Origin of the sequence: Olivibacter ginsenosidimutans (assembly GCF_039542865.1) — a bacterium.
In the GTDB taxonomy this organism is placed as follows: domain Bacteria; phylum Bacteroidota; class Bacteroidia; order Sphingobacteriales; family Sphingobacteriaceae; genus Olivibacter; species Olivibacter ginsenosidimutans.
Map to the genome: position 1 here is coordinate 519045 of NZ_BAABIQ010000005.1, position 57671 is coordinate 576715.

The window sequence follows — 57671 nt, forward strand, 5'->3', positions numbered from 1 at the left end:
TTCAGCACTTCCCCGGGAGAGACTCCCATTCGTGCTGCCGCTCATGTGCGCGAACACGCCAATATGTGGCGTATGGTAGACGACGTATGGGATACTTGGGATCATGTAAAGCACCTCTTTGACGTTGCACAGCAGTGGTATCCCTACATCGCTCCGGGCACTTGGCCAGACTGTGACATGATTCCGCTGGGGCGGATTGCTATTCGGGGCGAGCGGGGAGCAGATCGCATGACACGGCTCTCACCGGAAGAACAGTATTCGCTGATGAATTTGTTTAGCATTTTTAAATCACCGCTCATGTTTGGGGGCGATCTTCCAAGCAATGATCCGTTTACGTTATCCTTGCTAACCAACAAAGAAGTGTTAACCATGCACCGCGAGGGCGATGGTGTAAAACAATTGTTTAACCAAGATGGAAAAGTAGCGATTACCTCCACCAATAAACGGAACGGCGATACCTATCTGGCCATCTTTAACCTAAATGATGGGCCGGATAATGTAGCTATAGATGTACCGCTGGATGCACTCGGTTTACAAGGGAAATATCAGGCGACCAACCTCTGGAATACGCAAGATCGTTTTTTGGTTCAGGATAAAATAAGAAAGCGCCTCAAACCCCATAGTTCCCTACTCGTAAAATTGCAGCGTTCAAACTAAAATGTTGCCCCTTTGTCATCTTCTGAAAAAAATCTACTATTTATATATACTTTAAAGAATATCTGTATATTTGCCTCATTATAACACGGACAATAGTTTTTACTTATCCGCCTTTTAGCAATCTGTAAGTCCCTAGGGCAAGGTGCTAAATCCTAGGACTCCCTTCGCAACAAACAAACCACTTTTTGCGGTATAGGTATCGTATTGCCCTGGTTATTTATATCAAAATTTACTATGGAAAAAAAATTATTACTAAACAACTCTTGTGTCTATGCCGTCTTGCTACTCGTGTTCTTTTTAGGTACACAGATACCGGCATTTGCGCAAGGAACAACGGTACAAGGTACCGTAACGGATGCACTTCATCGCGAACCGCTACCTGGTGTAAACATCAGCGTTGTAGGAGGTGGCCCTAGCACCCATACCGACGCTAATGGGCAGTACACCATTCAAGTTGCCAATACCACGGCAAAGCTTCGCTTTAGTTATGTGGGCTACGAACCGCAGGAAATTAATGCTGCTACCGCAAGTCTGGACGTGGCCCTCCAACCGGCCAGCAATGACCTGAACGAGGTGGTTGTCGTCGCTTATGGTACGGCTAATCGTTCCAGTTTTACCGGTTCAGTATCTTCTATTTCACAAGAAAAAATTGCTAACCGACAAGTTTCCAGTGTCAGTAAGGCGCTGGAAGGACAGGTTGCCGGTCTACAGTCGGTTTCATCATCTGGCCAGCCGGGTACCGATGCCGATATTCGTATTCGGGGTATAGGCTCTATTAATGCATCCAGTACCCCCCTATATGTGGTTGATGGTAACCCCTATAGTGGCGATATCAGTGCAATTAACCCCAACGATATTAAATCCATCAGCGTATTAAAGGATGCGGCGTCTAGTGCGTTGTATGGCTCTAGGGGAGCAAATGGTGTCATCATCATTACCACCAAAGAAGGCCTCAAGGATGGAAAAACCACCATCAACTTCAACCTCACCCAAGGCTTTTCCAGCAGGGCAGTATCCGATTACGAAACGGTCAATACGGATCAATATTTTGAACTCTATTGGGAGGCGTTACGCAATAACGCGTTGGATAATGGGTTAAATGCTGATCGGGCGGCACAAACCGCTACCAATACTGTCGTTACTGATCTGGGTATTAATCCCTACGGACCTGATTATCCTCAACCCATCGGTTTAGACGGAAAGTTGGTCGCTGGTGCACATCCTTTATGGAATGATAACTGGCGGGATGTATTACAACGTACCGGGCATCGCACCCAGGCCGATCTGAGTTTCAGCGGCGGTAATGAAAAAAGCAATTATTATTTTTCGGCAGGTTATTTGAATGATCAGGGGATTGCCATTGAGTCGGGCTTTAAACGCTACAATGTCCGTTTAAATGTAACCACACAAGCCAAAAAATGGCTCAATGCCGGCTTAAATGTGGCGGCCAGCAGTTCCTTGCAAAAGTATCCGCAGTCTGAAGATAGCAATACTTTAAACATCATCTATTTTACCCGGGCAATGCCTTCCTTCTATCCGTATTATCAGCGGAACCCAGACGGGTCTTACGTTGAAGTAAATGGGGAGAAGGTGTGGGATTATGGCGGTTGGCGGCCCAATGGTGCCATGCCTTATGACAATCTAGCGGGGTCAATGCCCTTAGATAAGAACGATATCCGTAATGAAAACTTCTCCGGTCGTGGATTTCTGGAAGCGGTTTTCACGCCCGAACTGAAACTCAAAAGTACCTTCAGTATCGACTATGTCAATCGGAATACCCACGATTATGGTAACCCCATCGAAGGCGAATCGGCAGAAAGCGGTGGCTTTGTGGATAAATCCAATAGCCGCAAGGTATCGTATACCTGGAACAATATTTTAACCTATGAAAAAACCTTTGGCGATCATCATGTGCATGTATTGGGTGGTCAGGAATTTTATAAATACCAATGGAGCTCAATAGACGGCAGCAGATCCCGTTTTGCTTTTCCCGGTTTTTATGAACCCGATGCGGCCTCCCAATTGGATGGCTTCAATGGCTACTCGCTCGATTATAGTTTGTTAAGTTTTTTAGGTAGGGCCGAATACGATTATAAAGGCCGCTATTTCTTGTCCGGTTCTTTACGTACCGATGGCTCTTCACGCTTTGCCCCTGAAACCCGCTGGGGCACCTTTTGGTCGGTTGGAGCTTCCTGGAAATTGGCCGAAGAAGCCTTCTTGAAAGACAATAACCTGATCGATCAGTTAACCCTTCGCGCCAGTTACGGAGGACAGGGAAATGATAACTTAGGCATCTACTACGCCTATCAAGGCTTATACGCTTTCTCCAATAACCTAGGCGAAGCGGGAGCCGTAACCCGGCGTTTACCTACCCCTGATCTCAAATGGGAAACGAATTTAAATTTGAACCTGGGATTGGATATCGCTATTCTCGATCAACGTGTGGCCGCTACCATAGAGTACTTTAACCGGAAGAGTAAAGACCTGCTCTATACCCAACCCATGGCCCCATCAACGGGTTATTCCGGCTATGACTCCAATATCGGGGCGGTCAAGAACACCGGATTTGACTTTACCTTGCAAACCGTTCCGGTGCGCAATGAACAATTCCGTTGGAATTTGGACCTGAATTTAAGTCATTTTACAAATAAGATTACCGAATTACCCAAAGATCGCATCGAAAATGGTAATAAACTCCTAACGGTGGGTGGGTCTATTTACGATTTTTATTTGCGTGAGTGGGCGGGTGTCGACCCGGAAAATGGCGATCCATTGTGGTACAAAGCTGATGAAAATGGTCATCGTACGAACGAAACGACAAATGTCTATGGAGAGGCAGATCGATTTGTTTTAGGTAGCGCCTTGCCTGATGTGGTGGGAGGCTTAAGCAACAGCTTTACTTACAAACAATTTGACCTCTCGGCTTTGCTCAGCTTCAGTTTGGGTGGCAAAGTATTCGATGGCGATTACCTGCCATTATTACATCAGGGAAGCAGTCCAGGTAGAGCATGGTCGACCGAAATGCTCGAACGTTGGACACCGGAACATACCGATACGGATGTACCTCGCCTAACAACCAGTCCTGCATCATCATGGACACAAGCATCATCCCGTTTTCTGTATTCGGCGAGCTTTGCACGGTTGAAAAATGTAAGTTTGGGCTATACTTTTCCTAAAACCTTATTGGGCAGGGTAGGTATCGAGCAGCTACGTATCTTTTTACAAGGCGAGAACTTACTCACCTTCTACAAACATAAAGGAATGGATCCTGAGCAAACGGTTAATGGTGCTACCTATTATCGTTATCCTGCTATGCGGACGGTCTCTGCAGGAATACAGCTGACGTTGTAGTAATGAGTGATACGTTTTAAGTCAAATTCAACAAGAGACCATAAAAATGGGCGAATGCTTATTGCTTAAAGCCTAAAGCGTAATGCAAGTTAAGCGTGTACGTATAATGTACAAATAAAACTTACAAAAAAGTCTTGATACTTACGTCTTATGTCTTGATACTAATAAAATAAAGCAAATGAAAACAAAAATAACATATACCTTAGCTATACTGGTACTGTTGGTGGCCAGTTGTAAAAAGGACCTGAATACAGCACCTACCGATGCAGTAGAAGACAGCGAGCTGTATAAAACAGCGGATAATATTGAAACGGTGGTGACCGGGGCATGGGCCTATCTCAATGATACGTACTTTACGTATGCCAATCCGGGTTATACCGCCATACAGCGTACGGCAGACGCTATGGGAAGCGATGTGGCGGTAGTCACCTCGAAGTACGGATATCCCAATGCCTATAAACTCAGCGAACTATATGACCCGACGGCCGCAAGGGCAGGCTATTTTTGGCAAATGTTGTATAAAGTTATTGATAACTGCAATAATGTCATTACCCGTGTTGATGCTTCCGAAGGTAGCGAAGAGAAAAAGGCACAGGTTAAAGGCCAAGCGCAAGCATTGCGGGCTTTCTGTTACCTTAATTTGGCCACCTATTACCAGTTCTCTTATCTGAAAGATCCCGATGCGCCACTGGTGCCGGTATATACGGAACCGACGACGATTGAGACCAAAGGAAATCCACGTTCAAGTGTTAAGGACGTTTATGCGCTTATTGTAAACGACCTGACGAGCGCAGCGACATTATTAGCCGACTATGAACGCCCCGATAAAGACAAAATCGATGCTCAAGTTGTGAGCGGACTGCTAGCGCGCACCTACTTAAATATGGGCGAGTGGGCCCAAGCCGCTCAAGCCGCCCATCAGGCGCGGGAAGGCTATCCTTTTATGCCATCAGCAAATTATGCCGACGGATTTAACGATATCCAAAACGTAGAATGGATCTGGGGGCACGGCCAAACTTCCGAACAAAGTACCGCCAGCTATACGTTCCACTTCCTGGATGTCTCTTCTCCCGGGTCTTATTATTACAGTTTTATGGCCGATCCTTATTTTAAAACTTATTTTGATGATCAGGATATCCGCAGCAAATTGTTTGCGTGGGACGGATTGGAAGGTCGCGAAGGCTTATTACGTTACCAAAAATTTAAGTTTAAGTCGAATTTAATTGGCGATATCGTGTATATGCGCTCAGCAGAGATGGCACTGATTGAAGCCGAGGCCTATGCCCGTAATGGACAAACCGCTCAGGCTGTTCAGGCATTGAATGCCTTGCGCGAAGCTAGGAATGCCAAAGCCTATAGCGGTGCCGGTGGTGATGCCTTAGTTGAAGCGATTTTACTCGAACGCCGGAAAGAACTGTGGGGCGAAGGTTTCGCTTTAGGGGATATTCTGCGTACCCAAGGCAAGGTAGAACGTAAAGCCTATGTTGATGCCAATGGCGATCCCATCATGGTTACGGTCACCGATAGTGAAGGTAAAACAAAAAAGGTAGCCGCAAGGGGACATTCTACCTTGGTACTACCGAATAAACAACCATTCAGTGCGAATAGTACCTATTATCTGTTTGCTATTCCAGAAACGGAAAGCCAGCAAAACGGAAATTTGTAGTTTATTATTTGTAAGCAGTGATCAGTAACACCTGATTACTGCTTGCTGTTCACTGCTTACAAATCCCTTTATGAAACTATATCGGACCCACAACACTCAACTCACAACGCATAACGCATAACTCACAACGCATAACTCATAACTCAACCGATACCTGCGTTCCATCTGGATCATTCTTAAAGCGTAGGTAGTATGTTTTTGATGCATCATCCCAGCTTTGTTCTAGGATTTCCACGGCTTTTCCTGCTGTATCTGCCAGTGAAACAGCTTTGGGTTTTGCCGGTAACCACATGCGCAGGCTGTTTATCGTATTCACCGGACTTTTACTGATGAATTGATAACTCGTCGAACGCACTTGCTCATCATAAATGCGCGAGGCTGAAGCCAATACCTGTGGTTTAGTTGGGTTTTCAACCCGCGTTAAATCGTACAAAAAGGCCTGCTCGCCCGGGTTCACCACCTTGCCAGTCAGTACCGGTAGTTTCGGATCAAACAAGTCGATTACCCGATTCTTTACCACATAAGGTTCCTCGCTTACACTTTCATCGAGCACCGAAACAAGATCATAAGGCCCCCTTTCCAGGTAGAAGTTGTTTTTAAAGGTCAGCGTCTTCCCTGGGTTTGCCGTAGCAAAGGCCTGTTCCATAAGCTGTACATAGGCTTTATCCTGATTGGCTTGCAAAACAAAATCTTTAGGGTTCTGCCGCACAACATACACGGTTCCCTTACCCACCTTCATTTTCGAATCCTTTACCGGATCCTTCACACCCAAAAGCTTAAACAAGTGTTGAGCTGGTGTTTTATAGGTATTCCCGTTGCTATTCCACCATTCCATGACTCCTTGGTACGGATCATCATCTTTGCCTACATATACCAGTACCCCTCCCTTTTTGACCCATTGTGCCAACTGTTCATGCACAGTCGGCTCCATGGGTTTCATATTGCTGTAACTCATCACCAGCACCTGGATGTGTTGCAGGGTTTGGTTATAGCCTAAGTTCTCCAGGTGCACCGTTTGTACCGGTACGCCTCTTTTTAGTAGCGGTAAGGTTTGTCCGTAAAAATTAGAGAATTGCGGGTCATCAAAGCCATTATGGGTAGGAAAACGCTGAAACATGAGCGAATTGCCCATCAATACACCAATACCGTTATCACCAGATACCTTATTCGAGCTGAGTGGCATATTATTCAGCGCATTCACCATCACCTGCATTTGCGTAGCATAATAATCGGGAATGAGTACCGCACTGTCGCTATTGGCCAATTTATAAGGGCGGGTATAAATTCGCTCCGGCCAAGGCATCACTTCGTAATTGTTTACCATCGGGTAAAGCAGTTTTGCCGTAAAGGTAGCTTGGTAATTCTTTTTGTAGTCTGCCCAGTCGCGCGGCCAGTCTTCAATGGGGTCGGTTAAGAAAAATACTTTTCGGCCGGTAGGGGCGGTCATCGAAACCATGGAACCATATTCCAGAAAAGCGTTTTCAAATACCCGTTCTTTTTCTGCTCCGTTAAAATAGGTCGGCTCGCGCGAGGTGCCCGTCCACACTTGAGCAATATAACCGTCAATGCTGGGCAAGGACGCTAGGCTGGCTTCCGGACTGACGATCTTCCAGGAAGAATAATTGACCAACGAATGTGTGGGGATAAAGACTTTTACGTCCAAGCCTTTTTGTTTGCCATAAGCCTTTGCATATTCCGAAACCTCTTTAATAGCACGGTAATACAGTTGGTATTTCAACTTGCTTGAAAGATAGGTGTTCTCCGGCGATTCATGTTGCGGCCGCCAAGGAAAGCCATAATAAGCTTGCCATTCCTGCTTAAACGCATCACTATAGCCCGCCCGTGCCCAAAATTCCGGTTCTTCCAAATAAATAGACGTAATACCGACATCAATTACGCGCTTAATCACCGCGGTTTTCATGTACTCCAGATAGGACTTCACTGGAACGATATAGGGCACATACTTCCCATGCCAGATGGTATCGCCGTTTTGTTGTACCTGTCCTTCCGAGAGGTGGTTTTTTCCATCCCATTTTCCTAGAAAGTAATCTTGGTATTGTCCCCAGGCAATGCCGGTCATAAAGTGGGTAATATAGCCACGTTTCCGCCAGCTTGCTACCCTTTCTTCAAAAGTCATATCGCGGTGATCATTCGCTCCGTAAACGATAGCTATGTCCGAACGCACATCAATTTGCGGTATCCACGGACTGCTGGTTTGGAACGCTGTCTTTTCCTTTTTTTCCTGAGCCCTGGCCACCCCTAGGGCGGCCAGGCAGGCTATAAGAAATAGTAATGTTGTTTTAGTCTGCATTTTCTTAATATAAATTAAGTGATCAGTAAAGTTGTGCGTTATGCGTCCTGTATGGTTTACCAAGTGATCAGTAATCCGTTTTTAGTATCAAGACGTAAGACACAAGTATCAAGACATTTTTAAATAATCGTAATCGATGACTCCACTCGTAACGCACAACTCACAACTCATAACTCCTATGGTATATCAATCGTTTTAATATCCGTATAATTGTAATACTTCAACCCATAATCCGTACGGGCGCCCACGCGTAGATAATACGTGCGGTTGCCCGGAATGGCGGTATCCGACTTTGTTGTAAGGGTGATGGTTTTTCCCAATTCGGCATTTGCCGCATCGCCATCAAAGGATAATTGAAAAGAATACCTACTGTCGTAATTATTGTTTCCTACATAAGGTAAGGCATTCACAAACAAGTATACATCCGTGATGTTCTGCTGAAAGTCAGGATTACTGGTACCCCTTTCCAGTTTAACCTGTACCGAAATGGTTTTACTATCGGCGTCATATACCGGTTCACCCACCCAAGTTACGTTTAAAAAAGGTTCTACTGTAAAGTTAATTTCCTTTTTACCGACAATATCGGTCGTCACGCTATGGTCTACTGATACCTTGCCCGATGCATCGTACTGTACTAGGGGCACAAAAGGTCCTTCAACCGATATGCGGTAGTTTCCCTTAAAGATCTTGGTATTCTCAAATGAACCATCTTGTTTCGAATAAAAATAATAGGGCGTAGGCGAATCGCTCCAGCTTAGCTCTTCCAATTTTACGCGGGTACCATTGCCCCCCCGCTTCAGTTTGGATCGGATGACCGGCCGCATCACTCACCTGCCCATATAGGGTTTCTTCGGGCTCATCATAATTGTCGTCGCTTACCACACCATTCACCTGAAGGTCTTGTGGTGGCTTCACGACCGAGCGTGCCTTCCGTTTGACCACGATCACGTTCTTTTGAATGGTATAATCCAGCGGTTGTTCGGCAAAGCATAGATCCAATACCGCTTTCAGGGGTGCTTCCTGTACCGTTAAGGTAACCGGTTTGGCTTCCCGCATCATCGGGTCATTATAAAAAAGCTGATATCCGCTTTGTTTTTTTATGGCTTCCAATACACTTTTCAGGGAAGCGTCTTTTTCGGTTAGCGTTATTCCTTGCGCAAAAGCAAGTGCCGCTACCGGGTTCCAGATCAATAGTACAAGTACCAGCAATTTAAGGATAAGCTGCTGTATCCCATGCGTGCGTGGTTGTCTGTAACCATCGTAGACATCGAGTTGCATAATAAATTGTTAATAATGTTGGTTAATAAAAAATTAGCGTTGGTTTAGGATTGGTTATTGGGTCTAAGGCCTTACCATAATCCTCCTTTCTTTTAAGCTTAACTGAATCGTTCCCGTCGCCTGGAGCACATTCAGTACATCCTGCACATCAGCGAATCGAGAAAAAGTTCCCGAAAACACTTTACCCTCCATATTTCCTTGATAATCCACTTCCACATTATACCAGCGGGCAATTTTTTTCATTAAACTATAGATATGCTCTTCCTGAAAAGAGAAAAGACCCTGTTTCCAGGCGATGTAATTGGTGGGGTCGACTGTTTTGACGACGATAGGTTGTTGTGCATCGTTTACGGAGGCTAGCTGTCCGGGTTTAAGTTGTGTGGATTGTACGCCATTCATGACCACCACCGCACCGTTTACCAGACACACGTTGTTCGCCATTTCGTCCGGATACGCCGTCACATTAAACTCAGTACCCAATACCTGCACCGCTTGTTTATCCGTCTTTACACTAAAAGGAACCGCCTGTTTATCTGGTGCAACGGCAAAGTAGGCTTCACCGCTTAAGCTTACCTCACGTTTTTGTGCCGAAAAATCGGTTGGGAAGCGCAATGACGATTGTGCATTCAACCAAACATGTGATCCGTCAGGCAATACGATTTGGTATTGTCCACCACGAGGTGTACGGATTGTTTGGTAGCTTTCCTTGTCTAGTGAGGTGGATTGGCTTGCATTCACCTGAAAGGTAAGTAATCCATCGGCAGTTTTGGTTGCAGTGATTCCATGGCTCTCACTTAGTTTACCTAGGGCAGCTTCCGTTAGGCTGATCTCTTTTCCATCGGCCAGCTTCAGGATCGCATGATTTCCTCCAGGCTTTACCTGCTGCGCTGTTGCTGCGCGGATATCCGACTGTATCCATAGCGTAGGAGCGGGTAAGTACCAATAGGCCAGCAAACCAAGGAGCAATAAACTTATGCTTGCCGCGATACCGCGAAAGGAAAAACCGGGTGTTCTCCGATAGCTTGTTTCCTGATGTTCAACGGCATGTTGTTGTCGGATTTGCTGCATTACCCGTTCTTGCAATTGCTGCATCTGGAATGGATTAACATCCGATTTCCGATCAATCTTCAACAGCAGCTGCTTCTCTTTTTCCAGTGCTGCATCCCACTCTTGCCAGTACTGGCCCTGTTCGAGGTACTGAAATAGCTGTTGGAGCTCATCGGGTGTACAACGGTTATGCAGGTACTTCGTAAAAAGCTTTCTAATCTGTTGGTCCATGTTTCTGGTTTTAGTTAATACCATTGGCAGACAGAAAACATATACACGAATTGAAAAAAAATTGTGCGTTATGTGTTATATTGAATTTGTGAAGAATCTTTTGCTTATATACAGATGCCAGGGAAATGTTTTTGGGTTTCATTTCCTTCAATTGGCTAAAACGATATGTCTAAGACCAGTTTGCCATAAATATCTCAAACTCTTTAGGATGCAGTATATTCAGCGTAGGAAATTTCAAGTCTTTGAACACTTGGAAATGCTTGTCAAATGTAATAAGGGCATCGGCAGAGGCAGAAATTGCAACATCTGCAAATTTGTTGTCGTCCGGATCTTCCTGTATGATGCCCCAACGGTAAAAGGGTTCGGCAAAAATCACGTTTGTTGCAGTACATAATATGTCAAGCACTAGATTTGCCGTAACCTCCGAATAGAAACTAGTCAGTTGCTCTGCATATTCTGCCAATATTTCGGTACTGACTATCCAATCGAAAGCTTTTCTCTCAAAAGCTTTATAAATGGTAAATTCAGGATTCTTACGATTTATCGTCGTTATAATTACGTTTGTATCAACGATAAGTCTTGGTTTGTATGTAATGCCTTCCATCGTGATCAACCACGAAGTTTATCGTAGTCCTTGTTCGTAATCTTCTTTTCATTGATCACGCGGTCCACCTCGTCTTTCAGTTTTTGGGAATGATGTCTTGTAAGCAAGTCACGTATCTCTACGGTTTCTTCATAGCTCATACTCCTGTTGAACATGCGCAGCAAGCTCAACTGCACATCATTTAATCCCGTTATGTTTTTATCTATCGTAGCCATATACCCATTCTTTTTCCATTTAAGCAAAATTAACCAATCGACTTTACTTTTCAAAACGCATAACGCGCTACTAAAGATCCCTTATCTTCGAAAAAAAATAAACAGGAAAAAGCATAGTTCCAGACCTTTCAACAGCATAAATCGCTTGACGGATTTAAGCGCTTTCACCATATGGCTATTTACTGTCCCTTCGCTGATTCCAAAAATAGCAGCAGCTTTTTTATAAGATAATCCCTGCAATTTACAGCGAATGAACACCTCCCGTTGTTGTTTGGGTAATGCATTAATGGCCTCCTGTAATACCCTTTCGCTTTACTGTATAGTCTAGCCAACGGTCTGTAGTGTTTTCTACGGGACTGCTATAATGTTTTAGCTCTTCGAGAATAAAAAATTCATGCTGGGCGCGTTTCAATAAATTAAGGAGGCAGTGGTGTGCAATGGTGAAGAGGTAGGCTTTAAGGTTTTGGGAGGGATTGAGCTGTTTACGATGTTGCCACAACCGAACAAAAGTTTCTTGCAATACATCTTCGGTTAGTGTTGGCGATTTGGCCATCCGGATCACAAAGTAGTGTAAGGACTGCATATACCTAACGTAGCAGGCATTTAATGCTTCCGGGTCATCGGCCATTAGTAAAAAAGCCAATTCCTGATCAGTCTTCGTTCCGTAGGCGTGCATGGTTAGCCATAGCTTTAATAGCACAAACTTAGGCAACCTGTCTTTTTTTGCAAAATAAAATTTTTTGCTACCTTTGTCATCAATACTATTAATCTCCTTCAGCTGTGTTACAAACAGCAAAAATCCGAACCATTTCCTAGCTAGAATCCTGTATCAAATCCGCGTGAAATCCACGTCAAGTCCACCTTTTATCCACGTCAAGTCCACCTATCCTTCTCCTTCCCCTTTCTTTCCCTTCGTGTTTCCTGCTTTTTTCAGTACATAGATGGTGTGGGAATAGGAGGATAGGAGGTGGGAAGAGTTCGCTAGGTATCTTTCTGCCTTTCGCTAGGTATCGTTCCAATGCCTTAGGATAAGATAAGTGTTTGTGAACCGATAGAGAAGTTTTTGTAGCGCGTTTTCTAGGGTTATTGTGGAATTGTTGAAAAAAAAATAAAAAAATAAACTTGCAAAAATCAAAACAAAAAATTAGGTTTGTTTTCAACATAGGGGCTTATATAAACCAATAGCGCATTCATTAAATATAATCAGTAGGGTTGAGTGAGGCAGCATTGTTTATCGAGAAGGGCGTTTTGTGTTTGATATAACCTATGTAAATAAAAGAGGATTTTTATTAGCTAACCGCTACCATTATAATATTAAATAAAAGGGGTTCAATCAATTTAAAACAAACCATTCACATGATTTCTTTAGTAATTTTAGCCATCGTACTCTTCTTAGCGCTATGGGCGTGGTTGGCTTATGAATTTCAACATTCAGGTCACATTTCAATCGAAGAGGAAATAGAATTAGATGAACAATTGACCGTTTCGTCCTATACACCGATGCAAGAGGTAGGTGTAATCAAGCAAGCTTAATCGTCTGCTTTTTCGTTTCAATCAATCGTCTTCTATTAGTTTTTGCTTTTTTCCAAATTGTCCAGCACTTCTTGGGTAAAGCGCTTAGCTGCTTCTGTATCGTTTGGATTGTTTATTCCAAAATATTCTTTGGCAGCTAATGTTTGTACTTCCGGTAAACTGGAATCGATAGTTGTATTCTTTGTTTTCTCCAAAGTAGCAGTTGCTAAAGGACCTTCTTTTGGAACGGCTGGAGTTCTACGAAATTTAATGGCTTGTATTTTGTCTGCATTACGCACTTCGTAAATCCAAAGCAACATATTGAAAAATAGCATAGTCAAGGTAAGGATGACTAATAATTCTGACGTTTGCACTTGTTGATGTATGCCAATGGCTAATAGAATAACACTGATATTAGTCGCCAAAATGATGCTAGAAGCCTGTAAATGATTCAATCCTAAATCCAGTAAGCGATGGTGTAGATGGTTTCTGTCAGCCATAAAAGGCGATCTTCCTCTCAGAATCCGTAAGGTAAATACACGAAAAGTGTCAAAGACAGGCATAATGAGCAAAGCGATAGCGACCCCTGGTGCGGCGTTAATGATCGGTTGGGTATGATGCGTGGTTGCTTGATTCAGCTCAACAAACTTAATACTCAATATAGCTAAGATGAAACCAATAGAGTAGGCACCAGCATCGCCCATAAAAATATGCGCTCTTTTTCTCAGATTGTATTTCAGGAAACCCAACACTGATCCAGCCATGCTAAAACTAAGTACACACAACCCTTTTTCGTCCATTAAATAGAACAGTGTTCCATAAATTAGTGATACGAGTAAGGTAATTGAACCTAATAATCCGTTTATGCCATCAATTAAGTTAAACGCATTGATGACAAACACAATGACAAAGCTAGTAAATGTATAGCTCAAAATGGGGCCAATTTCCTCAATGCCCATTACGCCAAAAAAATTCGTAAAACGGATATCCGCAAAATAAACGACAATAAAGGCGGTAAAAAACTGGGCGGCAAATTTTTTATACGGATCTAGTGCCAAGAGATCATCTTTTAAACCCACGGTAAATATGATAATGCCTGCCGCTAAGATAAAATTCGCTTTAGCTAACATATCTCCGTGAATAAATAAACAACTGACCAAAGCAAATGTGCTGAACACCGCTACGCCGCCTAAATTCGGTACAGAATATCGATGCACTTTTCGAGACTCACGAGATGGATCGTCTAACAAGCGTTTAGAATAAGCTACCTTGATAATCGTTGGTACTGCTATCAGGGAAATCAAAAATGCAATGATAAAAGGTAGTAATGTTATCGGCATATAATTCGCTTTAAATTAATATTCCGTTCAAATATAATGTAAATCACCTAAGCCCCAAAATGTTTATAGACCAGCGGTAAATTTATTTCTCCGATAAGAGAAACATATAAACTAATAAAAAGGTTTTTTAATGAACGTTATTATTCCTATGCATGCTACAACAATACTGCCAAAAAATTATATTTTGATAATCTGCAGATGCTATCGCATGATTTTAGGGCAAATCATTACATTTGTTGCTGATTATTATTTAAACGTAGATAAACTGTTTTTATATGCAAATATAATCGCGTTGCATATCAAAGCGATTTATTCACACGCGAACACCTCCATAAGGCGTTCATGAGGGCTAAAGCCGTTATCGATCGCTCCTCTGCCATCATGGGCTTGTTTTTATAGAGGAAATATACGATTATAATAAATCAAAAGTATTGGCACCACGTATTCGGAAGAGCTTTTTTTATAATGTAGTATTAACGGTTTTTAACCTGTTGGTACCGATTATTAGCTTTCCTTATGTTTCGCGTATTTTGTTGGCTGAGGGAATTGGGCGAGCGCAATTTATGTTAAGTTTTGCCCAGTATTTTGTGGTGCTGTCTTGTTTAGGTATACCCATCTATGGCGTGCGCGAGATCGCAAAAGTGAGGCACGAAAAAGTGTTGCTATCCCAGACATTTTTTGAGATCCTTAGCATTAACATCATTTCGACACTCATAATTAGCGTCATTTATATTTATTGTATTCATAATTTTGTTTTTTTTCAGCACTTTAAACCAAGTTATTTATTGGTTGGTATATTGGTTTTTTTTAGTTTTTTCAATATCGATTGGTTTTATACCGGCTTGGAACAATTCAAACAGATAGCGCTTCGTTCTGTGGTAATCAAATTGTTAAGTCTACTGGCAATTTTTGTGTTTATCAAAAAGGCGACTGATTTGAATGTTTATTTGTTGATTTTAGTCTTTTCCTTTTTAGCAAACCAAGTGTGGAATGTATGCTTGTTACCACGTTTTATCCAGTTTCCTAAAGAACGAATCATACTCGGTAAGCACTGGAAGCCTATATTTGTTACCTTTGGTATATTATTGGCTGGTAGTTTATATTTGGTCTTTGATACCGTGTTGTTAGGATTGTTAAGTAATGAATCACAGGTAGGTTATTATGCTGCCGCGGTAAAATTGAATCGCATGGTTATTCCGGTTATCACGGCCTTAGGTGTTGTTTTAGTACCCCGTTTAACAGTAGCCATCAATCAGGAAAATACTGCAGAAGTTGCCAATTTGAGTGGAAGATCCTTTTGGTTTATCAGCTTTCTGGCTATTCCATCCATGGTCGGACTAGCATTTTTTGCTCCACAATTCCTTTTATTATTTGCAGGAAGTGACTTTGCTCCTGCTATATTCCCTATGCAAATCTTGTCTCCATTGGTGGTGGCGGTAGGATATGCCAATCTGTTTGCTACCCAAATTCTTCTTCCTGCAGGAAAAGAGAAGTACTATTTACGCATCGTTCTTTTAGGAGGATTGCTTTGTGTAAGTCTAAATTTTATTCTTGTTCCTATGTGTGGGGCAATTGGTGCGGCCATCGCCAATATGGTAACAGAATTTTTGATTACTTTTTTCTCCTATTACTATATCAAGCGTTTTTTTGCATTCCATTTTCCTTGGAAACAGGCAATAGTTAAATGTATAGCTTGTTTCGTATTATTTGGGCTGATACATCAATTAACGGTTCAACTTTTTACCCGTGATGCCCTAATTCTTGCTGTTGCGGTACCCAGTTGCGCTTTTGTTTACGTCATTTATTGTTATTATATTGAAAAAGACACTATTTTCATGGAATTGATTCATGAGCAAAGTAGAAAATTAAAACTAGGTAAACGTTAAACTAGGAGCCATGCTACAAGAAAAGTTGAAAAATATTTGTTTGCTGGTTACCTCAACCGTTACACCGATGGCAAATTTTACCTTGTTAGATAATATCGATAAACGACTTAAACAATATGAAGAAAGCTTACGCTTTTGGATCGATCATAGCCCCTTTGTAAATATTATTATCTGTGATAATTCATCGTATCCGTATGCAGCATTCTTTGTTGAAAGGGCTAAAAATAAAGGAAAGAAACTGGAAATATTATCTTTTTCCGGAAACGCTGATGCTATTGCTACCTTTGGAAAAGGGTATGGTGAAGGTGGAATATTGGAATATGTAGCCCGTCATAGTATATTGTTTCAGTCATGCCAAGGCTTTTTTAAAATTACGGGTCGTTTACAAGTGCCTAATATTCAGCGTATACTGCGAAGATTCAATCCCCGCACCAATTATTTCATGCCGGCTCTACTTAAACCCCGTTTATTTTGTAATGATGTTGAGTTATTGATGAAAAGAAGGATCGATACCCGTTTTTATTACTGTAGGAAAGATGACTTTTTATCCCATTTCATGGATGCCTATTGTCAAGTAAATGACCCTCAGGGATATTATTTAGAAAATGTATACTATGACGTGCTTCGACAGGTTAGATTCACGTATTTTTTGCCTATTCCGATCATCAAAGGGTATTCAGGGTCGACCGCTGAACCATATGTCAACATCGTTGGCATGAAACGCATGGGGTATACTTTCTTTATTTGGATAAAACAACATATTTCTAATCTACTATGAATCAAGTCCAGCAACCATTAGTTAGCATTATAACCGTTGTGTATAACGCGGTGCGTACGTTGGAGCAGACGATCTTATCTGTGCTGAATCAAGACTATTCTTCTATAGAATATATCATTATTGACGGGGGATCTACGGACGGTAGTTTGGCTATTGTCGAAAAATATCGAAGTCGTATTGCCTATTACTGTAGTGAACCTGATCAAGGAATTTACGATGCTATGAATAAAGGTTTGCAACAGGCTACTGGAGCCTTCGTGGGTATCCTCAATGCAGATGATTTTTATGAACTTTCTGCTGTACGTACTGTTGTACAAGCTTTTCAGGCGAATAGCCAAATACATGTTGTCCATGGATTGCTCCGGATTCTTGATGCGCAGGATGAGCCAGATACGATTGTTGGACATGCTGCTAATTTTCTTAATTTTGGAATGATTGAGCATCCCACTTGTTTCGTCAAGAAAAGTATTTATGAACAAATGGGTGGTTTTGATTTGGCCTATAGCCGTGCGGGCGATTATGAATTGATGTTACGCATCAGAAAGGCTGGAGCCACATTTTGGTTCTTGCCTGTTATTTTGGCCAATTTTAGGAAAGGTGGCCTTTCCGTATCTTGGCAGTCTTCATTAGAAACGATAAATTTGCGCTATCGGTATGGTTACATAAGTAAGCTTCGGCGAATGTTCCTATTGGCTTATTGGTATCTAAATTATACGTTATTTACTAAAAAAATTAAATAAATACATATACGCGTATTGTGAAAAGGAATACATGAGGATAGCTTTTTTGATGGTCGATTATACACTACCCCGAGGGGGGGAACGTGTTACAGCCACTTTAGCCAATTGTTTAAGTGAAAAAGATGAGGTGCATATCATCAGTTTATATCAAGGACAACCTACACCTTTTTTTTCATTCCACTCCGATATACATATCCATGTACTTCATGCAGATCGTAACATCAATCCAAACTTTTTTGCCAAATTGAAACGAAAATGGACGGAACTATATCGCTTGAAAGGGGTGTTGAAATCGCTTGATCTAGCTTGTTGTATTGGGGTTGGCAGCTATCCTTCTACATTATTAGGGATTCTTCGCCGATGGTATCCCTCAGCAGTTTCCTATTGGGCTTGGGAACATTCCAATTATTTTGCTCTTTCCAGCATATGGCGGTACCTTCGTCTAGTTGCCTATAAAAAACTGACGGGCGTAGTTTGTATTACCCAAGCCGACGCTGAGCTATACCAGCGAAAATTTAAACGTGTCGTTTTTATTCCAAATGTTATAGAACCAGTTACCTCAATTCCGGACACGCATAAGAAAAAACAGGTATTAGCTATAGGTGCTTTAGAAAAAGAAAAGGGATTTGATTTGCTTATTGAGGCTTTTTCATTTGTAAAAAAACAGGCTGCTGATTGGAGCTTGCTCCTCGTTGGAGAGGGTAGCGAAGCGTCTTTTTTACAAAATATGGTCGCTGAAAAAGGACTGCAATCTTTTGTAGAATTTTTACCTAACCAAAAAAACTTAGGTTCGATTTTTGCTCAATCAAGCATCTATGTATTGCCCTCTAGAAGGGAGGGGTTTGGTATGGTTATTTTGGAAGCTATGAGCTATGGATTGCCGTGTATTAGTTTTGATTGCCCCGTAGGTCCCGCTTCGATCATACGCCATCAGGAAAATGGACTACTCGTCCAAGCTGGTGATGTGCATCAACTTGCACAAACCATTGTGTGTTTATTGAACGATAAGCCCTTGCAGGATAAGCTGGTTCAAGCAGGTTTTCATTCGGTGCAACAGTATTGGCCAGAACAGGTAGTGCCTATATGGTTATCCTTATTTAAACAGCGGTTATAAAAATGGTAGCTTGGATTATTTTGTTTTTAACCTGTTCAGCTATCTATGTGCTTGGTATGATCAAAGACCTGACACAAACATCTCTTATTAAACATACCACTATACTTGCGCTATTTTATTTGGTACTGCTCTTTTTTGCAGGCTTTCGCTATCAGATTGGTAACGATTATGACTCTTATGTTCAAATATATGGAGAAATTGCTGCTACTGGTCCCTTTTCTACTTACGTTGAGCCTGGCTTTGGTCTTATTTGTTATGCGCTCAATCAATTGGGATTTGCTTATCAAAGTATGTTTTTCCTCTTTGCGGCTATCACGTTGCTGCTCATGTTTCACAACATCATCACCTATGCCAAAAACCCGTATTTAGCACTGATGTTATTCATCTTACTGCCCAATTATTATTTTAATCTGCTCTGTGTTGTTCGGCAGTTTCTAGCGATTAGTATTGTCTTTTATGGCGTAAAGTATATTATGAATAGGCAGTTTGTATCCTTTCTACTGACACTGCTGGTAGCCTGTCTTTTCCATAAAACAGCCATCATTTTATTGCCCTTTTATTTTATTGTTCATGTAAAACAGGTGCCTGTGCTGATGGTTATACTTTTAGCACTGGCCATCATCTTTCCGCTCACCAAAATTTTACCTTATATCAGTAACAGCTTGCTATTGGCGGATTATGAACAATACCTTAACAGCGCACCACCAGAGTTTGGTGGAGGCTCTACACTTATCATCCGCATTCTGTTATTTGCCGCCGTATTATTGCTTTATCATAAAATCAAGGAACCCAGAAACCGAATCATCTGTAATTTATATTTGTGGGGCGTTATTTTGTACTATGCCAGTATCGGTACAGAAGCCTTATCGAGGCTTTCGCTCTATCTCATGATTTTTGAGATCATTGCTTTACCCAATATCATTTATCAATTTAAAAAAACAGAAGCTCAGGTTTTGGCCTGCACCTATGTATTGTATGGTACATTACTTTATTTTACGAATCTTAATGGTTACCAGAAACATTATATAGACCATACCTCGGAGGGAAATATTCAGTATACATTTAACTTTAAATTTTTGAAGTAAATGAAGATAGGTATTGATTATCGGTTCGCTATAAAAAGTACGCGGGGTATAGGCTACTATATTCGGGAGCTGGTGCAGGCTTTAATGAAGCTGGATCATGAAAATACATACCTATTGTACGTAGATCAAGCGGTATCGCAAACGCTTCCTCCTAATTTTTATTGGCGGGTATTACCCTTTGCCAACTTAATTATTAGCGAACAACTACTGTTGCCTTTTTACGCTAAAAAAGATCGCATTGATCTATTCTGGTATCCGTCTAATTCTGGCCCAATTTGGCTTTCAAGATCTATTCATTTGCTGCTGACCATTCATGATTTGATTTTCATGCAAAAAGTGGGAAACACTTCCGGTTATTTTCGGCATCGCTTCGGTGAGTATTATCGAAAGTGGAGCTTGGTGTGGGGGATCAGTAGGGTTGACGAGCTGATGGCTGTATCCCAGTTTACAGCGGATGAAATCCGCACGCGCTTTAACCGAGAAGCACAAGTAATTTACAATCATGTCTTGCCGATAACTGTTGCCGATTCCGAAGAAATTTTGGTGCGTTATCACCTGAAGTCCAAAACGTATTGCTATACCATATCGGGAATTGCTCCCCATAAAAATATTCAAACCTTATTAAAATTATTTAGTACCGTACTCCGCAACGAACTATTGGTTATAACCGGTATACCCAATCGAGCGCATCAACGTGCGCTCCTTAATGGAACATGCTGTCCAAATATCATCTTTACTGATTTTATTAGCGAAGGAGAGAAGCAGGCACTATTAAAAAATGCTCGTCTGTTCTTATTTTTATCTTTATATGAGGGTTTTGGTATCCCTTTGTTGGAAGCCATGCAACAGCATGTACCTATTATAGCCAGTAAACAGGGAGCGATAACCGAAGTCTTAGGCGGTAATGGCGTATTAGTTGATCCCTTAGCCCTTAATGAAATTGAATCGGCCATAAAGCAAGCTTTGGAAGAACCTCAAGACATGCGTGGCTATCCGGTACAACTGGCTAAATTTACCCATTGGGAAGAAAGTGCTCAAAATTTTTTGGCTATTATTGAAAAATATAAGAAAAAGTATGGTTAGTCGGCACATTATCTTTTTTCTTCCTTCATTGGAAAGCGTTGGAGGGGTAGAGCGTATCGTCTGCACTTTAGCTAACCAATTTGCCGGTCAAGAGCATTATCAGGTGAGCATATTAACCTGTTATGGCCATTCGGTTGCCTCGGCATATACGCTGCATTCGCGTATCCATTTATATACGTTAGGTGTTCAAACATATCCTATTGCTGCAACGAAGCGAATTTTCTGGTATTTGCAACTCATCAAACCCCTCAATCGTTTTCTTCGTCATCATCCTGCGGACATGCTGTTAGCAGAAGGTGGGTATTTGGCCTCAACCTTGGCTTTGACTAGACGCTCAAGAACGAAAAAAATCGGATGTGAACATATTAGTCATTCCTATTCAACTGCTTTACAGCGTCTTTTTCGGAAGGTTTTATACCAGCGTTTAGATGGCTTGGTTGTTTTAACCCGCCATGATTTAGCCCATTATCAAAGGTTCTTAAAAAAAGTCTTTTTTATTCCTAATGCGTTTCTACATACTCCGTCTGATACGATAGATTACGAAAAAAAAGTCATTGTTGCTGCTGGCCGACTTACTCATCAGAAAGGTTTTGACCTTTTAATCGAAGCTTTTTATTTAATTCATGTGCATTATCCCGAATGGAAACTGCTGATTTATGGTGACGGGCCCTTACGTTCAGATTTGGATACGCTTATTCAAGCGAGAAATTTGCAACAACAAATTATATTAGCGGGAAATACTGCTATTCTATATGCCAAGATGAAAGAAGCATCGGTTTTTGTATTGCCCTCCCGCTTTGAAGGTTTTGGTATGGTGCTTGTGGAGGCAATGACTTGCGGACTAGCTTGTGTTAGTTTTGATTGCGCAGGACCGAATGAACTGATGGAAGACCAGGTAAGCGGTATTTATGCTAAGCAGGGAGATATTCATGATCTAAGTAAACAATTAGCGCGCGTATTAGCTTCCGCTAGTTTGAGGGAAAAATTAGGCCTGCAGGCTAAACAAAAGGCAAAAGCATTTAGTCTTGACGCAATAATGCCAAAATGGAGAGCACTTATGGAATATTATTTTTACCATGCATAATTTATGGAATTCTCAGTTCTAATGGCCGTACATCAGGGAGCATCTGCAGCGCATTTTGTCGAAGCTTTTCAGAGTATTTTAGAACAGACGCTGCCACCAAGTGAAATCGTTTTGGTTATTGATGGTCCGATAGATGGTGCGCTTGCGATCCTAGTGGATAAACTGCAGCGAGAACATGCGGGTACTTTGCGCCTGCTTCCTTTAGCGGTTAACAAGGGTTTGGGTGCAGCCCTACAACAGGGTTTAACATATTGCCGATACGAAATAGTTGCCCGAATGGATGCCGATGATATTTGTTTCCCCCATCGTTTTGAGAAACAGTTAGCGGTTTTAGCTGCCCGTCCGGAAATTGATTTAGTAGGCGGTTGGATTAATGAATTTATTTCAAGTCCCGCCGAAGTCGTGGCACAACGTAAGGTACCCGAACATATGGTAGACATTATCGCTTATGCTAAATCGCGGTCACCGTTCAATCATCCAACGGTTATGTTTCGTAAACAGGCCATCCTGGCTATCGGAAACTATCAAGCTTATGGTACCTTTGAAGATTACCTGCTTTGGTCAAAATTTATCTTAGCCAATAAGCAAGCATATAATATTCAGGAACCTTTATTGTATTTTCGCATGGACAAAGGTGTTTATAAGCGCAGAGGAGGATTAGGCAAAACCTTGGCCGAATTACGCCTGCAGCACACCTTTTATACCAGTGGGTTTATCCATTTTGGTCAATATTTACGTAATATATTGGTAAGAGGCGGTTTTCGCTTAATGCCTAATGGTTTACGAGGCCATTTTTATCGAAAACTTTTAAAATAATCGTGTCTTAGATAATTAAAATCAAAAAACATACTTCAAAAAATAAACAGATGAAAAATAAAAACTATAAACCGTGCTTTTTACTTCTCGGAATGCTTGTTTTCGGTATTTCCCAGATTTATGCCCAAACCTTACCGGTTGGTTCACCGCTTTTAGACGATTATTACCGGAGGCAGCAATTGATGGGCAAGCTAGACTCTACCATTTCTTTTTCGATAAGACCATTAACCCAGCAGGCTATTGGAATTGAAAACATTTTCTGGCCAGATAGCACATCCGAGCGTTTCGCTGGTCATGATGGCGGCATTTACTATACAGCTAATGGTGAAGGAATGCTGCAAGTGCTGCCTGTACAATGGGAAAACCAATACACCTCGGCCTATCCGTATAGCTTAAACGATGGCCCGATGATTCCAAACGTGGGTTTTCAAACCATGCTCAGTGCCGGTATCTTTGCCAAATATAAATTCCTAAGCATCCAATTCCGGCCCGAATTTGTATCGGCAGCCAATAAATCATATGTAGATTTTGGGCCGGAGCACGCACCAAATTCTTGGCGTCTTTGGTACAGTTATGCCAACAATATTGATATGCCTGTACGTTTTGGAGAGGGGTCTTATAGTAAGGCATTTTTAGGGCAAAGTAGCATTCGACTCACTTTCGATCCGATCTCTTTTGGTGTCTCTACAGAGAATTTATGGTGGGGACCAGGCATGCGTAATTCCCTATTGATGACCAATACTGCACCGGGGTTTTTACATGCTACCATCAATACCACCAAACCTATCCGCACACCAATTGGGTCTTTTGAAGGACAAATCATAGGCGGTAAACTAAAAGCTTCTGGTTATCCACCAAGAGCTTTAGGCAATCCAGCCTTTTCGGATATTTATTATGTACCTAAGCCAGACGATTGGCGCTATATTTCCGGTATGGTATTAACTTACCAGCCCAAGTGGTTACCTGGTTTATCACTTGGCTTAACCCGTAGTTTTATTATATACCGCGGCGATATGGGCAATAGCTTTAGCGATTATTTCCCGTTGTTCCAGCCAACATCTAAATCATCAGTAGGTAATGTAGAAGAGGATGGACGTAAGCGCGATCAGTATGCATCGTTATTCGGTCGTTGGGTAATGCCTGCCGCCAAAGCAGAGATTTATGCAGAGTATGGGCGAAATGATCACGCTTATAACCTTCGGGATTATATTATGCAACCAGACCATACCCGAGCCAGTGTTTTAGGATTCCGGAAACTCGTTGATTTAAATCGGCCTTCCGGTGCTATGTTACAAGTTAACGCCGAATTTACCAAACTGGATATGCCGAAAGCCTCTATGTTACGGGCAGGAGAGACGTGGTATACCCATTATCAGGTGCGCGACGGTTACACCAATTTAGGGCAGATTTTGGGCTCGGGAGTTGGACCAGGGGGGACGATGCAAAATTTAAATGTAAGCTGGGTGCGTGGATTACAGCAAATTGGGTTACAATTTGAACGTTATGTACATAATAACGATCTTTATTACGATATTAGCCGCGATGTTCGGCGCAACTGGATTGATTTTAGTGGAGCCCTACATGCAGATTGGAATTACAAAAACCTACTGTTTTCGGCGCGCTTCCAATATATGCATTCCTTTAATTATGAATATGCCTTAGAAGAAAAAGAAGGAGCAAAGAACATGTGGGATTTTGATCATCAAGATAAAAACAACGTACAATTTCAGCTAGGGGTAAGCTATCGTTTATAAGTAGAGCAGCTTGAACCGTTAACATATGCTAAAACAAATGTCAGTTAAACGTATCACGATATTCATTGTCACTTTATTACTATTCGTTATAACGGCTGGCTATGCCCAGAATATCAATACACAAGACCTCAGTTCTATTAATGTTGATGAGCTGAGTGACAGTCAGATTATGGGTTTTTTACAACAAGCAGAATCTTCCGGTTTGAGTGAGTCACAGCTCATGCAGATGGCAAAAGCACGTGGGATGAGCACAGAACAGCTGGAAAAACTCCAAGATAGGATAAGCAAGTTGGAAGCCAAAAATGGAACCAGTAATGCCACCGAAATGGGCTTACAAAACCGAAAAAGTGTCCGCAAAATCAATGGTGATACCGATAGTTTAGCAGATCCGCTGAAAAAGATCGATACACTACCTAAACAAGACTCTTTACGTTCTCGCATTTATGGAGCCGATCTTTTTTTTAATGCCCATCCTGTTTTTGAACCCAATTTAACGATTGCGACACCGTTAGACTATATCATTGGTGCGGGCGATGAAATCAATATTGATATTTACGGGCAATCAGAAGCCAGCTATTCACTTCAGGTAAGTCCAGATGGTAATATTAATATCCCTTATGCAGGTGTAGTCAATGTAGGCGGTGCAAGCATTCAACAAGCTACCAAACGGATCAAAGAAAAGCTAACGGTGGTTTATAAGGCTCTGGCCACAGGGGGCACGAAAGTAGCCATCACATTAGGGAACATTCGTAGCATTAAAGTGGTTCTAACAGGCGAGGTTGTTCAACCGGGCACCTATACGTTACCTTCCGTAGCTTCTGTGTTTAACGCACTATATAGTGCAGGGGGCCCTACTTCAACTGGTTCGCTGCGTAACATTACAGTAGTTCGTGGAGGAGAAGTCATTGCTCACCTAGATTTATACGATTTTCTGCAAACAGGTAGTATGAAAGCTAATATTAACCTGCGTGATCAAGACGTTATTCAAGTTTCGCCTTATCTTTCTCGGGTAGAGCTCATTGGCGCTGTTAAGCGGCCAATGCTCTTTGAGATCAAACCCGGAGAAACCTTTGATGATCTTTTGCGCTATGCAGGCGGTTTTACCGAAGACGCGTATACTGATCGTATCAGTGTTGTACGTAAAACCGGAAAAGAATATCAGTTGGAAGATTTGTTAAAGAGCCAATTCGCCCAATTCGAACCACATGCTGGAGATCAATTTACGATTGAAAAAATATTAGACCGTTTTACCAATCGAATAACCTTAAGAGGCGCGGTATTCCGTCCTGGCAATTATGAACTTAGTCCGGGATTAACCCTATCTATGCTGATTAAAAAAGCAGATGGATTAAAGGAAGACGCATTTGTAAAGCGGGCATACCTTATTCGTTTGAAAGACGATTTTCAACGCGAACAACTCAGTTTCAGTCCTGCGGAGATATTAGCAGGAACTCAAGCTGATATTACACTCAAGCGAGAGGATGTCGTTGTCATTCCATCTCTATTCGACTTACGGGAAGAATATACCGTAACCCTTAATGGCGAAGTTCGCCACCCAGGGCAATATCCGTTTTCTGAAGGAATGACGCTCCAATCGCTCATTCTAGAAGCGGGTGGTTTTACCGAAGGAGCCAGCGTACAGCGGGTAGAAGTGGCGCGCAGGGTACATAATACGGAAGAAGACCTTACCAATACATCGGCCCATACCGCCGATATTTTTAACATTAGTGTCAATAGGAACCTTACCTTAAGCGATACCACGTTTGAGCTTCAACCATTCGATCTTGTTAATGTCCGGCCTTCTGCGGGTTATGAATACCAGCGTACGGTACGGATTGAAGGAGAAGTACGCTATCCAGGCGACTATACTTTAGTTCGTAAAGACGAAAGAGTTTCTGATCTGATCGAGCGAGCAGGCGGTTTTACGCCGTATGCCTATGTAGCAGGAGCTTCCCTTAAAAGGCGTACTGTACCCTTACCTTTATATGATCGGACCAGTAATAATTTAAGACAGGAACAAGCAACCAAAGCGGCGTTGGAACAAGAACGTATTGGGCGCTTACAGAGCCTACAGTCGGCTACAAACAATCCTGCAGGATCCCATTTGGAGCAAAACATGCAAAACAATTATGTAGGGATTAATCTGGAACAAATTATAGCGAATCCGGGCAGAGATAATGATTTGCTGTTAGAGGGAGGCGATGTTTTGCGGGTACCCAAACAATTACAAACCGTAAAAGTTAGCGGTGAGGTGCTATCGCCTGTTACCTCCCTGTATGCGGACAATAAAAGTTTTAAGGCGTATATTTCCGAAGCAGGAGGCTTTAGTCAGCAAGCATTGCGCAAGCGTAGTTTTGTTGTTTATGCTAATGGATCTGCCAGAAGCACCAAGAAAATTCTTTTTTTTAACAATTATCCTAAGATTAAACCAGGTTCAGAAATATTTGTTCCGCAACGACTCCCACGAGAACGGCTAAATGCTACGCAAATTCTTGGTTTAGGTACGGGATTAGCATCATTAGCGGCAATCGTTGTTTCGCTATTAAAATAAGCGTTAGTGCATTAAAATGGCAGAAAATTTACGATCAAATAAGCATCAGGCCGATGAGCGATTATCTTTAAAAGAATTGGTCATGAGCGTTAGAAAAGCGTTACATATCCTTTTTGTCCATTGGAAATCTATTGTTTTAGCGGGTATCATAGGGGGTATCGTAGGGCTAACGTATTCCTTTTTTACACCCACCAGTTATACCGCAACGGTATCGTTTGTCATTGATGAGCAGCAAAATTCCGGTAATGCATTAGGTGCTTATGCAGGGATTGCTTCACAATTCGGATTGAATTTGAGTGGTAGTAACCAAGGGCTTTTTTCTAACGATAATATCATGGAATTCCTGAAATCGCGAAGTATGATCCAAAAAACGCTCTTAACAGCGGTAGAATTGCAAGGGAAACGGGAATTATTGGTAGACCGCTATATCCGGTTTAATCATTTGCGCGATCAATGGGCAAAAGATGCTAGATTAGCCCATGTTGTATTTCAGCCAGATACTAGCGGAATTTATCTGCAGGATTCACTCCTAGGACTCATGTACAAAACCTTGTTAAAAAAGAATTTGGTCATTGAGAAACCCGATCGGAAGTTGAATATTATCAGTTTGTCGGTAAAAACAACCGATGAACTTTTTTCCAAAGCTTTTGCCGAGCATCTGATTGAGAATGTTACCAAACATTACACCCAAACACGCACCAAAAAATCTGCCGAAAATCTAACCGTTTTAACTCGGATGGTTGATTCTGTCCGTCGCGAACTAAATGCTGCTATTGGTGGAGTGGCTGCTGCTGCGGAGGCCCATCCCAATGCGAACATGGCCTTTCAATCCCTCAAGGTACCTTCGCAAAAGCGTTCGGTAGATGTAGAAGCCAATAGTGCTATTTTCAGTGAATTGGTTAAGCAACAAGAATTGGCACGGATCGCCTTGCGAAATGATCAACCCCTTATTCAAGTGTTGGATCGTCCTATTTTACCGTTGGACAAGACGAGGGTAGGAAAAATGAAGGGAATGGTATTTGGTGGCATACTTTTTGGAGTCTTAACAGGGCTTTTCCTGTTGGCAAAAGCCTTTTTTCGGCAAGTCATGCAGACTGAGCAGTAAAAATACTGTTTTTACGGTATTTTTTTCTCCGAAAAAAACGTGTTAATTTGCTTATTGCTAACTAAAAACTAACCATATTCACCTGGATATCAAAAAAGATGATAGCCAAAAGTAATAACGTATTTTATGTTATCCATTTCGTTGCCGATATGGTATTGGTCTGTTTAGCGTTTTTTTTAGCGGCCTACATTAGCCAAACACCCCTATTTAAAACGCAGTCCTGGATTGATGCTGGTTTTTTATTTTTTTTGCTAGCCGTTTGGTATTTTTCTACCCGTTCTTATGGCCTTTATAAAGTGCAGACCCAGATTACCTTAGTCCGGGAATTGTTCAATACCCTCAATTGCCTGGTGATTCAGGTGGTCGCTGCTATTTTATTTATTTTTGTGGTCAAGGAAGTAAATTTCTCCCGTTTTTTTGTATTAGCCTATGGTGTCTTGCTGGCTTTAAGTTTGCCATTAGTAAAACTCATTGTCAAAAGGTTACTGGTTTATCTATATAGTAAAGGCATCTTGTGCAAACGGGCCATTGTCATCGGTGATGGCGTTACCGGCCGGAAGTTTTACCGTTACATGCAGCAGCATAAAATGCTGGGTTACCAGATGATTAAGTACATCAACGGAAAAATCATCGTCCGCGCCAATGGATCGGCTATAAAAAAGATCAATAGCGTAGCCATTGGTAAGGGCAAAATCGGACAGATTGACGAAGTATTTATTGCCGAGGCGGATAGTGGTGCCTATGACGTAGAAACCATAACCAATATTTTAACCGGTTATGCCGCCCGTTTGCGTGTGGTGCCCAAAACGCCAAAAGTGGGTGAACTACCTTCCAAGGAGTTAGGATATAAGATGAGTATGTTAGGTAATTATCCCCTGCTTAGTGTGCGTAGAGAGCCGTTGGAAGACGTGTATAACCAGTGGCTAAAACGTTCGTTTGATATTGTATTTAGTCTGTTGATCTTGACTTGCGTTTGCAGTTGGCTATTTCCTTTGCTGGCTATCTGCATCAAGTTAGGATCTAAAGGGCCGGTTTTCTTTCGTCAGGAACGTTGGGGTAGGCGCAATAAGCCTTTTATTTGTTTTAAGTTCCGTTCCATGTATACTGCACAGTGTGATACAGACAATAGCGGTCGTTTTCTCCAAGCCAAAAAAGGGGATGCTCGTATTACTCCTATCGGTCGTGTGTTGCGCAAAACCAATCTGGATGAATTCCCCCAATTTGTTAATGTTCTTTTAGGGCATATGAGTATTGTAGGCCCCAGGCCTCATGCCTCTTTAATGAATATCGAATCCGTAGAAACCATTGAACGTTATCTGGTTCGGCATATGGCCAAGCCCGGTATTACCGGCTGGGCACAGGTGAACGGTTTACGTGGCGAGTCGAGTGATCCCAAGCTACTGGAAGCGCGGGTAGCACACGATGTTTGGTATATTGAGCATTGGTCTTTCTGGCTTGATCTGCGGATTATTTTCTTAACCGTTATTAATATGGTGGTAGGCGATAAGCAAGCGTATTAGTTGCCAGTTGCCAGTTGCCAGTTGTGAGTTGACAGTTGCGAGTTTATACCTCAAACATGAGTTCACGGTTTCGGATGCCGGCGGCCCGCAGTAGTTTCGCTAACCTTCGTGAATGTAAAAGCGTATGGCATTTTTTATGTTCTTCCGGCGTAGTCACCCCAGAACCAATAAAACTTACATAATTATCATGAATGAGTTTGTGGGCCAAACGTTTGGCCGCTGTCCCGAGATAACCCGTTAGCGACAGCATGTCCATTTGGAGCAAACAACCTCGTTCTAAAAGACGTTTAATGTTGCGGTAATTATCCTGCAGGTGACCATAAAGCTCGGCTTGCATCAACACCGGAGTATAACCTTTCACCTGGAGCAGAAAAACAGCGTCTTCCAAGTGACTGCTCGGCGCATCTTTATCTGCTTCGATCAGGAGGTAATTCTTTCCCAGGGTGCAGACTTGTTGGCCATGAAGGATTTCGTGCAAATCTTTTTCCAACGAATACAGTCGGCCAATTTTTATGTTGAGATCTGGATTTTCCGCTTCTGGATCAAAGGCAGTCAGGTGATCCTTCGTCGTAATACCAATCAGATGTTCATAACCTGAATTTTTGAGGTGTAGTATCAGTTCTTTTAAAGGCATTTTATCTGCTTTAGCCGATAACATACCCATGCTAATGTCTGTTCCTAAAACTTCACCTACCGTTGTAGAAGCATTACCAAGTAAAAAAGAAATCATGTTAAAAGCTTTTTTGTTGATGATTCTAACCCTTTTGTCCTATACAAGTTAGCCAATTCGAAGTATATCTTATTCCTAACCGGCTCAATATGTGTATCAAGGTCAGGTTTTTGTGTATAAAAATCCTTTTTACTTTCTTCTTCCGCAGAAGAAAGTAACAAAGAAGGCTCCCGCTTCAAAATTTACAGGAACGGTAGTGCATCCCAGTGCACCTTGTAAATTTTACAGGCGGTATCTTCGAAGGCCAAAGGTAGGTGCTATAAACCCATGCGTACCATCCTGTTTGTTTGACAGGCCGAAAAAGAAATTAAACACTTCCTAATAACCATTTAATCTCCATATAGTATGTTCTGCCGATGGGGATTTTCGTTTGATCCTTTAGGGTAACCTCAAACTGATTGTAGGAAACAATGTGCTGGCGATTGACCAGATACGATTTATGTATCCGGATAAAATGGTGCTTGGCAGGGAGTTTCCCTTCAAACTCTTTTAAGTTTTTGCGTAAAGCAATGCGTTTAAGTTCCATTTTGATCTCCACATAATTGCCATTTGCCTTTACAAATTGAATGTCTTTTAAGCTTACCTTTTGTTTACCCTTACCCAGCGGTACAAAGAGGCTGTTTGAGGCCGGTTTCTGTCGCAGATGGCCCTGTGCCATTTCGATGGTGGCGTAGAGATCCTGTTTAGAGAAGGGTTTGATGAGGTATCCATAGGGTTGAGTTTCTTTAGCTTTGCCGATGGTGGTATAATCGCTATGAGAGGTAACAAAGATAAAGGCCAGGTTTTGTTGCCGTAATGCTTGCGCCAGCTGAAGACCATCCAGTTTTCCTTTAAGGGTAATGTCCAGTAAAAATAAGTCGGGTTTTTCCTGTTTTGCCAAGATCAAGGCTTCGGCATGCGTTGCTGCGATGCCGCAGATCTGGTATCCTAACTCCAGCAGCATATCCTGCATATCGCTAGCAATAATCATTTCGTCTTCAACAATCGCTATACGTAAAGGTTGCATTTAAAAATCATTAAAAGTGATGGTGATAAAAGAAGATTTGGGCTGCGGGAAGGTTATCCTGCCATTAAGCTGTTTACTTAAATCGCGCAGCAAACGGATGCCCATCGATTTACTTTGCGTTGGATCTAGGGTTTCCGGCCATCCTTGGCCGTTATCGTCATAATTTAGGGTATAGACATCTTTTTCTTTAGCAGAGAAGGCTAGGCTTATGCAGAGGGGATTATGCTGGGGTTTCGCGTATTTCAAGGAATTCGTGATTAATTCGGTCATAATAAGCCCTAAGGGCGTCAATTTATCCGTATTCAGTGCTACTGTTTCCATGATTTGTATGTTGGGTAATACCTTAATAGTTGTCGGTAAATAACTTTGAATGAGGTATTCCATGAGGTTTCGGGTATAGTTCAGTACATTTACATGGCCTAATTGCGTTTGGCTATACAACTCCTGATGCACTAAAAGCATGGCATGCAGTCGACTGCTGCTTTCCTTTAAGGCAGCAACCGCATCCGGATTAAGCGTTGTACGCACTTGAATATTTAGCAAAGAAGCTGCCAATTGTAAGTTGTTCTTTACGCGGTGGTGTATTTCGCGCAATAACAGCTTATTCTGTTCATGGTTCTTCTTCAGCAGGGCGTATTGTCGATTTATTTTTCTGTTTTTATTGGCCAATTCCAGCATATGCCGCTGGTTGTCGCGGTATCTTTTATAATTGACAATTCCTAGTACGGCCAGCAAGACGGCAAAACAAAGTACGCCAAACAGTAGTTTATTTTCTTCCATAGCAATATTACGCTCATGCAATTCAATAGGCTCTCCACTGTCTTTAATTTAAATGACTATCCGGAAGTTTACCTAAAAACGATAATCCTTTTCTTCCTGTTTATCCGATAGCCAAGTATTGTTTTATCAAAAAGCTACAAAACAACCTTCCAGTGCGCTAATCTTTACGGTTTTTTGAGGTGATCCGTTCTTATGCCAGCGCAAAACTCTACAAAGCCCCCCTAAGGTACAGTTTAAAGTGTTAAAAAGATTTAAATTAAAAAAAATAAATACGAACTGACAGTCGGTTGACGAATCTCCGCTCTTCCACGTTATTTCTTTACTTGATATGAATTGATTAGGTTTGTATTAAAAAATCAGATAAATAAGCCATGAACTAGTTTTCGGTATACTTTTTGTTTACCAAGAGCATCCGGACAGTTACTGAAGAGCATTATGAGTTGCCTTTGCGTGTTGTGAGCCTGTCTGAATTAAAAAAATCAGCCAACAGTGGAAATAACCGTTAACAAAGGTCGGAGAGAAAACAGAACGTTAGCGAATAAAGCAGCCCTATAAAGTAATTAGATAAGCTAATACGTAGAAAGGTAAAAGTCTAGAGAAAGAACTAGCATAAGCGATAACATCGGCCTAGAAATATCCGGCTAGTAGAAGCTAAGTAAAATAAATTATATGATCATATATGGACGTAAGTAGTCGTAATTTTTTCTATTTCACTCATGTCGTCACGGATACGTGCATTTTAATCGTTTCCTTTTTTATTGCGCTAATGATTGGTAATCAGACCAAATTGAACACCTTAGCGCTTTCTGATATTGGTTTTTTATTGTTTTTAATTTGCGGATGGTACTTTGTTGCCCGTTCTAATCGTATTTATGAAGATCGCGTGCAAGAAAATCAGATACGGGAGCTATTCAAAACCGCTAATACGATTATTTGGCAAGTCATGTTGGCGGTGCTGTTCATATTCGCTATTAAAGAAAAAGACTATTCGCGCACCTTTGTTGTGGTGTACGGTGTGTTATTAGGTTTTTTCATACCGCTCAGTAAAATTTTACTCAAACGCATTTACCTGTCTCTTTACCGGCATGGTTATCTACGCAAGCGTGCCTTGGTTATTGGGGGAGGCGAGAATGGCCAACGTTTCTGTCGTTACCTGCGCGAAAATAAAATTTATGGATATGAGTTGGTTCGCTATATCAACGGGGCTTTAACCTTATCTCCAGATACGGGCAGCCGTGGAATGGGGGGCAGGGTATTGATGGTTGGCGATCGGGCATTAGAAGATATTTATGAGGTAGATGAAGTCTTTATTACCGAGGAGCCCGATGCGCATTTCAGTACCCGGGAAATTGCTTCCGTATTAAGTTCCCATGCCGTTCGTTTACGGATTATTCCCAGTGTGTTCAATATGGCGTCTTCCGGCATGTACAGTTTCAGTATGATGGGTGGGTTCCCGTTGCTTAGTGTACGGAACGAGCCTTTGGAAGATGTCTATAATCGTGCAGCGAAGCGTCTATTTGATGTGCTCTTCAGTCTTTTTGTCATGGTTTTTATCTGCTCTTGGTTGTTTCCCATCATCGCTATTTTAATAAAAATAGGATCACCTGGTCCTGTTTTCTACAAGCAAGAACGTTGGGGAAAGCGTAATCGGCCTTTCTTATGTTACAAATTCCGGTCGATGTACGTCAAGGCACCAGACATCAATACAGACGGCAAATTTCAGCAAGCGCAGAAAGACGATCCGCGTATTACGCCCATCGGGCGCATTTTACGGAAGACCAGTTTAGACGAGTTTCCACAATTTATCAATGTTTTACGGGGCGAAATGAGTGTCGTAGGGCCCCGTCCGCATGCCTCTTTGATGAACATCGAGTCTACCCACCTCATTAAGAATTATCTGGTGCGGCACCAAGCTAAACCCGGTATTACCGGTTGGGCGCAGGTAAACGGTTTACGGGGCGAATCGGCAGATCCCAAATTGCTGAAAGCCCGCATTCAGCACGATATCTGGTACATTGAACATTGGAGCTTCCTGCTCGATCTAAAAATCATTTTTCTCACCTTTTGGCGGATGGTTATTGGTGATAAGCAAGCGTATTAGTTGTGCGTTGCGAGTTGTGCGTTGCCAGTTGTGTGCATTCCGTCATGTCGAGCGAAGTCAAGACAGCTATTCTGTAGCAAATATACAGCAAAACACGTTTCATCTTTATAAAACCGCTTTAGGCTGTAGGCTTTAAGCTTTAGGCTATAGGCTTTAAGCTTTAAGGGAGAACAGAACGTTGGCGCAAAGGCAGCCTCAAAAATCTTTGGTTAGTAGAGGCTGTGTAAAAGCAGGAACATTCAAAAAGATTTTTAAGCTGCGAGTTTTATGAATAAAATGATTTTTTTGTTAAGGCATTCATGAACTCATCGCTACGCTCTTCGGTTTATTTCTTTTGGCGACCCAAAAGAAAAATAAAAATCATTATTTTTGTCCCCTTATAACCAAACAGATAGAACAGAGGGAAAGAACCAGATGTTGTTTAATATATTTAAGTCAAAGAAAGGCAGTTCAGACATATCGTGGATAGGCACAGACATCCATTCTCATTTATTGCCAGGCATTGACGATGGTGTCAAAGACGCCAATACCGGTGTTAGTTTTATCAAGCGTTTAATGGATATTGGGTACCATCAATTTATTGTTACCCCCCATATATACGACGAAGTGCACCCCAATACTCCCGAAACGATTAATCGGGCCCATGAAAAGCTATATGAAGTCATGGAGCAGGCCGGCATGGGCGGTGTATATACCCACTCTGCAGCAGAGTATATGCTTGGCCAGCAATTCGGTAAATTATTAGCGGCAGGCGGGTTAAAAGCCTTTCCAGACAATCATTTATTGGTAGAGATGCCCTATATCGCCGAGCCCATGCAGTTAGATTCCACCATATTTGATATCGGAATAAAAGGGTATAAACCCATTATGGCCCATCCCGAGCGTTATGTGTTTTACTTTAACAAGCCAGAAGCCTATCATCGTTTAAAAGAAATGGGCTGCTTATTACAGTTGAACATCCTGTCGCCCACCGGTTATTATGGAAAAGAAGTGGCCAAAGCCGCCCAGTATATGATAAAAAACAAATTGTATGATTTGGTAGGTACCGATCTGCACCATGAGCGGCATTTAAATAAGATCATCAAGTATGTCAAAAGCGGACAGGCCTATCAAGATTTTGGCCATTTAGACTTAAAAAACAAAGCCTTATTTGGTTAAGATTTCGTATCTTCCACCCCAAAAATCGGCCGAAGTTATGGATATTTCGAAGGGATAACTGTTCGTTAGCAAAAAGGGCAGCCTCAAAAATCTTTGGTAACCATAGGTTTTGTAATAGCAGAATCAATCAAAAAGATTTTAGACGACTTAACTGTTTTTATAAGGATGTCTAGCTATCTCGATTTTCGAGATGGTTTAAGCTGCGAGTTTTTTGTTTCTTTTTTGCGGAAAAAAAGAAATACAACTAAAATGGATAAACAGAAAATAACCATTGGTATTATCGGCTTAGGCTATGTTGGCCTACCCTTAGCCGTCGCTTTTTCCCAAAAATATCCCGTTGTTGGCTTTGATATCGATAAGCATCGTGTAGCCGCTTTACAGCACTTTATCGATCATACGCAGGAGGTGAGCTCGGAAGCGTTGGAAGCCGCATTGAAAAAGCAATTACGGGTTAGCGGTTCCATTGATGACCTAAGAAACTGTAACTTTTACATTGTTACTGTACCGACACCCGTAGACAAGCAGCAATCGCCAGACCTTTCCGCTTTACGGGCGGTGAGTAATACCATTGGGCAGGTGCTCAAGAAGGGGGATATCGTGGTTTATGAAAGCACCGTCTACCCCGGAGCCACCGAAGAAGAGTGTGTGCCCGCATTAGTCGAACGTTCCGGTTTGCGTTATAATCAAGATTTTTTTGTTGGCTATTCTCCAGAGCGGGTCAATCCGGGTGATAAAAGCCATCAGGTTACCGAAATCCAAAAGATAACCTCCGGTTCTACGCCCGAAGCTGCGGCATATATTGATACGATTTATCGATCTATTATTCAAGCGGGTACCCATTTAGCGCCATCCATACAAGTTGCAGAAGCGGCAAAAGTCATTGAAAATGCCCAACGCGATGTCAACATTGCCTTTGTAAACGAATTAGCCAAAATCTTTAACCGTTTGGGTATCGATACCGATGACGTGTTGCAAGCTGCAGCCACCAAATGGAATTTTTTACCTTTTAAACCCGGTTTAGTGGGAGGGCACTGTATTGGTGTAGACCCCTATTATTTAGCGCAGCGGGCGCAGAAAGCAGGTTATTATCCGGAAGTTATTTTGTCTGGCCGGAAGATCAACAACAGCATGGGACAATATGTAGCGCATGAGGTTGTTAAATTGATGGCCAAAAAGGCTATCCCGATCAATAACAGCAAGGTCTTGTTGTTAGGTTTTACATTTAAAGAAAACTGTCCTGATATACGCAATACCAAAGTATTTGATATCCGGCAAACCTTGGCTGAATATGGTTTAGCCGTAAGCATATACGATCCTTGGGCCATTTCAGAAGATGTTCGGCAGCAATATGGTTTTGAATTATTGGATAAGTTGCCTGCCGTTTCCACGTATGACGCCCTGATCCTTGCGGTAGCCCATGAGCGTTTCCGACACTTATCCTTCCGGCACGCTTTAAAAAATCCCAGTGTGGTATATGATGTCAAAGGACTGTTACCCCGCACTGAAGTAGACGGACGGTTGTAGGTTTACCGTAGCAGAAGGATATCTAGGGAAAAACAATCGTAAACGAATAAATCGGCCCACAATTAAGATGACCGTTAACAAACTCGAGGGAAGAACAGAACGTTGGCAAACAGTCATATACATTATCCTCCCATTCACACACATTTACTTGTTTAGCCCCCTATTTAATGTTATTATTGATCTAGTCAATCAATCTAGGAGCAATGAATTTGGTAAGTTCAGATCACATCAAACATAAAGCCGTTTCAGATCACGAAGAGATACGTTGCCGGCATTGCAAGAGTACGGATTGCTTTCGTATTCGAAGAGGGGTTTTGGCCAAAACCCTTTTGGGCATGTTACCGCTAAAGCACTATCGCTGCGCCCGGTGTCTACATACCTTTTATACCTTGAAGTAAGCTTCAGGCATTAAGCTTTACGCTATAGGCTTTCTGCTTTTCGCATTGGCATCATATTCGATGCAACAGGGTTTGCATTAGGTTTTAGTACAAAAAGTTTTCGTCATTGCGAGGTAGAAGGAATCACCAAAACTTTTTGTCACGTACTTTAGATATTAGCTAAAAATTTGTTGTATATGATCGTATCCCAAAACACGAATCAACCTCATACCCAACAACGTGTCATCTGTAAAAAATGCGGAGCAGACGATTGCTTTCGCATACACCGAAACCCTTTAGTGAAGGGCTTGTTAGGTTTTTTACCGTTGAAGCATTACCGTTGCCCCAGCTGCAAACGTACGTTTTATACCCTTTGATATTCCGCATAGGTGGAGAAATTCATGGTGTCCCGTTTCGATCCCGCTTGAAGTTGGCTCGGGAGCTGAATGCTAGCTTGTATTGGACTTGTATTGGTCTTGAACGGGACTCCAATGGTAAAATGTGATTGCTGCTCGCTTCCAGGTCATTAGCAGTGTGCGGCGAGTACCCGAGCGATTTCGGATAGTGTTTCCTTACCATAGGGATGGATAATAGTATGCGTATCTTTTTCCCTTCCTCGTTATTTCGACCGAAGTGGAGATTCTCCTGATGCTGGGTATTTCATTTTAACTTATTACCATCAGACTAATTTTTATCCTTATTTGCCTTTTAAGTAAACAAAAAAAGAAACCTGTATAAAAAAGCGTACAGTGTATAGAAAATACTGCAAAAAAAGCATACAGTAATTGTTAACATTCATCTAAGGCTGTACTTTTAATAAAAAACATGCACAAAAAAGTATACAATCATGGAAAAGTGTTAATTTAACGTTAGTAAAAACAATAAAAAAATACCGGAAACTAAGTATTGCAAGCGATTAGGTTGTTATTCATCTTTGCGGATTAAATAGTAGTCAAAAATTTGGTAAAAACGGATCAGATTTTTGGGATGTACACGGCGTTGTTGACAAGTATTGATGATTTGACTGTCAGAAGCGTAAAGAAAATAACGTTAATCAGCTAAGGCACGTAGAAAGAAAAAACTCGAAGAGGAAAACAGCTTAATTGTTAGTAGAAGATTGTCTAACAATCATACGGGGCTCTGGCGCGTAGGGCTTGTCGGCCTCATGGATTTCGCGTTAAGAAAATAGCTTTGGAGAGCGGAAAAAGGTTCTGTGAAAAAGCGAAGGGATGGATATGTGATGAGAGCGGCTCCACAGAACAAGCGGCGGAAAGCTATTTTTAGCGAGAGACATGCAGCCTTGACTTTTTTGTTTCTTTTTGTGTCAAGACAAAAAGAAGGATTATATACACATATTCCCTCCTTTCATACACATCCAACAAGAAAAAGTCATCAATAGTCGTTTGTATTTAATATTTTTATTTTCAGTAATAATGAAAAAAGTTAACATACTGTTAACAAAAAATAAATTTTATTGGTTTTTTTTATTAAAACACCTTATTTTGTTTCCGATTTAATAAATATGAATTATTGGCGTGATAGTTGTTCAGAAGGGAGCAATTGTTTCCCTCGATACGATAAATTATCTTTCGTCACGCTAAGTGAAGCCAAGGCACCTTGGGGAGGTTAACATAAAACAAAAAAAGAATGAGAATATCCTCTAAAAAAGACTTATTCGAAGAAATCCGCACCAAATTGATCAAGCAAGGTTTTAGTATTGTAGCCCAAGATGACAAGCAGCCTTGGGGAGGTTCCATTCTGATTGATGAAGCACAGGCAGCAGCCTTTGCCGAGGCTTATTTCACATCGGTAGATCCCCATACTTTTTCCACCAAACTCCCTATACGTCCAAAAATATTGGTTGTAGAACCAGGGAAAGCTATTACCTGGCAATACCATGAACGGCGGGCGGAGCTTTGGCGGGTGATTATTGGTGAAGTAGGGGTAAAAGTTAACGATAGTGATGAAGATCCCGATGTTCAGGTAAAAAATTGTGGCGATTATCTGTTTTTGGAACCCAAAAAACGGCATCGTTTGGTAGGCTTAAAAAATTGGGGTATTATTGCACAGATTTGGCAACATATAGATGAAGAAAACCCATCGGATGATGAGGATGTGGTACGAATAAATGGTTTAAACGTCTAAACAAAGAAAATTTAAATTTGAGTTAATAATATATGTTATTTAATTCTCTCGCTTTTTTAATATTCCTACCTATTGTATTTATACTTTACTGGTTCGTTTTTAATAAATCATTAAAATGGCAGAATGTCTTATTGATGATTGCCAGTTATTATTTTTATAGTTGTTGGGACTGGCGGTTTGTATTTTTGTTAGCTTTTTCAACCTTTTTGGATTTCTATACCGGCTTAAAGATATATCGGTCGGAAAATCAGAAAGCAAGAAAATTTTGGTTAATTCTAAGTGTTGGAACCAACTTGGGTTTTTTAGGGTTTTTTAAATATTATAATTTTTTTGCTGATTCCTTTGCGGATTTTGTTAGTTTATTTGGTTTTAAACCCTCGATAACTACTTTGCAAATTATTCTACCTGTTGGTATTTCTTTTTATACCTTCCATGGCCTTTCTTATGTATTTGATATTTATAACAGACGGATAGAACCGACTACCAATTGGATTCAATACACTTTATTTGTTTGCTTTTTTCCATTGCTGGTAGCGGGGCCAATAGAACGTGCAACACATCTATTGCCACAAGTTGAGAGAGAGCGACAATTTCGCTATACACAAGCAGTAAGTGGTTTACGTCAGATTTTATGGGGATTCGTAAAGAAGGTCGTTATAGCTGACAATTGTGCTGAATATGCGAATATGATCTTTAATAATTCATCAGCTTATTCTGGAAGTACTTTAGTTTTAGGGGCATTGTTATTTACCTTCCAAATTTATGGTGATTTCTCGGGTTATTCGGATATAGCGTTAGGTGTAGCAAGGCTATTTGGCTTCGAACTCTTGAAAAATTTTAATTTTCCTTATTTTTCAAGGGATATTGCTGAGTTCTGGAGAAGATGGCATATTTCGCTATCGTCTTGGTTTAAAGATTATTTATATATCCCTTTGGGAGGGAGTAGAGGCGGAATATGGATGAGTATACGTAATACATTTATTATATTTTTAGTAAGTGGTTTTTGGCATGGGGCTAATTGGACATTTATTGTCTGGGGAGGACTAAACGCATTATTTATTATGCCTTCAATAATTTTTAAAACAAATAGAAGGAATTTAGGCGTAATAGCAGAAGGGAGACTATTCCCTTCTTTTAGAGAGCTTTTGCAGATGATAATTACTTTTAGTTTGACCGTTTTTGCATGGATTTTTTTTAGGGCAGCAAGTGTAAAGCACGCATTCGAATATATTGGTAGTATATTTTCACAAAACCTTTTTAAATTACCTTTTACTCATGCTCCAGAATTAAGAGCATCAAAAATCTGCTTAATCTTAATCATTCCCTTTATGATTATCGAATGGATTGGACGCGAAAACAACTTTGCTATTGAAAAATTAGGATTGTCTTGGCCGAAAATGCTTAGGTGGTCACTTTATTCTTTGCTTATTTTTATAATAATAATGTATATGAATACAGGTGGTACAGAATTCATATATTTTCAATTTTAGAATTTTGTCATGAAAAGATTTCTTTTTTCTTTATTTCTATATATTTGTTATACTACCGTTTTTTGCTTAGTTGCAATGATTGTTACCGGTTCTTATGTCCCACGCCGATATAGGCCTAATTTACCTTTTTCGCTTGGAAGTGATGGTTTTTCTTATAGTAGATTTAAGCAGGCAGATACAATTCGAAATGCCGATATATTGATCTTAGGTTCTTCTCATGCGTATAGAGGGTATGATCCACGAATTTTTTTGAAGAGTGGTTTGAAAGTGATGAATTTAGGGTCTTCTGCTCAAACTCCTATTCAGACGGAATATCTCATTAACAGGTATTTGAACAAAATAAATCCAAAGTTTGTAATTGTGGATGTTTATCCGAAGCTTTTTGGCTTGGATGGAGTGGAATCTACTACTGATTTATTATCTAATATTAGTTTGGACAAGGAAATAATCGATTTAGTCGATCGATCAAAGGATATAAGAACGTATAACACATTAATATATAGTTGGTATAGAAAAATGTTTGATTTAAACAATGGTTTTAAAGAAAAAAAAGTAACTAAGGATGGTAATCGATATATTCCCGGTGGTTATGTAGAATCCAATAATGTTTATAAGTCTGATGGGATTCGTAAACCCGATCGATACGAAATCACTCCAAAGCAAATAAAGGCCTTTAAGAATGTGATTGCAATCCTCAAGAAGCGAAATATCGATTTTGTTATTATGCAAGCCCCTATTCCTAGAGAAAAATATAAAATGGTAGCTGATGCAGATAAAGTTGATTCCATTTTTTCAAGATTGGGTGAATATCATAATATGAACGAGGTTTTGTCTTTACCTGATAGTTGCTTTTTTGATGAGAGCCATCTAAATCAGAAGGGGGTTGATAAGTATAATGCATACGTTCTGGACCTGATTAAAGTTAAATTGGCAACTACAGCAGAAAAAAAGTAAATTGTTATAGTATAGAAGTATGGCACATAAATATTTAGTGACAGGTGCGGCTGGTTTCATAGGCTCTTTTGTTGTTAATTACCTATTGAATCGTGGAGACTACGTAGTCGGAATAGATAATATTAACGACTATTATGATGTTCGTTTAAAATATGCGAGACTCCAACAAGCAGGAATTGAGAAATCCAAAATTGAATGGCATAAAAAAGCGCAAAGTTCAACATACTCGAATTATGAGTTTATTCGAATGAATCTTGAAGATAAAGATGAGCTAAACGAATTATGTAAAGATAATAGTTTTGATGCTATTATAAATCTTGCGGCGCAAGCGGGAGTTAGATATTCAATTGAGAATCCAGATGCGTATGTACAATCTAATGTAGTTGGATTTCTGAATATTTTGGAAGTATGTCGTGCTTTTCATGTTAAACATTTAGTTTATGCAAGTTCTTCAAGTGTTTATGGTATGAATGAGTCTATGCCATTCTCAGTCAAACAAAACGTCGATCATCCGGTATCTCTTTATGCTGCAACGAAAAAGTCGAACGAGTTAATGGCTCATGCTTACAGTCATCTGTATAAGATTCCAACATCGTCTTTACGTTTTTTTACTGTTTATGGCCCATGGGGAAGACCAGATATGGCTTACTATTTATTTGCAGAGGCGATTAGAGAGGATAGACCAATTAAAGTGTTTAATCATGGAAGGTTGAAAAGGGATTTTACGTATATAGATGACATTGTTAATGGTATAATTAATGTTTTAGACAATCCTGCACAGCCAAATGTAGAGTGGAACGGGAAATTTCCTGATCCTTCAAGTTCTACTGCTCCATTTAGAGTCTATAATATTGGGAATAATGAACCCATTGAATTAATGGAGTTTATTGAAACTATAGGAGAGGCCATGGGTAAGAAGCCTAAGATGATAATGATGGACATGCAACCTGGAGACGTACTAGCAACTTGGGCCGACATTGATGATCTAATCAATAATTTTAATTACAAACCAAAAACTTCAATTAAAGAGGGTATCTCTCTATTTACTGAATGGTATAAGGCTTATGCGAGACCTTAAAACGTAATTCAACAGTCGCATCGATAGATATATGAATAAGAAAAAGGCACTTATTAAAAATTTGTTATCTAACATAACTCTTTTTTTCCTAAATGGGGTCATTGGCTTTTGGTTACCACCTTTCCTAATAAAACAATTAGGAGTTGGGACCTATGGATTGATTCCATTGGCTACTACAATGATAGGTTACGCTTCGCTTGTTACTGTTGGAATAAATGGTTCGTTATCTCGATTTTTGGCAATCGATTTGGAAAAAGATGACAGCGAAGATGCAAATTATACGTTTAATTCAGCGTTTACGGCTTTATCTGTAATTCTTATTATATTGACGCCGTTCCTTATTTATTTTTCGCTTAACGTATCTTCCTTTATTTCCTTACCGGATGGAGCAGAATCAGATGCGTCTATCCAATTCTTATGTGTTAGTATTGCCTTTATAATGACTTCTTTTACTGCCGTGTTTAATACATCTGCTTACGTTGCCAATAGGTTAGATTTAGTGAATCGAGTGTCTGTTATAAATACATTTACTAGAGTCCTGTTAGTGGTTTGTATTTACGTTTTTATTGCTGTTTCCTTAAAAGGATATGGTTTTGCTGTTCTGGTTGGAAGTGTAATAGGCAGTATTTATAGTTATTATTTGTTTCGAAAATATACACCTACAATCAAAATTAACCCTTCAAAATTTAGATGGGAAAATTTAAAAAGCTTATTGTCTATGGGAGGATGGCTTATTGTTATTCAATTAGGTGGTATCCTCTTTTTACAAATAGATCTAATCGTTATAAATAAGATTTTGGGTAATGTTGAAGCCGGTAAGTATAGTATTGTATTACAATGGAGTAATATGATTAGACAATTTTCTCTTTCTCTATCAGGGGCCTTAGGACCCCTAATTTTGACGTTATATGCGAAAAAGGAATTTGATCAGATGATAAAACTTTCGCAATTGTCTAATAAAGTATTGACCTTATTTATTGCATGTGCCGTGAGTGTCTTGATAGTTATTTCTGGATACCTACTTGGTATATGGATTAAACCCGAATTTTCTGCTATGAAGTGGTTGTTCATTGTTGTAATGGTACATTTGCCGATAAATTTAGGTGTACAACCTTTATTTTCTGTCAATAGAGCCTTTAATAAAGTTAGAGTTCCGGGAGTAATGACTTGTTTAATGGGCTTACTTAACTTAATATTGGCTATTTGTTTGGTAAAGTATACAAACCTTAAATTATATGGTGTTGCAATCTCTAGTGCTATCGTTTTAACATTAAAGAATTTTGTTTTTATGCCATTATACGCAGCGAGAAATATGAATGTACACTGGTTTACGTTTTTTAAATCTTCATTAAGTTCGATCGTTTTAGTTGGGATTGCTTTGGTGTTATTTTATGTCTATCCGAAAGTTTTTACTATAGAATCGTGGACTAAATTGATTTTTCATAGCTGTGCTTTGTTTGCGTTTTTCTCAGTAATATCATTTATTCTGTTGAGTAAAACAGAGAGGAGCATGATTTTAAGTATGGTTTTTAAAAAGAAATAAAATGGCCAAGGAAGACAATATTATTTTTTTCAAGCCTGCAAGCCAATACGAGAATACTGGTGACGTTTTAATAAATAAGGCTTTGCTGGTAATATTAAGGAAGTATGGTACGATAGTCGTTGAGGATAGAAATAGGCCAGATTGGTTTCTAGATGTAATTTCTTCATCAGCTGAGAGATTATCCCAATACTCACCTAATGGCGTTGAAAAAGCTATATTTTCAATATTGATAAAAAATATTTTTAAGAGAACTAAGCGAAAATATATCTTGGTATTTCCTCCTGGTCATACTTCAAGGAAAGGGAAAAATGGTGCAATTCAAAGCCTTAAAGGTTCGTTGAAGTTGCTTATTTTGCGCTGGCTTGGCTGTAAGATAATACGTATAGGTTTTTCTATCGGACCTTTTGACAAGATAAATGCAATTGCAGAGTCTTTAAGAAGCCGGTGTTTTAATTTATATGCGTTAAGAGATTATGGTTCAATAAGCCTTGCAAAGGAATGGCATTTTAGAAATTATAAATTCGCTCCCGATTTGGCTTGGTCTTATGAGCCTATCAATAAGAGCAGTGGTTCTGATGATTATATCGTACTTAGTTTTAGGTCAAATTCATACGGCACGAAATATGATAAAGGATATTTAGAACCTGTTTTGGTAAGGTTAAAAGAAATATTAAGTGTAGGTTCTTTACATGAGAAAGAAATTGTAGTTGCTTATCAAGTACTTTTTGATAGGGACTCCTCTCTGCAAATTGTTGACTTTTTAAGTCAAGATGGCTGGAACGTAAGATTAATTGATGAAAAGTTAACATTGGATACAGCAGAGCAACTTTATAAAAATGCTGCTTTCGTAATAAGTAATAGATTACATGTTTTACTTTTGGCTGTACAAGTTGAAACAATGGCTTTTCCTCTAGTTGCCAGTTTGGATAATGCAAAGATTGTAAATATTTATAAAGATAACAGCCTTGAAGATATATTGTTAAATATGGAAGACGATAGTTCGGTAAACTTAAGGCGGTTTGTAAATATTTTAGATAATAAAGATGAAACCCTAAAAAGAGTAGCAAAGATATCTAGCAGCAATAGACAATTGATTGAAAATGAAGTAAGTCATTTGTTTGCAAATTAGTCTAAGAATGAAAGTTTCCGTTGTAATTCCATGCTATAACTGTGCTGATTTTGTGCGTAATGCAGTCGACAGTGTTTTTTCCCAAAGCTATAAAAATTGGGAACTGTTACTTGTCGATAATAATTCGAAGGATAATACTTTTGACACTTTAAAGATGATAGAAGCTGAGCATCCAGATAGCGTTAAAGTTTTGAAAGAATTAAAAAGGGGGGCACCGGCCGCAAGGAATAAAGGGCTTGAATCTGCTACAGGTGAATGGATTCAATATTTAGATGCTGATGATATTCTATTGCCTGATAAACTGGCACATCAAATTTCAATGATTAAAAACTCAAATGTAGATGTTATATGTGGTTCTTATACTTTCGTTCAAAAAGTAAATCCTAGACTTCAATTTTTTAAAAAACTCTATTACGCTGTTTGCTTCCCTAACTTATCTTTAAGAGGAAATACCCTTGAAATTGTTAAAAAGCCTTATTTAGGTAATATTTGGGAAGGTCTTATTTGCTCTCAGTTGGGCATAACAAGTGCGAATTTATGGAAAAAGAGGATTTTAAATGAGGTAGGTGGTTGGAATGAACAGCTTACCTCGTCTCAAGAATATGACTTGTTATTTAGGATTCTCAAAATGACCCAAAACGTTGTGCGTGATACGAAGCCTTTAACGTTGGTATTTCGAAGGAGTAATTCCATTTCAATTGCTGGAGATAGAGATAGGAAAGTAAGAATATTGTTGAATTTCTTAAATTTGCGAGAGCAAATCGTAAGTTATCTTCAAGGGAAAGGCCTCTATAATAATCGGATAAATCGCTTTTACAATAGATTTATCTTTAGATATTTAATGAGGGCAAAAAATAAGGCGCCAGAAGAGATTTCTGTGAAAATTAAACAATTGGATTTGAACATACCTATTTGGTTAAAAATTCGTGAAAATATAACTTTTCTTTTAAAGAAATAAGGTTTATCATCATGTCTCAAGAAAGAATGGCAAAAGTATCTGTTATTATCCCTTGTTACAATTGCGAAAAGTTTGTTAGCAGAGCTATTGAAAGTGTGCTAAATCAAACCTGTGTGGACTGGGAAATAATTTTAGTAAATAATAATTCAACGGATAAAACTCTTAAAATATTAGAACGGTATGCAGTGGCATATCCTAGTAAGGTTTACGTTTTTGAAGAGCCAAAAAGAGGAGCACAGGCAGCGAGGAATAAGGGGCTGGGGGAAGCTAAGGGAGTTTGGGTTCAATATCTTGATGCTGATGACGAAATATCTACCGATAAATTAGAAAGGCAGGTTGCCTTGGCAGAGGAAAATAATGCGGATGTTGTCTGTGGTGGATATAAGACGATACAAAAGCTGCAGTCAAAATTAATCAAGATTAAAAGTATTTATTATAAGTTTCAGGATAAAAATAAATCAATAACGGCCAATAACATACTTGAAACAATTAGATTGCCTAAAGTAGATATCTGGAAAGGGCTTATTTCATCGCAATTAGGCATAACCAGTGCTAACTTATGGTCTAAAAGGGCTTTAGAGTCAGTTAATGGATGGGATGAGCAGCTAACTTCAGCTCAAGAATACGACTTGTTATTTAGAATTATGAAAAATAATGGAAGGATCATTATTGATCCAAATCTTTGTGCTAAAATTTATAAACAAGAAAACTCTATATCCGCTAGTACCGATTTTGATAAAAAGGAGGAAATTATAAATAATTCGATTAATTTGCGATTTAGGATTAGAGATTATCTATTTTCTAAAGGAAAACTTACAGCTGAACTCGATAATTATATTGATCATTGGATTTATAGCTATTTGATGAGTTTCAGAAGTATCATGCCTGGCCGAATTTCAACAAAGCTAAAGAATATGAAACTAAGAATTTCTGTTAAAACGATTATCAGGTCTAATATTCTTTATTTTTTTAAAAAAACAGTTAAAACATTCAATTGATGTTGCGGTATGTTCACAATATGAAAAGGAATTTATAATATGTTGTCTATTGCTTTTTTATTAATTTTCTTAATAGTATCTATTGTTCTTTTGTATAGAATACAGTTAGGATTTGCATTGGTAGTTGCTTGCCGACTATTAGTTCCTGGTATTGTGAGAATTAGTTTAGGCGTTGTAGAGTTGAGTTTAAATTCGAGTCTGACCTTGATGTTATATGGAGTGTTGGTTCTAAATTTGCTATTGAGAAGACCATACGAAGTGAAAATATTTTCCAAATTTTATAAACCTTTTTTTGTTCTTTTAGGTGGTCATTTTCTTTTGGCATTTTTTGGTAGTGATATGGGCGTTTCAGTTCAGATGAGCAGTTTGATACAACTCTTTTATACTGAGTTTAGTTTATGCTTCATAGGATGGATAATTTACCAAACAGAGAAAGATGTCCGGCAATTTTATAAAATTATAGGTATAACAACTTTCTTTATAACATTATATGGTGTAATTTGCTATATTACACTTTCAAATCCATATATACTTCTTATTAATGCAATATACGATCCTACTCGGGAGGGGGTTCGTTTTATGGAAGAAGCAAGAGCTGGCTTGGCAGGAAGGGTTCAAGGAACAGCGACACATCCCTTAACATGGGGTGGAATTAATTTGTTGCTGTTTTTTTTCTTTTTCAATTATAAGGTTTTTAAATGGAGGATAGTTAATATTTCTCTATTGGGGTTGTTATTTCTAAATGTCTTTTTTAGTGGTAGTCGATCTGCTCTTCTAGCACTAATTTTAGGGATTGCTTATATTGTGTTATTTAGCAATGTAAAAATTAAAACAAGATTTATTACCTATGGTTTCGGTATTTTTGCCACTGTCGTTGTCTTGTTATATCAAGTACCAGCGCTAAGTAAATATCAAGATTTCTTTGAGTCTACTTTGTTTTTTTGGGATGATTCACAGAAAAGTAACGATGATATAAAGGGATCTAGTGCTTCAGGTCGGCTCGAACAGTTAGAAGGATCATTTGATATGATTGAAAAGTCACCCTTAACTGGGCTTGGACAAGGATTTATAAAAGATTATAGCACGACCTTCGGGGTTCATCCGATATTAAAGGGTTTTGAAAGTATATTATTTATGGCATTAGTGGAAACGGGAATTCTTGGATTAACGCTATGGGCATTTTTCTTTTTTATGTGTTTTCAATTCATTAAGTATGCCCAAGCCCGCCTTCAAGTGTATGATGATATGAATTATATTGTTTTACGGGGAGGCCTAATAGGATACGTTCTATTTACTGTTTTTACGGGTATTCAGTTGACACTTTATTTGTTCTTGATTTTATATATTATGCAATTAAAACGATGCATGATATACGAGAAATTCCAATCGCCATTGTTTCAACTTTCAAAGACAGATAATTTTTTGAGAAGTAAAAGAATGCTATTTAATTGAACACAAGATCGCTTTAATAATGAATTTTCTTTATGATTTAGTTGCGTCGCAACCTAATTCTTCAGGGGCATTCCATGGAGGAGGAAAGTATGCAAAAAAAGTTTTTTTGGAACTTTGCAAGTTGAATACAGGTTGGACAATTTTTGGCTATTTCGACTCGTTAAAAGAGTTGGATCAAGATATTCAAAATTGCTGTAAGGAGATGCAAATTCAATTAATAGATAAAGTAAATTTTGACATTTGTACTGCGATTAAAAAATATGATATCAAAAGATTTTATTCGGCCTTGCCTGAATATATGTTAGATGTGCTAAAAACCGATTGCGATTTTTATGGAACGGTTCATGGACTGCGTATGTTAGAAACCAGATATTCGCTTCATACGCTTAGATTTACGAAATCCTCAAAAGAAAAGATTAAATATACATTTAAAATTCTTTTTGATCGTCATTTTATCAAAAAAGATAAGATGAGATTAGAAAGATATGTGGTTGGCAAAATGAAGGTTATAGCTGTTTCTGAACACACCAAATATTCAATAGCTAACTACTTTCCTACGATAAACCCAGAAAATATCAAAGTTTTCTATAGTCCTAGTGTTACAGATTATGCTTATAATTCTCCCAATTTGCATCGTGATAAACATATAGATGATTTAAGGGATGAATATTTTTTGCTTGTTAGTGGGAATAGATGGATCAAAAATAATCTCAGAGCGATGCAAGCATTTGATCAAATGCTTACAGAAAGGCCATATATAAAAAAGAAAATGGTAATTACTGGAGTTAATAACCCAGAAATTTTTTCTAAACATCTAATACATAAAGATAAATTTGTTTTTTTAGAGTACGTTGACGAAGATTACTTAAATCATCTCTTTGAACATTGCTATGCTTTAATGTATCTTTCCCTAAACGAAGGGTTTGGATATCCACCACTTGAAGCTATGAGGCATGCTAAGCCGGTTATTGCGAGTCCACTAACCTCAATTCCGGAAATATGTGGAGAAGGAGTGCTTTATACTAACCCCTTTGATATTGCGGAGATTAAGAATCGACTCTTGCAAATATGTTTAAATGATGATAGATATAAACAGTTTAGTAAAAAAGGAAGATTAAGATATCAAGAAATTTACGAAAAGCAGAAGTCAGATTTATTGCATCTTGTGAGTTATTTGTTGAATTAAGTGATAATAGTATAACATGATAAAATGTGAGGCTGATTTAAGACATTGGATACAGCAAGATGCGCAGGCTATGGGGATAAAGAATCGTTCAATGGCCAGTAAGTTAAAGGTATATCTGACCAATCCAAGGTGGAGATTCATTATTCTTTTGCGGAATGTCGAATTCTATAGGAATAAAAGACGAAGCCTTTTTGAAAAAGTTGTTTATGCATTCTATTTCTATCGATATAAGACTTTGTCGTTGAAACTTGGATTTAGTATCCCCCCTAACGTTTTTGGTCCGGGTCTTTCTTTACCACATTATGGCACAATAGTAGTTAGTAAACAGGCTAAAATAGGAGCTAATTGCAGGATTCATGTGTGTGTGAATATTGGTGCTAGTGGCGGAAATAATGAGGCGCCATCAATTGGTGATAACGTTTATATTGGCCCAGGGGCAAAATTATTTGGTGCTATAAAGATCGCTAATGGAGTATCGATAGGTGCTAATGCCGTAGTAAACAAAACGTTTGAAGAAGAGAATGTTATCATAGGTGGAATACCGGCTAAAATCCTTCGAAGAGACGCTGCTTTATGGTGGGAATTAAATAAACTAGATCTAAAATAAAAAATAAATAGATATGAAAAAGGTTATAAAAACGTACTATGCAGATTTACCCAATATGGGAGATCTTTTAAATGAATTATTGATTCGGGATTTATATGGGCAAGATTTGGAAAGACATAAACCTGCCACAAGTGAGCTAAGCTGTATAGGTAGTGGAATGGACTGTTTCATGAAAAAGAACAAAGTCTATCCATGGTGGTATTCAACAGCTTTAAAAATCAGGGCTAACTGGGTAAATTATCCTAATAATGTTTGGTGTACAGGTTTTATTTTTAGTGAAAGTAAAGAATGCCCGGATAATTCGTTTATAAGAGACATGAATTTTTGCTCTGTTAGAGGAGAGTTAACAAAGGCTCGAGTAGAAAAAATTGTAGGAAAAAAATTAAATATCCCAACGGGTGACGGTGGTATAATAACTCCTTATCTTTTTGATAAACCTATTGAGAAGAAGTATCAGGTAGGTGTGGTAGCGCACATGCACGAGCAAAATCATCCTACTTTTAAGAGAGTAATGGATTATCATAAGGGTTCGATTTTTATCAACTTGAGAGATGATCCATATGAGGTGATTAGGCAAATAGCAGCTTGTGAGGTAATTATTTCAAGTAGTTTGCATGGATTAATTGTAGCCGATAGTTTTAATGTTCCTAGTCAGTGGATCGTAGTAACAGACGCTTTGAAAGGCGATGGCTTCAAGTTCGCAGATTATTACTCAGCATTTGGCCTAAAACCAAATCCTATTCATATGCCAGATGATAGTGTTCCTGTGCCAACGGTGAATCAGGTTATTGATCAGTTTAAAATAACTCCCGAGGCCATGGCTGAAAAGCAGAAACAGATTTATGATGCATTCCCGTTTAAAAATATTTAAGTATGAACAGTATCTGTTTTATTTGCAATAGATATCCTCATATTTTAACACCCACAAGGCATGTATTTGTTCAAAAGTTGGTATGGGCTTTAGCTGATCTGGGAGTAGATTGTACCGTTATTGCTCCAGTACCCATAAATCAGTATTTAGATTCATATAAAAAGCAACCCTATCATGCCATTGAAAAAAGTCCAAAAGGAAATGATATTAAATTGTTCTTTCCCAGATATATTACTTTTGGACAGAAAAATATTTTAGGGTACGGCACTTCAAGATTAACGACTAACGCGTTTCATCATGTTGTAAGAAAAGTGTGGAAAAGAGAAAAAATAGACGCAGAAGTTGTCTATGGTCATTTTTTAGTACCGGCAGGTATAACTGCTGCAAGAATAGGTAGAGAGTTTGGGCTTCCTTCATTTGCGGCTTACGGTGAAGCGACGCCTAGGGATTTAGTGGTATATGGTTTAAAGCGCTTAAAAAAAGAAATAGACTCTTTATCTGGTATCGTTTCGGTTTCCACTGCAAATAAAAATACACTCTTGGAAAAGGGCTTGAAGAAGGAGGAAGATATTCAAGTTTTTCCAAATGCTATTCAAGGAGATCGCTTCTTTATAAAAGATCAAAAGGAGGCGCGAAAGAAATTTGGTTTTAAAGAAGAAGATTTTATTGTGTCATTTGTAGGGCAATTCAATCATAGAAAAGGGATTTTACGGGTCGAACAAGCCACCAAAGATCTTGAAGGTGTTAAAACTGCTTATGCAGGTATGGGCAAGTTAGAACCAACGGCTAAAAATTGTATATTTAAAGGTCCCGTTAAACCGAATGAGATGACAGATTTTTTAAATGCGTCTGATATTTTTGTAATGCCCACTTTGAATGAGGGATGCAGCAACGCTATTGTCGAGGCTATATCTTGCGGCCTACCTATCGTTTCTTCTGCTCTACCCTTTAATGCTGATATCTTAGGAGAAGATAATGCTATTTTAATAGATCCAAATAATGTAGAAGATATTCGACAGGGAGTGATAGAACTGAAACAAAATGCAGACTTAAAAGAAAAGCTTCGTCGAGGTTCGATAAATAGAGCGAAAGAGTTAACGATTGAAGCAAGGGCAACCAATATAAAGAATTGGATAGAAGATCGTATAGAATTTAGATAGTATTGCCATGGAAAAGAAAAAAGTTTTGGCTATCGCATCTGTTGGTGGACACTGGATAGAATTACTAAGGCTTAAGCCTTTTTTCGATGAATATAATACTGTATATATTTCTACAAAAGTGAGTTGCAAAGATATGGTAGGAGAATCTAAATTTTATCACGTTACTGACTTCAACCGATGGAATAAGGCAAAAATGATTGGAACTATTTTTAAAATGGTTTGTATCTTTCTAAGAGAAAGACCTAGTATTGTAATTTCTACTGGTGCCGCTCCTGGATTGATTGGTTTACTAATTGGGAAAATTCTTTTTGCAAAGACAATTTGGATTGATAGCATTGCAAATGTTGAAGAACTTTCTCTTAGCGGAAAAATTGCCACAAAGTTTGCAGACAAAGTATTTGTGCAATGGCCAGATTTAACTAATGAAAAAATACAATATATTGGAAACGTATTATAATTTATAATAATTTATGATATTTGTAACCACTGGAACTCAAGCATCATTTGATCGACTAATAAAAGCAATTGACGAAATTGCTAATCAATTAACAGGCGAGTTAATTTATGCCCAAGTTTTAGAAACAGAATATTCGGTAAAAAGCGATAATATGAAGCTAATAGGGTTTCTTTCACAAGGTGAATTTGAAAACTATTATTCCAATGCAAGGTTAATTGTTAGCCACGCAGGAACTGGGTCTATATTTTCTGCTCTAACTAGCAACAAACCCATAATAGTACTGCCTCGAAGGGCATCTCTTGGTGAACATAGAAATGAACACCAAATGGCAACGGCAAAAAAATTTAAAGATATTGGTTTACTGGAGGTTGCTTTTGACGAGAATGAGCTTAAAACAAAAATATTGGAATGTTTGAAGGAGTTGAAACCATTAAATCAAAAGACTATAGGTAAATATGCCTCAGATTCATTTATTTTGAATCTTAAAAGTAAAATAAGTGCTCACTAAAGCAATATGAAAAAAAATGGCCCGAGGATTGATTGAATAGATTGGAGTAAAAGAAATAAAAATGGTAAAAATGTTGCAATATTGTTTTCTGATTGTAAGTACAATCATTTTGGGATGTACCTTTAGCAGTTCTTCGAATGATTCCGCAGATAGCGTTAGAAATTCATCGGAAAAATTGCAAGACACAATGTCCTATGACATAAATGACACACAAAATATACAAAGTAAATCAGATAGTCTAGGGCCAAATTCATCGGATAGCTCTAAGTCCATTGTTAGAAAGACTAGCTCGAATCGAGATGTAAGAAAAGTATCTGGGGCACCACAATATTCTTTAAAAGATGCATATCGAAATTATTTCCCAATTGGTGCAGCCGTACTACCTAATCAAATTAACAATTCTAAAATTGCTAATTTGATTACTACTCAATTTTCAAGTATTACTGCAGCAAATGATATGAAGCCTACATACCTACAGCCCAAAGAAGGGGTTTTTAATTTTAACGTTGGAGATAAGATTGTCTCGTTTGCAACAAAAAATAATATGAAGGTGCGGGGGCATACTTTGGTTTGGCCCCGAAAAATGCCTAAATGGTTTTATTATAGCCAAGGTAAGGCTGTTGGTAAAGACCTTCTTTTGAAAAGAATAGAAACGCACGTTAATACTGTAGTTCAACATTATAAGGGTAAAACTTATTGTTGGGATGTAGTTAATGAAGCTATACCTTTTTTTGGACCAAATCCATTAGATAGCAATAAGGATTCTTTGTATATAATAGCTGGGGAAGAGTATTTTGATAAGGCATTTTATGTGGCAAGAAAAGCAGACCCGAATGCAAAACTTTTTTATAATGATAATGGTTTCGAATGGAAAAAGAAGCGTGATAGGATTTTTGAATATCTTAAAAAAGCTAAAGCTAGAGGGGTTCCAATTGATGGAGTTGGAATGCAAGGACACTGGGGAATAGATGGTATATCGGAAGCATATCTAAGAGAAACTATAAAAATGTTTAGCTCAATTGGTTTAGAAGTCCAAATAACAGAATTAGATATTTCAATATATCCAATTAGGAGTTCTGGAAAAGTTATGAAAGCTGCAGATTTGAAATCTACTTCGGATGCCTATACAGAACAAATACAGACGAAACAAGCACAAATATATTCCATGATTTTTAGAGTTTGTCGGGAAATGAAAGGGCAGGTAACGGGTATTACGCTTTGGAGCCCTTACGACTGGGCTAATTATCTTACAAAACGGATGGGCAAAAAGAATTATCCCTATTTGTTTGACGAAAATTTGCAACCGAAAAAATCTTTTCATGACGTCGTAAATTTCTAGATTGGACACCTAGTATTTTTTGAAAAAAAAATTATATATGATGAATAAATATCCAAATCGGGGCTTTCTTTTTTCGTTTTTAGTATTACTAATTGGCTTTTTTATTTTTGGCTGTTCTACTCCAAAAACTATAACTTATTTTCAAAACATACCCGATTCAGTATCGACTACCATTGAAAAGGCAAAATTTACCGAACCAGTAATTCAACCAGACGATATATTAAGTATAACAGTTCAGACCGCAGATCCATCTGCTACTGAATCTATTAATCAGAAGTCTGTTACAACGAGTGTACTTGGAGCGAGTACTGCTTCGGCAATTGGTAATCAGCAGGTCTCAGGTTTTTTAGTAGATAAGAATGGTGAAGTTGAATTGCCAATAATTGGCACGCTAAAATTGGCAGGTTTAACTACTTATCAAGCAAGACAGCATATTAGAGAGAAAGCAAGCACCTATTTTGTAAATCCTGCAGTACAAGTTAGATTTGTAAACTTCAAAATAACTGTAATTGGAGAAGTCACACGCCCTGCTTCCTACACTGTTCCTAGTGAAAAAGTAACTTTGTTAGATGCGTTAGGTTTGGCTGGTGATTTAACTATATATGGTAAACGTGAAAATATCTTGTTAATAAGAGAAACTCCAAATGGAAAAGAAACGGCCAGATTTAATTTAAACAACACGGAACTTTTTAAATCTCCTTATTTCTATCTCAAGCAAAATGATATCGTGTATGTCGAGCCTAATAAATCAAAAATAGCGACGACTGATGGTGCTAGAACACGCGCATTCGCGTTTACAGGTACTGTAATTTCATTGATTATCGTTGCACTGTCTCGCATTTTTTAAAATTAAATATTGATGGAAAACAATAATGGTTTGCAATCTTTGAGTCAAATGGATAAAGCAGATGATTTTGATATCAAAGATTTTATATTCAGACTAATAAAATCTTGGCCATATATATTAATAAGTCTAGGTTTATGCCTTGGCTTGGCAGTGCTTTATTTGCAGTTTGCGATACCACAGTATAGAATAAATGCAAAGCTTTTAATAGAAGATGATTCTAAAGGAGGTGGTTTTGTTGGAGGCACTTCAATGGATATCAATAGTATTTTAGGTACAAAAAGTACTGTGGATAACGAGGTTGAGGTTTTGAAAACTAGATATTTGATGGAACGTCTAGTTCGTGATAAGAAGCTAAATTTGACATGGTTTAGAAAGGAACAGATTGCAGATATTGAATTAAATACACCACCTTTTGAGTTAAATGTGATAAGGCTAGCGGATTCAATTCGGACTACCGATTTTAACCTAAAAGTAATAGATTCGGATAAATTTAGCCTTACATATGAAGATCCCAGAACAGAAGAGACTATTCAAAAGACATTTCATTTTAATGCTCCTTTTTATTTGGATAATTACGGTAAATTTTTAGTTGAATCGACTAAAAAAACGACTGAATTTGATAAAAATGATTATAAGCTAACAATAACTTCTGTAGATGGGCGCGTTACATCCTTACAAGGGGCTTTAGATATTAGTGTAACTAATAAGTTAGCATCGACAATTGACATTCAACTAGAGTATCCATTAACCGCTAAAGGCGAAGATATATTGTCGGGTTACATAAATGAATACATTCAACAAAACATAAGAGATAAAAGCAGAATTGCGGATAGTACAATAAAGTTCATAGATGAAAGAATTCTTTTAGTTAATGCAGAATTAAATGGAATCGAAGGTAATATTCAGCAATTTATGCAAGGCAAAGGCCTTGCTAATATTACAGAACAATCAAAACTCACCCTACAGAGTAATACAGAATACCTAAAACAACTCTCTGATATCGAGAATCAAATCGAAGTAATGAATGCTATTGAGAGTTTTCTTAGTGATAAAGACAACAGAAGGATAGTTTCTGGATCGCTTTTAGAAAATGATGCCACATTTTCTGCTTTAATAAATAACTATAATAATTTGAATTTGGAACGTGAGCGGTTATTATTATCATTTACACCGGATAATCCTTACGTTACGAATATGGATAATAGAATTTCCTCAGTGCGAGATAATATATTGGAATATTTGAAGAGTACCAGAAATACCTTGGAAGTAAGCAAAAAGGAGATCGAAAGAAATACAGGACGTATAAAGGGGGATATCAGACAAATACCGGAACAAGAAAGAAAGTTTCTTGATTTATCGAGGCAACAGCAATTGAAACAAGAATTGTATCTTTATCTTTTGCAGAAAAGAGAAGAAACTGCTGTCGCAAATACATCGAATATTGCAGGAATACGGATTATTGATCCTCCTAAAGCTGAATATTTACCGTTTAGTCCTAAAAAGAAGTTGGTGCTTTTTGCGGCGTTTTTACTTGGACTGGTAATT

49 protein-coding genes (2 of these 49 cut by a window edge) are annotated in these 57671 nt (G+C 39.2%); 37 read left to right on the plus strand and 12 right to left on the minus strand.

The genetic code is table 11. The features are described from left to right. The 3 genes from ABD930_RS05830 to ABD930_RS05840 all read left to right on the plus strand — a co-directional run. A protein-coding gene (locus ABD930_RS05830; protein ID WP_345230761.1) for a glycoside hydrolase family 27 protein crosses the window boundary here: on the plus strand, positions 1 to 657 show its end. Its footprint begins 717 nt before the window's first position; the window shows 657 of its 1374 coding nt (coding positions 718-1374); its start codon lies off the left edge, out of view; its stop codon occupies positions 655 to 657. 234 nt (positions 658 to 891) lie between these two features. Next, positions 892 to 4008 (plus strand): SusC/RagA family TonB-linked outer membrane protein, encoded by a 3117-nt coding sequence (locus ABD930_RS05835; RefSeq protein WP_345230762.1) that lies wholly within the window; start codon positions 892 to 894, stop codon positions 4006 to 4008. A gap of 178 nt (positions 4009 to 4186) precedes the next feature. After that, positions 4187 to 5674, plus strand: a complete 1488-nt coding sequence (locus ABD930_RS05840; RefSeq protein WP_345230763.1) for a RagB/SusD family nutrient uptake outer membrane protein — start codon at positions 4187 to 4189, stop codon at positions 5672 to 5674. 136 nt (positions 5675 to 5810) lie between these two features. On the opposite strand, the gene ABD930_RS05845 is transcribed toward ABD930_RS05840, so the two are convergent. From ABD930_RS05845 to ABD930_RS05875, 8 genes are all read right to left on the minus strand, one after another. Then, positions 5811 to 7985 (minus strand): hypothetical protein, encoded by a 2175-nt coding sequence (locus ABD930_RS05845; RefSeq protein WP_345230764.1) that lies wholly within the window; start codon positions 7983 to 7985, stop codon positions 5811 to 5813. Between the two features lie 176 nt (positions 7986 to 8161). Continuing rightward, positions 8162 to 8752 carry a DUF3823 domain-containing protein gene (locus ABD930_RS05850; RefSeq protein ID WP_345230765.1) on the minus strand — a complete coding sequence of 197 codons (591 nt, stop codon included), beginning with the start codon at positions 8750 to 8752 and terminating at the stop codon, positions 8162 to 8164. Continuing rightward, complete coding sequence (locus ABD930_RS05855; RefSeq protein ID WP_345230766.1) at positions 8682 to 9263, minus strand: STN domain-containing protein; 582 nt, start codon at positions 9261 to 9263, stop codon at positions 8682 to 8684. Before ABD930_RS05855 ends, ABD930_RS05850 begins: the two co-directional genes overlap by 71 nt. A 63-nt stretch (positions 9264 to 9326) precedes the next feature. Beyond that, on the minus strand, positions 9327 to 10541 hold the full coding sequence (locus ABD930_RS05860; protein ID WP_345230767.1) for a FecR family protein: 1215 nt from the start codon (positions 10539 to 10541) through the stop codon (positions 9327 to 9329). 169 nt (positions 10542 to 10710) lie between these two features. Continuing rightward, positions 10711 to 11145, minus strand: a complete 435-nt coding sequence (locus ABD930_RS05865) for a putative toxin-antitoxin system toxin component, PIN family (protein ID WP_345230768.1) — start codon at positions 11143 to 11145, stop codon at positions 10711 to 10713. A gap of 5 nt (positions 11146 to 11150) precedes the next feature. Beyond that, positions 11151 to 11360, minus strand: a complete 210-nt coding sequence (locus ABD930_RS05870) for a hypothetical protein (protein WP_345230769.1) — start codon at positions 11358 to 11360, stop codon at positions 11151 to 11153. Positions 11361 to 11441: 81 nt separating this feature from the next. Continuing rightward, entirely contained in the window at positions 11442 to 11618 is a 177-nt protein-coding gene (locus ABD930_RS21825; protein WP_425571101.1) for an RNA polymerase sigma factor, read from the minus strand. Positions 11619 to 11643: 25 nt separating this feature from the next. Beyond that, on the minus strand, positions 11644 to 12072 hold the full coding sequence (locus ABD930_RS05875; RefSeq protein WP_345230770.1) for an RNA polymerase sigma factor: 429 nt from the start codon (positions 12070 to 12072) through the stop codon (positions 11644 to 11646). Positions 12073 to 12716: 644 nt separating this feature from the next. Between ABD930_RS05875 and ABD930_RS05880 the strand changes: the two genes are divergently transcribed. After that, on the plus strand, positions 12717 to 12893 hold the full coding sequence (locus tag ABD930_RS05880) for a hypothetical protein (RefSeq protein ID WP_345230771.1): 177 nt from the start codon (positions 12717 to 12719) through the stop codon (positions 12891 to 12893). Positions 12894 to 12928: 35 nt separating this feature from the next. On the opposite strand, the gene ABD930_RS05885 is transcribed toward ABD930_RS05880, so the two are convergent. Then, complete coding sequence (locus ABD930_RS05885) at positions 12929 to 14212, minus strand: MraY family glycosyltransferase (protein WP_345230772.1); 1284 nt, start codon at positions 14210 to 14212, stop codon at positions 12929 to 12931. 431 nt (positions 14213 to 14643) lie between these two features. On the opposite strand from ABD930_RS05885, the gene ABD930_RS05890 reads away from it, so the two are divergent. The 12 genes from ABD930_RS05890 (at position 14644) to ABD930_RS05945 (ending at position 29728) form a co-directional block, all read left to right on the plus strand. Beyond that, the gene (locus ABD930_RS05890) at positions 14644 to 16098 is read left to right on the plus strand and encodes a flippase (RefSeq protein ID WP_345230773.1); all 1455 of its coding nucleotides are present in this window, start codon (positions 14644 to 14646) and stop codon (positions 16096 to 16098) included. A 10-nt stretch (positions 16099 to 16108) separates the two neighbouring features. Further along, the gene (locus ABD930_RS05895) at positions 16109 to 16876 is read left to right on the plus strand and encodes a hypothetical protein (protein WP_345230774.1); all 768 of its coding nucleotides are present in this window, start codon (positions 16109 to 16111) and stop codon (positions 16874 to 16876) included. After that, complete coding sequence (locus tag ABD930_RS05900; RefSeq protein WP_345230775.1) at positions 16873 to 17616, plus strand: glycosyltransferase family 2 protein; 744 nt, start codon at positions 16873 to 16875, stop codon at positions 17614 to 17616. The genes ABD930_RS05895 and ABD930_RS05900 overlap by 4 nt, the downstream gene beginning before the upstream one ends. Before the next feature lie 31 nt (positions 17617 to 17647). Continuing rightward, positions 17648 to 18730 carry a glycosyltransferase family 4 protein gene (locus ABD930_RS05905; protein ID WP_345230776.1) on the plus strand — a complete coding sequence of 361 codons (1083 nt, stop codon included), beginning with the start codon at positions 17648 to 17650 and terminating at the stop codon, positions 18728 to 18730. A 2-nt stretch (positions 18731 to 18732) separates the two neighbouring features. Beyond that, positions 18733 to 19815 carry an EpsG family protein gene (locus tag ABD930_RS05910; protein ID WP_345230777.1) on the plus strand — a complete coding sequence of 361 codons (1083 nt, stop codon included), beginning with the start codon at positions 18733 to 18735 and terminating at the stop codon, positions 19813 to 19815. Next, complete coding sequence (locus tag ABD930_RS05915) at positions 19816 to 20898, plus strand: glycosyltransferase family 4 protein (protein WP_345230778.1); 1083 nt, start codon at positions 19816 to 19818, stop codon at positions 20896 to 20898. Further along, positions 20891 to 21982 (plus strand): glycosyltransferase family 4 protein, encoded by a 1092-nt coding sequence (locus ABD930_RS05920; protein ID WP_345230779.1) that lies wholly within the window; start codon positions 20891 to 20893, stop codon positions 21980 to 21982. Before ABD930_RS05915 ends, ABD930_RS05920 begins: the two co-directional genes overlap by 8 nt. A 3-nt stretch (positions 21983 to 21985) precedes the next feature. Beyond that, positions 21986 to 22798 carry a glycosyltransferase gene (locus tag ABD930_RS05925; RefSeq protein ID WP_345230780.1) on the plus strand — a complete coding sequence of 271 codons (813 nt, stop codon included), beginning with the start codon at positions 21986 to 21988 and terminating at the stop codon, positions 22796 to 22798. Between the two features lie 50 nt (positions 22799 to 22848). After that, positions 22849 to 24552, plus strand: coding sequence for a capsule assembly Wzi family protein (locus ABD930_RS05930; protein ID WP_345230781.1), 1704 nt, complete (start codon positions 22849 to 22851; stop codon positions 24550 to 24552). Positions 24553 to 24589: 37 nt separating this feature from the next. Further along, complete coding sequence (locus ABD930_RS05935; RefSeq protein WP_345230782.1) at positions 24590 to 27103, plus strand: SLBB domain-containing protein; 2514 nt, start codon at positions 24590 to 24592, stop codon at positions 27101 to 27103. Between the two features lie 16 nt (positions 27104 to 27119). After that, positions 27120 to 28208 (plus strand): Wzz/FepE/Etk N-terminal domain-containing protein, encoded by a 1089-nt coding sequence (locus ABD930_RS05940; protein ID WP_345230783.1) that lies wholly within the window; start codon positions 27120 to 27122, stop codon positions 28206 to 28208. A gap of 98 nt (positions 28209 to 28306) precedes the next feature. Then, positions 28307 to 29728: an exopolysaccharide biosynthesis polyprenyl glycosylphosphotransferase gene (locus ABD930_RS05945; RefSeq protein WP_345230784.1), complete on the plus strand. Its 1422-nt coding sequence runs from the start codon at positions 28307 to 28309 to the stop codon at positions 29726 to 29728. A gap of 43 nt (positions 29729 to 29771) precedes the next feature. Here ABD930_RS05945 and ABD930_RS05950 read toward each other — a convergent pair whose 3' ends face one another. The 3 genes from ABD930_RS05950 to ABD930_RS05960 all read right to left on the minus strand — a co-directional run bounded on the left by ABD930_RS05950 (position 29772) and on the right by ABD930_RS05960 (position 32244). Then, the gene (locus ABD930_RS05950; RefSeq protein ID WP_345230785.1) at positions 29772 to 30458 is read right to left on the minus strand and encodes a CpsB/CapC family capsule biosynthesis tyrosine phosphatase; all 687 of its coding nucleotides are present in this window, start codon (positions 30456 to 30458) and stop codon (positions 29772 to 29774) included. A 307-nt stretch (positions 30459 to 30765) separates the two neighbouring features. Continuing rightward, positions 30766 to 31464 (minus strand): LytR/AlgR family response regulator transcription factor, encoded by a 699-nt coding sequence (locus tag ABD930_RS05955; protein ID WP_345230786.1) that lies wholly within the window; start codon positions 31462 to 31464, stop codon positions 30766 to 30768. After that, positions 31465 to 32244, minus strand: a complete 780-nt coding sequence (locus ABD930_RS05960; RefSeq protein ID WP_345230787.1) for a sensor histidine kinase — start codon at positions 32242 to 32244, stop codon at positions 31465 to 31467. Between the two features lie 679 nt (positions 32245 to 32923). Here ABD930_RS05960 and ABD930_RS05965 point away from each other — a divergent pair. From ABD930_RS05965 to ABD930_RS06065, 21 genes are all read left to right on the plus strand, one after another. Continuing rightward, complete coding sequence (locus ABD930_RS05965; RefSeq protein WP_345230788.1) at positions 32924 to 34345, plus strand: undecaprenyl-phosphate glucose phosphotransferase; 1422 nt, start codon at positions 32924 to 32926, stop codon at positions 34343 to 34345. 369 nt (positions 34346 to 34714) lie between these two features. Further along, entirely contained in the window at positions 34715 to 35503 is a 789-nt protein-coding gene (locus tag ABD930_RS05970) for a tyrosine-protein phosphatase (protein WP_345230789.1), read from the plus strand. Between the two features lie 249 nt (positions 35504 to 35752). Further along, positions 35753 to 37027: a nucleotide sugar dehydrogenase gene (locus ABD930_RS05975; protein ID WP_345230790.1), complete on the plus strand. Its 1275-nt coding sequence runs from the start codon at positions 35753 to 35755 to the stop codon at positions 37025 to 37027. A gap of 2024 nt (positions 37028 to 39051) precedes the next feature. Then, positions 39052 to 39549, plus strand: a complete 498-nt coding sequence (locus ABD930_RS05980) for a cupin domain-containing protein (protein WP_345230791.1) — start codon at positions 39052 to 39054, stop codon at positions 39547 to 39549. Between the two features lie 32 nt (positions 39550 to 39581). Then, positions 39582 to 41039, plus strand: a complete 1458-nt coding sequence (locus ABD930_RS05985; protein WP_345230792.1) for an MBOAT family O-acyltransferase — start codon at positions 39582 to 39584, stop codon at positions 41037 to 41039. Between the two features lie 9 nt (positions 41040 to 41048). Further along, positions 41049 to 41993 carry a hypothetical protein gene (locus ABD930_RS05990; RefSeq protein WP_345230793.1) on the plus strand — a complete coding sequence of 315 codons (945 nt, stop codon included), beginning with the start codon at positions 41049 to 41051 and terminating at the stop codon, positions 41991 to 41993. A 19-nt stretch (positions 41994 to 42012) separates the two neighbouring features. Continuing rightward, on the plus strand, positions 42013 to 43071 hold the full coding sequence (locus ABD930_RS05995) for an NAD-dependent epimerase (RefSeq protein WP_345230794.1): 1059 nt from the start codon (positions 42013 to 42015) through the stop codon (positions 43069 to 43071). Between the two features lie 31 nt (positions 43072 to 43102). Further along, the gene (locus ABD930_RS06000) at positions 43103 to 44614 is read left to right on the plus strand and encodes an oligosaccharide flippase family protein (RefSeq protein ID WP_345230795.1); all 1512 of its coding nucleotides are present in this window, start codon (positions 43103 to 43105) and stop codon (positions 44612 to 44614) included. 1 nt (position 44615) lies between these two features. Continuing rightward, complete coding sequence (locus tag ABD930_RS06005; protein WP_345230796.1) at positions 44616 to 45743, plus strand: polysaccharide pyruvyl transferase family protein; 1128 nt, start codon at positions 44616 to 44618, stop codon at positions 45741 to 45743. Positions 45744 to 45750: 7 nt separating this feature from the next. Next, positions 45751 to 46701 carry a glycosyltransferase family 2 protein gene (locus ABD930_RS06010; protein WP_345230797.1) on the plus strand — a complete coding sequence of 317 codons (951 nt, stop codon included), beginning with the start codon at positions 45751 to 45753 and terminating at the stop codon, positions 46699 to 46701. A gap of 11 nt (positions 46702 to 46712) precedes the next feature. Then, entirely contained in the window at positions 46713 to 47699 is a 987-nt protein-coding gene (locus tag ABD930_RS06015) for a glycosyltransferase family 2 protein (RefSeq protein WP_345230798.1), read from the plus strand. Between the two features lie 39 nt (positions 47700 to 47738). Continuing rightward, positions 47739 to 49151 carry an O-antigen ligase family protein gene (locus ABD930_RS06020; RefSeq protein ID WP_345230799.1) on the plus strand — a complete coding sequence of 471 codons (1413 nt, stop codon included), beginning with the start codon at positions 47739 to 47741 and terminating at the stop codon, positions 49149 to 49151. 19 nt (positions 49152 to 49170) lie between these two features. Further along, positions 49171 to 50337, plus strand: a complete 1167-nt coding sequence (locus ABD930_RS06025) for a glycosyltransferase (protein ID WP_345230800.1) — start codon at positions 49171 to 49173, stop codon at positions 50335 to 50337. A 16-nt stretch (positions 50338 to 50353) separates the two neighbouring features. Next, the gene (locus ABD930_RS06030; RefSeq protein WP_345230801.1) at positions 50354 to 50944 is read left to right on the plus strand and encodes a serine O-acetyltransferase; all 591 of its coding nucleotides are present in this window, start codon (positions 50354 to 50356) and stop codon (positions 50942 to 50944) included. 13 nt (positions 50945 to 50957) lie between these two features. Continuing rightward, positions 50958 to 51815, plus strand: coding sequence for a polysaccharide pyruvyl transferase family protein (locus ABD930_RS06035; protein ID WP_345230802.1), 858 nt, complete (start codon positions 50958 to 50960; stop codon positions 51813 to 51815). 2 nt (positions 51816 to 51817) lie between these two features. After that, positions 51818 to 52975: a glycosyltransferase family 4 protein gene (locus tag ABD930_RS06040; RefSeq protein WP_345230803.1), complete on the plus strand. Its 1158-nt coding sequence runs from the start codon at positions 51818 to 51820 to the stop codon at positions 52973 to 52975. Positions 52976 to 52982: 7 nt separating this feature from the next. After that, positions 52983 to 53432, plus strand: a complete 450-nt coding sequence (locus ABD930_RS06045) for an oligosaccharide biosynthesis protein Alg14 (protein WP_345230804.1) — start codon at positions 52983 to 52985, stop codon at positions 53430 to 53432. Positions 53433 to 53445: 13 nt separating this feature from the next. Further along, the gene (locus tag ABD930_RS06050; RefSeq protein ID WP_345230805.1) at positions 53446 to 53940 is read left to right on the plus strand and encodes a glycosyltransferase; all 495 of its coding nucleotides are present in this window, start codon (positions 53446 to 53448) and stop codon (positions 53938 to 53940) included. 61 nt (positions 53941 to 54001) lie between these two features. Beyond that, positions 54002 to 55279 (plus strand): endo-1,4-beta-xylanase, encoded by a 1278-nt coding sequence (locus tag ABD930_RS06055; protein WP_345230806.1) that lies wholly within the window; start codon positions 54002 to 54004, stop codon positions 55277 to 55279. Between the two features lie 37 nt (positions 55280 to 55316). Further along, positions 55317 to 56126 carry a polysaccharide biosynthesis/export family protein gene (locus tag ABD930_RS06060; RefSeq protein ID WP_345230807.1) on the plus strand — a complete coding sequence of 270 codons (810 nt, stop codon included), beginning with the start codon at positions 55317 to 55319 and terminating at the stop codon, positions 56124 to 56126. Between the two features lie 12 nt (positions 56127 to 56138). After that, positions 56139 to 57671, plus strand: the 5' portion of a protein-coding gene (locus tag ABD930_RS06065) for a GumC family protein (protein ID WP_345230808.1). 831 nt of this gene lie beyond the right edge of the window; 1533 of the gene's 2364 nt are visible here — the first part of the coding sequence; the start codon lies at positions 56139 to 56141; its stop codon lies beyond the right edge, outside the window.

Bases quoted from the DNA above. Each gene is read 5' to 3' on its own strand.
- ABD930_RS05930 (WP_345230781.1), top strand. From the start codon at position 22,849: ATGAAAAATAAAAACTATAAACCGTGCTTTTTACTTCTCGGAATGCTT.
- ABD930_RS05880 (WP_345230771.1), top strand. From the start codon at position 12,717: ATGATTTCTTTAGTAATTTTAGCCATCGTACTCTTCTTAGCGCTATGG.
- ABD930_RS05900 (WP_345230775.1), top strand. From the start codon at position 16,873: ATGAATCAAGTCCAGCAACCATTAGTTAGCATTATAACCGTTGTGTAT.
- ABD930_RS05865 (WP_345230768.1), bottom strand. From the start codon at position 11,145: ATGGAAGGCATTACATACAAACCAAGACTTATCGTTGATACAAACGTA.
- ABD930_RS05835 (WP_345230762.1), top strand. From the start codon at position 892: ATGGAAAAAAAATTATTACTAAACAACTCTTGTGTCTATGCCGTCTTG.
- ABD930_RS05870 (WP_345230769.1), bottom strand. From the start codon at position 11,360: ATGGCTACGATAGATAAAAACATAACGGGATTAAATGATGTGCAGTTG.
- ABD930_RS06025 (WP_345230800.1), top strand. From the start codon at position 49,171: ATGAATTTTCTTTATGATTTAGTTGCGTCGCAACCTAATTCTTCAGGG.
- ABD930_RS06040 (WP_345230803.1), top strand. From the start codon at position 51,818: ATGAACAGTATCTGTTTTATTTGCAATAGATATCCTCATATTTTAACA.
- ABD930_RS05860 (WP_345230767.1), bottom strand. From the start codon at position 10,541: ATGGACCAACAGATTAGAAAGCTTTTTACGAAGTACCTGCATAACCGT.
- ABD930_RS06045 (WP_345230804.1), top strand. From the start codon at position 52,983: ATGGAAAAGAAAAAAGTTTTGGCTATCGCATCTGTTGGTGGACACTGG.
- ABD930_RS05980 (WP_345230791.1), top strand. From the start codon at position 39,052: ATGAGAATATCCTCTAAAAAAGACTTATTCGAAGAAATCCGCACCAAA.
- ABD930_RS05990 (WP_345230793.1), top strand. From the start codon at position 41,049: ATGAAAAGATTTCTTTTTTCTTTATTTCTATATATTTGTTATACTACC.
- ABD930_RS06035 (WP_345230802.1), top strand. From the start codon at position 50,958: ATGAAAAAGGTTATAAAAACGTACTATGCAGATTTACCCAATATGGGA.
- ABD930_RS05840 (WP_345230763.1), top strand. From the start codon at position 4,187: ATGAAAACAAAAATAACATATACCTTAGCTATACTGGTACTGTTGGTG.
- ABD930_RS05995 (WP_345230794.1), top strand. From the start codon at position 42,013: ATGGCACATAAATATTTAGTGACAGGTGCGGCTGGTTTCATAGGCTCT.
- ABD930_RS05925 (WP_345230780.1), top strand. From the start codon at position 21,986: ATGGAATTCTCAGTTCTAATGGCCGTACATCAGGGAGCATCTGCAGCG.
- ABD930_RS06030 (WP_345230801.1), top strand. From the start codon at position 50,354: ATGATAAAATGTGAGGCTGATTTAAGACATTGGATACAGCAAGATGCG.
- ABD930_RS05855 (WP_345230766.1), bottom strand. From the start codon at position 9,263: ATGCAACTCGATGTCTACGATGGTTACAGACAACCACGCACGCATGGG.
- ABD930_RS06060 (WP_345230807.1), top strand. From the start codon at position 55,317: ATGATGAATAAATATCCAAATCGGGGCTTTCTTTTTTCGTTTTTAGTA.
- ABD930_RS05950 (WP_345230785.1), bottom strand. From the start codon at position 30,458: ATGATTTCTTTTTTACTTGGTAATGCTTCTACAACGGTAGGTGAAGTT.
- ABD930_RS05985 (WP_345230792.1), top strand. From the start codon at position 39,582: ATGTTATTTAATTCTCTCGCTTTTTTAATATTCCTACCTATTGTATTT.
- ABD930_RS05955 (WP_345230786.1), bottom strand. From the start codon at position 31,464: ATGCAACCTTTACGTATAGCGATTGTTGAAGACGAAATGATTATTGCT.
- ABD930_RS05885 (WP_345230772.1), bottom strand. From the start codon at position 14,212: ATGCCGATAACATTACTACCTTTTATCATTGCATTTTTGATTTCCCTG.
- ABD930_RS06050 (WP_345230805.1), top strand. From the start codon at position 53,446: ATGATATTTGTAACCACTGGAACTCAAGCATCATTTGATCGACTAATA.
- ABD930_RS05910 (WP_345230777.1), top strand. From the start codon at position 18,733: ATGGTAGCTTGGATTATTTTGTTTTTAACCTGTTCAGCTATCTATGTG.
- ABD930_RS05845 (WP_345230764.1), bottom strand. From the start codon at position 7,985: ATGCAGACTAAAACAACATTACTATTTCTTATAGCCTGCCTGGCCGCC.
- ABD930_RS05945 (WP_345230784.1), top strand. From the start codon at position 28,307: ATGATAGCCAAAAGTAATAACGTATTTTATGTTATCCATTTCGTTGCC.
- ABD930_RS06055 (WP_345230806.1), top strand. From the start codon at position 54,002: ATGGTAAAAATGTTGCAATATTGTTTTCTGATTGTAAGTACAATCATT.
- ABD930_RS06010 (WP_345230797.1), top strand. From the start codon at position 45,751: ATGAAAGTTTCCGTTGTAATTCCATGCTATAACTGTGCTGATTTTGTG.
- ABD930_RS06020 (WP_345230799.1), top strand. From the start codon at position 47,739: ATGTTGTCTATTGCTTTTTTATTAATTTTCTTAATAGTATCTATTGTT.
- ABD930_RS06000 (WP_345230795.1), top strand. From the start codon at position 43,103: ATGAATAAGAAAAAGGCACTTATTAAAAATTTGTTATCTAACATAACT.
- ABD930_RS05940 (WP_345230783.1), top strand. From the start codon at position 27,120: ATGGCAGAAAATTTACGATCAAATAAGCATCAGGCCGATGAGCGATTA.
- ABD930_RS05960 (WP_345230787.1), bottom strand. From the start codon at position 32,244: ATGGAAGAAAATAAACTACTGTTTGGCGTACTTTGTTTTGCCGTCTTG.
- ABD930_RS05920 (WP_345230779.1), top strand. From the start codon at position 20,891: ATGGTTAGTCGGCACATTATCTTTTTTCTTCCTTCATTGGAAAGCGTT.
- ABD930_RS05975 (WP_345230790.1), top strand. From the start codon at position 35,753: ATGGATAAACAGAAAATAACCATTGGTATTATCGGCTTAGGCTATGTT.
- ABD930_RS06005 (WP_345230796.1), top strand. From the start codon at position 44,616: ATGGCCAAGGAAGACAATATTATTTTTTTCAAGCCTGCAAGCCAATAC.
- ABD930_RS05895 (WP_345230774.1), top strand. From the start codon at position 16,109: ATGCTACAAGAAAAGTTGAAAAATATTTGTTTGCTGGTTACCTCAACC.
- ABD930_RS06015 (WP_345230798.1), top strand. From the start codon at position 46,713: ATGTCTCAAGAAAGAATGGCAAAAGTATCTGTTATTATCCCTTGTTAC.
- ABD930_RS05905 (WP_345230776.1), top strand. From the start codon at position 17,648: ATGAGGATAGCTTTTTTGATGGTCGATTATACACTACCCCGAGGGGGG.
- ABD930_RS05935 (WP_345230782.1), top strand. From the start codon at position 24,590: ATGTCAGTTAAACGTATCACGATATTCATTGTCACTTTATTACTATTC.
- ABD930_RS05915 (WP_345230778.1), top strand. From the start codon at position 19,816: ATGAAGATAGGTATTGATTATCGGTTCGCTATAAAAAGTACGCGGGGT.
- ABD930_RS05965 (WP_345230788.1), top strand. From the start codon at position 32,924: ATGGACGTAAGTAGTCGTAATTTTTTCTATTTCACTCATGTCGTCACG.